We start from the raw sequence: 57463 nt of genomic DNA on the forward strand, positions 1-57463 counted from the left end.
GCCGCATCGATCCAGCCGGGTCGTCCGTTCGTGCACTATGGTTTGTTTTCGGGGGTGCCGCTCACAAGCGCACTACTGGAGGGCACACAGGCCAGCGTGAAGCTGTTCCGACTGCGTGATTGGGTTCACTCGGTGCCGCGGGAACGGCTGAGGGCCGCTATGGCCCAGGTGTTCGCCGACATCCGCTCAGGCCGAGCGGCTTCGGTGGTTGCCGCTCACTATCCCCTCGAAGAGTTCCGGACTGGGGTCGCCCACAATGCACAGTCAGGTCGCCACGGCAAAATCATCCTGCGCTTATAGCGGCGGCCTAATTCAATGCCCTGCGTCAAGCGCGGGATACGCCCGTCGAGCTGCTCGGACGATCAGCACGGCGAGCGCGTTTTCGAGCGAAGTGGACACCGGTTCGCGTGAAGAAAACGCGTCAAAACAAGAATCCAGAGCTTCGGTTCTGATTCAATCAGAAACGGAAATGCTCGAGCGCGACCTTGACGAAATCACCCGTACCGGCGCGGCGACCAGACATTCGATGCCTAAATCGCGATGAGATCTGGTTGAAACGTCATCGCGCTTTAGGTCTTTGATTGAGCATGATCTTTTCGGAAAACCGCTACACACTTTTCCGGATCATGCTTTAGGCCGGCTCGACATCGCCGGCCGCATGAGCGACGCGTCGGCCAACCTCGTCCTCTAGAATCAAATATCCAGTTGGGTCGACGCCGCGGCAGATGCCACTCGTCCATTCGCGCTTGTCGCGGTCGAGCGAGATGCGCGTTGGCTGTCCGATGAGCTGCAGCGACGCGTTGTAGATCTGCTGCAACGGCGCGAAACCATGCGTCTGCCACGCTTCATACAGCGGGCCCCAATGGGAAATGAGAGCGTTTGCAAGCACAGACACATCAATCGGCCCAACGACCACATCCTGCAAGCAAGCCGTGGGATAAGACACGCCCTCCGGCCGGCTTGCGATGTTGATGCCGGTTCCGACGAGCAACGTTGCTTCGCTTGCCTCGATGAGGGTGCCTGAAATTTTGGCCCCGTCCACCAGGACATCGTTGGGCCACTTGATCGCAACTTTCGCACGTTCCCCGACGACTGCTGCGATCGTGCGCTGCACAGCAAGCCCCGTAACGAGTGCGACAGTCGAGCCGTCAGTCCGTCCCGGTCTCCAAGGTGCCGCAATGGTCAGTGACAGATTTCCAGCCGGAGCAATCCAAACCCGTTGACGCCGGCCCCGACCGGCGGTCTGCCGTCTGGCTGCGACAGCAAAGGCCGGTACGCGCCCCGCACTGATCATCCGGCGAGCCTCGTCGTTGGTGCTGTCGACCTCGTCGAGGATAATGAGATCCAAACTTCGACTTCCTTCCATAAGTCGAGAGCCGTGAAAATGGGGCATCACAGGCGCTCGAGTCAATCCGGCCAGGAGGCTGTTGTTCGCGTCGTCGTCGAGGCCTCGAGACGCAGATCTTCCTCGGAAGACCCACCGCAAACATGACAGGCGAACGGCAGCCCCGCCATGCTGCAGCCCCTCCTCCATGCAAGGATGAAGCGAGCATCTTGCCTCGACACGCGCCCGGGAATGCAGTGAAGGTTTAATCCACGATGAACAGCTTTGCCCCGATATCGGTCGAGGAGCGATGCGGCTCGGCCCCGTCGGCGACCTGGTAGCTTACGCCCGGCGTCAGCACGAACTTGCGGCCGTCCTTGAGCTCGGTATCGAGGCGGCCATCGAGGCACAGCAGAATATGGCCTTTCTCGCACCAGTGATCGGCCAGATAGCCGGGCGTGTATTCCACGATGCGGACGCGTATGTCGCCGAAAGTCTGCGTCCGCCAGATCGCCCTGCCGATCGTGCCAGCGTGCTCGGTCGGCGGGATCGCGCTCCAGTCGGTGGTGCCGAAGGGGATGCCGTGCATTTTCATGTGAAGGTCCTTTAACTCAAGGGCGCATTCGATCATCCGAGCTTCCCGATCACGCTGTGCTCTTCGCCAAACCATATCGGCGATCGCGCTGAATCGACGAAGCGCTGTTCGTCCTCATACAGCAGCCGGCTAGCGGCCCGCGCGGCCGGATCACGTCCCAATGTTTCCAGCGCTTCCCGGCTCTCGTACCAAATCTCCGCCACCCCGTCATAGGGTTCGGGCGAACCGCGGTAGCTGCGCAGCTTTTCGAGGAACGGCCCACGATCCGTGTGGACCTGGATATATCGCACGATGCGCAAGACGCTCTGATGTGCACGTACAAGCGGTCCGTGCACCTCGAACCAATATTTGAGAAATTGGTCGGGCGTCAGGCTCGGGAGCCGCTTCAAACAGTAGATGACCTTCATGCCATCACTCCGTACTTCGGCGCTGCTGACGTCTGGGCCATTCAATGGCCTTTGCTTTCCCATGCGCGGGCGTGAGTGACCTCGCATATCTGATATTTGAAGGTGCTGAAAAACTTCGTGAAACCGAGCTTCTTGGCTTTCAGGTGCTCCGGGTGGACTTTCCATTCGTGAAGCGCCTCTTCGGACTCGAACTCCACGATCGTCACGCGCTCGCCATCTTCAGCGACAAACAGCTTGTGGGAAATGTGGCCGGGGATGCTCCGCACCAATTCGCTCATCTGTCTGGCCATCGGGCCATATTCATCCTGAGCGCCGGGAACCAGGCGGTTGCGAAATACACCAACGATCATTGCAGCGGATCCCTCTGAAAAAAGAGGCGAGTGACTGCCTGTGGCGGTCAATCGCGCGTTCGGTAGCTCCGCAACAGGATGAGCGTTCAGTTGTTATAAATCAAATGCATTATTCATATAATGATTATGCCGCGTCCAGGATTCAGCCGAGCTTCGCTCTCAACGCGATCACGAGCCGATCCACAGCGGAATCGAAGCGGCTTGGCATGGTGCTGCGGATCAGGGTCACCGTTGCGGCTATGTTGAAGTCGACCACAGAAAGGATTTGCCGCCCCTCGCGATGCTGGCTGTGCTCGAACAGGCGACGCGGGACCAGCGACAGGCCGCCGCTCCTGGACAGAAGGGAGAGCTGGAGATCCTCGCCGAAGATTTCAGCGGCGATGCGCATGGGGAGTTGCTGACGATCGAACGCGCGCATCAGTGCCGCGCGACAGCCGCATCCGGTTGGATTGAGAAACCAGTCCTCTTCGGCCAGATCGCGCAGCCGCCATGGACTGCCATTACCTTTCGTGGGGCGGCGCGACGCCGAAACGACGACGATTTGCTCGGCTCCAAGCGCAATCCGCTGCAGCCCCGCCGGGATCGAATGGTCGTCGGTTAGCAGGCCGATGGCGCAATCGATCGCTCCGCTCCGCACCTCCTCAATGAGGCCTGTGCTCCAGTTTGAACTGATCTGGAGCCGGATGCGCGCGTAGTGCACTCGTAGCGCCTCGAGGGGCGTCGTGAGAACCATCTCGCCCAGGCCGTGGGCAACTCCGATCTTCAGTTCGCCGGTGGGATCGGCCGCGTTTGCCGTACAGGCTTCCAGTTCCGCCACGGCAGTGAGCACGCGCCTGCAACGCTCGAGAACGTGGTTGCCAAGCGCGGTCAGAACAGCCGGCTTCACAGTGCGATCGAACAGGAGTCCGTCTCCGACCGCCGCCTCGAAACTCTGGATGCGTCGGGTTGTCGCGGGCTGGGTGAGATTGAGCCGTGCGGCCGCACGGCTCACAGAGCCCGTTTCAGCAACCGCGACAAACGCCTCGATATCCTGAATATTCATGCGAAATATTTATAGACAATAGCGCCATAGGCGCAAATCGGAATGCTACGAAGAAGTCATCAGCACGGAGTGCGTTCCTCCAAGCGCGAGACTGACCTGCTATCCCGTTTGCGAGGTCGGGCAGATTTCGGAGCATGGCGCGCCTCGCTGCCCTAGCCGTTGCGCTCAAGCTCCAACACAATTTTCCCAGGGCCGTGTCGCCGGCCAAGCGCTTGCTGCGCTTCGGCCGCCTCTGACAGAGGATAGATGGCGGCGATTGGGATGCGCAGTGCTGCTTGATCGACCAGTGTGGCGAGCTGGTTCAACATGACGATATCCTGACGCACGAATATCATCTTCACGTCCGCCGCATCGCCCGGGGCAATAGTGCCCACTCGCGTTTCGGATCTCACCAGGCCGGTGCTGGTTGCGAGAGCGTCGCGGCCGACGCAGTCGAGGACAACATCTACGCCGTCCGGCGCGATCGCGCGGACCTGCTCGCCCAACGCGCGACCATAATCCACGGGTTCGATGCCTAGCTCGTTCAAGATTGATCGATTGCCTTCGGAACATGAGCCGATGACCCTTGCTCCGCGTAGTTTTGCCAATTGCGCGGCGATGACGCCAACACCGCCCGCTGCGCCGTGCAACAACAGGGTTTCACCGGCTTTAACTTTCAGGATGACGTCAACAGCTCGCGATGCTGTCAGCCCAGCCAGGGGTAGGCCGGCGGCCTCCACCCAGGAACTCGTTTTTGGCTTGAGGGCCACATTTGAGACGTCGGTGCTGACAAGCTCTGCGAACGCCCCGCTGTGAAGGATGTCCTGCCGGATATAGCTCATGACCTCGTCGCCGGGCGCGAATTCACTGATGCCAGCACCGACGGCGGCGACGACACCAGCAACATCCCACCCCGGAACGACGGGAAACCAGACATCCATGAAACTGTCGCCCAAGCCGGCCTGCAAGGCGATGTCTGCCGGATTTAGCGCTGCGGCCCTGACAGCAATCAGCACATCGTTCTGACCCAGCTTGGGATCGGGGATGTCGGCATATTCCAAGACCTCGGGGCCGCCATATCGACGATAGATGATTGCCTTCATCCGTGTGCCTCCTCTGGCAGCATGATCGGTAAATTGGGCGGGATCTGCAGGAACGTGATCGAGCAGCAGGTCAAGGGAAGCTTCGCGAGGGCCGTCGCCCGGCGGCTCGGCCAAGGCCACGCGAGTTTTTCGTTACGATCCAAATCTTCGGCATAGCCATGTCCATCAGATTGGTTGGTGCGCTCGCTCGGTCGGAATTACCGGTCGATGACGCGGATGCCGGGGGCACGGTCCATTTTTCGAATGTCGGCAAGAGCATCGGCCAGGCTTCGGCGTCGCAGGGCCGCGCGGGCGGCTGCAGTGGCCTCCGCGTCCACCTTCTCGAAATATTCCGTCATATGAGTGCTGACGACGCAGCGATGCGGGATGTCCTCGCGCGGCCGCCACAATCCCTTGTCGCCTGTCGCCGCGGCATGGATGTCAGCCAGCGTGATCTTGACCGCGGGGCGGGCCAGAGCCACGCCACCGTCACGGCCCTTGCTGGCGACCAGGAGGCCTGCGTCCACCAGGTCTCGAAGCAGGCGGCGCATGAGCGTCGGATGCGTGCCCGTGCCGGCGGCAAGCTTGGCCGAACTGAGTCGCGCAACGCCGCTCGCGTGCGCCAGAGCAAGGCTGAGCATCGCCTGGAGTGCGGTTGGAAAGCGGACATCGTTCATGCGCCCATCTTAGCTGAAAAATGAAACTTTAAAAGTTGCATATTTGGCGATCGCTGATTATACAACTCTTACTGTCTCATTTTCGTCGAGGATGAACCATGTCAGATGCATTGGCCGTGCGCGAGGTGATGGCCCGTTATGTCCGCGCTGCAGATCGTCGAGATTCCGACGCCATGGCCGCCTTGTTCACCGAAGACGGACGCGTCGAGATCCTTTACGACAAGAACGGGCCCGAGATCATGCTCGGGGTTCTCGAAGGACGCGAGGCGATCGCTGCCGCCGTGCGCAATATGATGGCGCCGCACGCCCCTCGCGCCTGGAGCCATCACACGACCCATGACGCGATCGTCGAGATCAACGGAGACCGGGCCACGCTGGACGCCCAATTCATCGTGTTCTCGGTGCGGGGCGAGGAGAAGCCCGTATCGGGCTGGCCGCCCGGCGCTCAGGGCGCGCAAGGCGTCATCACGCCGATCGAGTCAGGCTACTATCGGCCGGAATTGAAGAAGTCTGCTGATGGCTGGCGGATCACTCGCCTTCGCATCCATCACGATCTGCCGATGGCCTTCGCTCAGGCCGAATGACTTGGTGCAATGGGCAACAGCACGATCTACGAGATGGAGTAGCGCGGGAAATTTCGCGACGCCCCCCGTTGCGTCGTCTGGATAGCGTGTCCGTGCGACCGGGAGGCGCGGGCGCGACGATTTCATTGCACAACAGGCTGGAAAACCAACCGGCGCTCGCCCGCGCATTGCAAGCGGAATCGAACCGTCACCAAGGGTGAGAAGGACTATGTGCTAGCTAGGGTGCACTGCGTCGGCTGCGATACGCATCAGACCGTCGCGCTCGATATCGTGGGTGCCGAAAACGACGCCAATCCACAAGTTGGATCGCTGTATGCGATGAAAGTACTCCTCTGAGCTGCGCGGCTATCCAGATAAGGAGAGCCCATCTGGTTGCGCTGCGGCGCACGAAGATTTCTGCGAGTGATCCATCGTCGCATTGGCGGCCGGGAGAGCAGTAAAGCGGCTACGATTGTTATGCTGCCGTTCATCGCTCCGTGTCACCTCTCCCGCAGACTCTCCTGCTGGTATTTGAGAAGCGGAGAAAGCAGATAGCTGATGATTCGGCGCGTACCGGTCCTGATTTCGACCGTCACGGCCATGCCCGGCCCAAGCGGAACGGACTTGCCCTCGATCTGCATCTGCGTGCGGTCAAGCGCCACGCGCGCCGCATAGACCAGCTCCTGGCCCTTGGGTTCGCTGGTCGATTTTTCCGTCGCTGGCGAGCCGTCGCGGGTGGCCTCCTCACGCCGGTCGCGCGTGATCGCATCGGTTGAGACGTTGAGCACGCGGCCGTGCAGGAGCCCATAGCGCGTGAAGTTGAAGGTATCGACTTTGATCTCCGCGTCCTGGCCGGCAGATACGAAGCCGATGTCGCGGTTGGAAACCATGGCCTCGACCTCAAGATGGCTTTCAAATGGCACCAGCACGAGAAGGGTCTGTGCCGGAGTCACCACGCCGCCAATGGTGTGCACGGCAAGCTGCTGCACGACGCCGCCGACGGGCGCAGTAAGCAGTTGCAGCCGGGTCCGCTCGCTCGCCTTGTCGAGATCGTGAGCGAGACCTGCGGCCTTGCGCTCGGCTTCGGCAAGATCACTGAAGAGGCCGCGACGAAATTCGCCCTCGGCTTGGGCGCGAGCCTGGGCGGCCGCGGCGAGCGCAGCATCGGCCTCACGCAACCGGCTCTTCTGTACCTCGAGCTCCTTCCGGTTTTCGATCAGCACCTGCAGCGCTTCGAGATAGTTGACCTTCGATCCGGTCTGATGATCGAATAGAACCTTGCGAATTTCAGTACGTTCCTGAACGACCGGGAGCACAGCTTCGATTTTCTCGATGGTGGCCGCGATGCTCGCGCACTCCGACTCCTTTTGGCGCTTCTGGTCTTCCAGCGCGGCGAGCTTGGCGCGATGCTCGGCGGTCTGGTCAATCAGGAGTTGCCGCTGGGTGGAGATGATATCCGGACCGGCGTCGGGTGGCGGATTAAAGTCGGAGAGCGGGTCCGCGCCATCCGCCGCAGCGGCGTGTAATCGTGCGATATTGAGCTTTTCGGCAATGAGATCGCTGCGCAGATGGGCGCGCTCGGCTTCGGTCATGGTTGGGTCGAGCTCGATCAGAGCGTCGCCAGCCTGGACCAGCTGTCCGTCGCGAACGTGGATCGCGCGCACGACGCCGGTCTCGAACGGCTGCACCACCTTGGTCCGGCCGCTCGGGATAATCTTTCCAGGCGCCGAGGCCACGATGTCGACGGTTCCTAGGCTCGCCCAGGCCAGCGCCAGGCAGAAGAACAGCATAATGAGCAACGCGATCGCACGGCCGATCGGCGATGGAGGCGTCTCGATAATCTCAAGTGCGGCCGGCAGGAACGCGAGCTCGTCTCGCTCCTTGCGCTCACGAGCGCCCGGATACACCACCATGTTCTCAGCTGACTTCATGGAGGCCACCCTGCAGGCGGTAAAGTGCGGCGTAACGGCCGCCCTTCCTGATCAGCTCGTCATGCGTACCATCCTCGACGATGCGGCCACGCTCTATCGTCACGATGCGATCGGCTAAGCGTACAGTGGAGAGTCGATGCGCGATGATGATGACCGTCCGCCCCTTGGCGATCTGGCGCATGTTGTTCTGGATGATTCGTTCACTCTCATAGTCGAGGGCGCTGGTCGCCTCGTCGAAGATCAGGATTCGCGGATCGGTCACAAGCGCACGGGCGATCGCGATGCGCTGGCGCTGGCCGCCGGAGACGGTGCTGCCGCGTTCGCCGATGAGCGTGTCGTAACCCTCTGGAAGCTCAAGGATGAACTCGTGGGCGCCGGCAAGTGTGGCGGCCGCGATGATCTTTGGTATCGGCATTGCCGGATCGGCGAGCGCGATGTTGTCTCGCACCGTGCGATTGAAGAGGACGTCTTCCTGCAGAACGTCGCCGACCTGTCGCCGCAGCCAGGCGGTGTCGACCATTGCGAGATCGACACCGTCGACAAGCACGCGGCCGCTCTCGGGCACGTAAAGCCGATGGATGAGCTTGGCGAGCGTGCTCTTACCGGACCCGGAAGGCCCGACGATGCCGACAACCTGGCCGGCCGGGATGGTCAAGGAGACGTCGTGCAGAACCTGCGGACCGTCGATGCGGTAGCGGAAGCCGACGTGCTCAAAACCGATATCGCCGCGGATTGGCGGCAGCGCTGCCCGGGTCGGATTGTAGGCGGGTTCGGCGGGCGTGTTCAGGATGTCGCCCAGCCGCTCCACCGACAACCGCGCCTGATGGAAATCCTGCCAGATCTGGGCGAGGCGGAGCACGGGCATGCTGACGCGGCTGGACAGCATGTTGAAAGCGACCAGTTCGCCGACCGTGAGTTCGCCATCGATCACCAGCTTAGCCCCGAAATAGAGGATCGCTGCGCCGGCCAGTTTGCTGACGAGTTGCACGGTCTGGCTTGCGGTGTTGCCAAGGCTCAAGACGCGGAAGCTCGCCGAAACATACGCGGCGAGCAGCTCTTCCCAGCGTCGTTCCATTTGCGGTTCGACCGCCTTTGCCTTGAGCGTCTCGACGCCCGACACGCTCTCGACAAGAAATGCCTGGTTCTCGGCGCCACGCTGGAATTTTTCACTGAGACGACGCCGGAATATCGGCGTCGCTCCGGCTGAGATCCCGATATAGAACGGAAATGCCGCAAGCACGATCCAGGTCAGGAACGGGGAATAGAGGAACATCACCGCCACGAACACGACAGTGAAGAAGAGGTCGATCGCAAGCGTAAGGGCGGAGCTGGTGAGAAAATTGCGGATGTTCTCGAGCTCGCGTACGCGAGCAACCGAGTCGCCAACGCGCCTGGCCTGGAAATAGGCGATCGGTAGCGCCATGAGATGACGAAACAGCCGCGCACCGAGCTCAACATCGATCCGGTTCGCGGTATGCGCGAACAGGTATGTGCGCAGAATTCCGAGGCCGGTCTCGAAGATTGCGATTGCCGCAAGGCCGATGACGAGGACGTCGAGCGTGCTCATACTGCGATGCACGAGCACTTTGTCGATCACGACCTGGAAGAACAGCGGAGAGATCAGGGCGAATAGCTGGAGGAAAAGCGAAGCAAGCAAGACTTCGCCGAGCAGCCTGTGGTACTTGCGGATCGCGCCGAGAAACCAGGTAATGTCGAAACGGCGCGAAAGATCCATCAATCCAGCACGTTGCGTCATGAGAACGAGCCGACCGTCCCAGATCAACTCGCACTCCTCCTCGCTCAGCATTTGCGGGCCCCGCGACAGCGGCCGCTGGACAAGCACCTGTTTGTCGGAAGCCTTGCCCAACAATAGAAAGCCGCCGTCGCGCAGGGCTGCGATCGCTGGCAAGGGCGTGTGTGAAAGCCGTGACCAGTTGGTCCGGCGCGCCCGCGCCTTGAGGCCAAACTCCTTTGCGCAGCGGAGCATCTCAGGAATGCCGATCGTCGCGCCGCCGAACCGGTGACGGATCTGATCGGGGTCGGCACCGAAGCCGTTGAGGCGCAGCAGCATGACCAGGGCGGCAAGGCCCTCGTCGGCGCCAGCCGGCTTGCCCGGATGTGCGGTCATGACGAGGCTCAAAATCGCGTCTAAAGCGCGATGAGATTTGGTTGAATCGTCATCGCGCTTTAGGTTTGATTGAGCATGATCTTTCGGAAAACCGCTACACACTTTTCCGGATCATGCTTTAATGATGGGGATGGATCAGAAATGTCTCCCCATTCGAGTTGGTCTCCGTCCGACTACTTGCAACGATGAGAATCCCATTCTGCTCAACGAAGCCGGCCGCGACGGACTGAATCAGCCGCGCGAGGCTAATCCCCTCCAATGAGGTCGCGTCCGCGACGGGCATGCGCCCGTCGGCTGTTGACTAACCTGCTCAGCTCGGCCGCGCGGCAACGTGACAGCGCAGCCAGAAGCCTGAAAGATCGGCGTGGCGGACACGCCACTCAACCGTGCGCAGCAGGAGGGGCGAGCCAGTTGGATGTCATGGTGGTTGATGTTGGCTCGTTTGTCGTGGTCATGCCCATGCCGGGATTTTGCACCCCGAAGCTTGCCATCGCCTGCCCGAGTTGCTGAACGTTCATGGTGTTCCCATCGACCATTTCGAACGCATTGCTTTGGCCCGGCACGGGGGCGATGGCGCCGAACAGGCCAAACGACTCCGCTTGCACGCCCGAGGTGAAGAAGATCTCACCCTTCGATCCCGCCGCACCGCCATTGCCCGGGGTCAACGCCCAGAGATCGCCGATGGTGATCGGCTTGCCATCCACGCCGTCCAGCGTGCCGACGAATTTGTCGTTCTTCAGGTTGAACGCGTTGATCGTGCCGTCGCCGAAATTGCCAACCAGCAGGTCGCCGGCAAACTTGCCGAAATCGGCCGGTGCGATGGCCATTCCCCACGGCGAGTCGAGCGGGCCGTTGGACGCGACGCGCGCGATCAGCTTGCCGGTGAGTGAGAACTCGTCAACAAACCCATTGCCGGGACCGGCCACGTCATCGTGCTTGAAAGGGTCCTGCAGGGCGTAACTCACGAACAGATGGCCGTTGAGCACCTGCGCATTGAACGGCGCGTAGCCGGCCGGCAGGGCGCCGTCGGTCAGACTGTTCACCTGCTGCCATTGGTCGTTGAAGACGTCCACCGTGCCGTGCCGAAAATTCGTGGCATATAGCAGTGTAGTTCCGTCTTTCTGTGTTCCGATCGTCAGGCCTTTGTAGACCGCACCGATCCCCTCGGTCTGATCCTCCGGCGGTAGCGAGCCATCGCCGTGCGCCGGATCGGCGGAGTTGTCCACTTCGAGCGTGGTCTTCGTGCCGCCGTTCCAGGCCGAGATGGTGCCGTCCTCGGTGTCCATGATGAACGTGGCCGGCTTGCCGTTCAGCATGAAACCGCTCTGATCGGTGTTGAAACTGATGCCGGTCGGGCTCGCAGTTGTCACGTCGGGCACGGCTTGGGGCGGCGCGATGGTGACGATGAGCGGCGCCGCTGTGATGGCGTTCGTCTTCGGATCGACGTCGTAGATCGTCGCCGTGCCGGTGTGGTTGTTGTTGACCCAGAAAGGCCCGGTCGGGCTGAACGCGACGCCCCAAGGATTGATCAGGTTCGGGTCTTGTATCGACGCGTTGAGATGTCCCGTCTGGTCGTCGGACACCAGGTTGGACTGGCTGAACTTCCGGCGCATGGAAGCCATCGCTTCGTGCGCAGCGTCGGCGATGATATTGAATGCGTTGCTTGACATTGCACCCTCCCTAATTGCTGACGCTGGCGCGCACGTGCGCGCGCAAACTCGCTCGCTCTGCAAGGGACCAAAAAGAGGGTCTGAGTGTTGAAGCGCCCGCCGATGGCGACTTTCGCTGCCCATCATTGCCGTCGCGTGGCTTCGGCTGCCAGAATAGAGGGCAACAATATAACCCTACACGAATTTCTTTGGCGCGTATAGGTTGCAAGCTAATCTTTGAAATAGAGATCGTTGTCGCGGCGGGTGGTATCAAGCAACCGCCGCCCCTAAGGCGCGATGAGATTTGGTTGAATCGTCATCGCGCTTTAGGTCTTTGATTGAGCATGATCTTTTCGGAAAACCGCTCCACACTTTTCCGGATCATGCTTGGGAGCCCCCGGTCATCATTGGCGGAATGCCGCGATCGTTGAGTTCCTTCGCGATCGCGCCCCGCATCGTGGATGGGATGGGTTGTGATCGGCACCGCGGGCAGGCTCGTCAGCGACGTCTACATACACTACGGCGGCGATTGGCGACGACAGCGGAGAAGCTGTTCGAAACTCGTAGTACGAGAATTCAGTTTGCGAGGAGAACTGGTGACACGCTGCCGAAGCTGGATCGCCGCGATTGGTAGTCCGGCTTCGCCGGACACATCTCCTCGCCCTTCAGTCTGGAGCGGCTTGCCCCACGCGAAGCCCGAAGGGCAAAGCATGGCGCACCCGACACGATTCGAACGTGTGACCTTTGCCTTCGGAGGGCAACGCTCTATCCAGCTGAGCTACGGGTGCCTAGGGGCGATCCTTTAGCCGATTGGTCCCGCACCGGCAATGGCCTGTGTGGCCATGGAACGCCGGCCGCCGGCCCCAAGCCGCCCCCCGGGCTGGCGGTCCGATCGCCGCCGCTCAGGCCGGCACAATCACCTTGCCGATCGGCCATAGCGCGATGCCGGCGAGCTTGAGGTGCGCCCAGGCGAAGGGGATGCCGATGATGGTGATGGCGAGAATCACCGCGGTGATGAGGTGGCCCAGCGCCAGCCACCAGCCGGCGAGCACGAACCAGATGATGTTGCCGATCAGGCCGAGCGGGCCGGTGCCGACGTCGCTCACGCCGGTGAGCTCGTCGCGCCGCACCGCCCTGGAGCCGAACGGCAGCAGCGTGTAGACGGCGATGTTGAAAGCCGCCCGCGCCCAGGGCAGGCCGATGATGGTGACGGCCATGATGACGGCCGCCACCAGCCAGCCGAAGGCCATCCAGGCGCCGCCGATGAAAATCCAGAGCAGGTTGAGCAGGATGGAAACAGGAGCCATAGGGTATCACCAGACCCAGCAATGACCGCCCTTATATAGGCTCTAATCCTGTCAATGCGAAGACCGCGTCGGGCGATCTCTTTGCCGCCACGCGTGCGGGAACGGGCAGATAGGCCGGGCTTCCGGCGGTCGAGCCCGACTTCACGCCACTGCCGTCGCTTCGCGCGCGGCAGCGCCGAACAAATGCCTTACCTCGGCGCAGGGCCTCGGCGCGCTGAACAAATAGCCCTGCATCTCGGTGCAGCCGAGCTTGCGCAGCAATTCGCGCTGCGCCGACGTCTCGACGCCTTCGGCCACCGTGGTCATATGAAGCGCGGCCGCGATGTTCACTACCGCCTGAACGATCGAGGAGGAGCCGTCTTCCTCCGAAATGTCGCTGACAAAGCAGCGATCGATCTTGATCTTGTCGAACGGGAAACGTTTCAGATAGCTGAGAGAGGAGAAGCCGGTGCCGAAATCGTCGAGCGCAATGCGCACGCCAATGGCGCGCAGCTGGTGCAGGATGGCAAGCGCCGCCTCGTCGTCGCGGATCAGCACGGCTTCGGTGATCTCGAGCTCGAGCCGGCTCGGCTTCAAGCCAGAGGTCGCGAGCGCGCTTGCGATCCGCAGCGCCAGCGTCTGGCATTTTAGCTGCACCGGCGAGACGTTGACCGCCAGCCTGATGTGATCGGGCCAGCCCGCCGCCTCCTGGCAGGCCGTGCGCAGCACCCAGTCGCCGAGCTCGGTGATCAGCCCGGTATCCTCGGCGACCGGGATGAACTCGGCCGGCGACACCATGCCGCGCTCGGGATGGCGAAAACGCAGCAACGCCTCGCAGGCGGTGACCTCGCCCGAGCGCAGGTCGACCAGAGGCTGGTAATGAAGCTCGAAGCCGCCATCGACCATGGCCTGGCGCAGGTCCTGCTCCATCGAGAGCCGTGCCTTGGCGCTCGCATCCATCGACGGCTCGAAGAAGCGGTGGGTGCGGCGGCCGCCGGCCTTGGCGGCGTACATCGCAAGATCGGCATTCTTGATCAGCTGGTCGAGCTCGGTGCCGTCCTGCGGCGCCAGCGCAACGCCGATCGAGGCGTCGGTCGACAGCTGGTGGCCGAGGCATTGATAGGGCCTGCGGATACTTTCGTGCAGGCGCGTCACGAAGTCCAGGACATCGTCGGTCGAGTTGACCGCGGTCCGGATCACGGCAAACTCGTCGCCGCCGAGGCGGGCGATCAGGTCGTCGGGCTTGATGCAGGCGCGGATGCGGCTTGCCACCGTCTTCAACAGCTCGTCGCCGACATGATGGCCGAGCGAATCGTTGATACCCTTGAATTCATCGATGTCGATGTAGAGCAGGGCAAACTGCTCGCCCTGCCTGGCACGGCCGAGCTCGCGCTCGATCTGCTCGCGGAACAGCACGCGGTTGGGCAAGTCGGTCAGCGCGTCATAATGGGCGAGATGGGCGATCTTTTCGTTCGCCTCGCGGCGCTCGGTGACGTCGTCGACCACGTTGATGATGTAGCGCGGCTCGCCGCCCTGGTCGCGGATATTGATGCGCCGGCAGGTGACGTAGCGTTGTCCCATCACCTTGGTGTCGACGGGATGCTCGTCCCGGAACCAGCCGTCGCCGGACGCCAGTGCCGTGTCGTCGTCGGCCGTCAGGCCTTCGGCGATGTCGTTGTCGAAGATGTCGAACCCGGTCTTGCCGACGATCCCCTCCCGCGACATCTGGAAGTGGTATTCGGCGACGCTGTTGGCCAGCAGATATTGCCGCGTCCGCGCGTCCTTCACGGTGATCTGCGAGGGAATGTGGTCGATGATCTCGCGCAGGAAGGTGTAGTTGCGGTCGAGGTCCCGCTCGAGCCTGCGGCGCTCGGTGATGTCCTCGATGGTCGCGACCCAGCCGCCGTGTGGAATCGGTTTGTTGACGATCTCGAAGCAGCGTCCGTCGCCGATCTCCATGACGTGCACGTTGACCTTGCCCGCCGCAACGTCGCGCATGATCGGGTCGCAGAAGTCGCGGACGTCTCCATCGAAAGAGCCGGTGTCCTTGCGGTGCTGGATCAGGTCGTAATAATGCAGGCCGGGCTTCACCACGTCGCGCGACAGCTTGTACATGTCGATGTAGCGCTGGTTGAAGGTGACGATGCGCGCGGACGCATCGTACATCAGAAGCCCCTGCGTCATGTTGTTCAGCGCGGTGTCGAGCCGCAGACGCTCGGCCTCCAGCTTGTGTTGTGCCTCGTGGTTCTGCGTATTGATCTGGCGCACGATCAGGACGAGGATGCAGGCGATCACGATTGCGGCGAGCGCGGCCGCGACGACCAGGAAGCGGGTCTGCGCGCGCCAATCCGCCAGCGCAGTGGCCGTGGTCGTCGTCGCGATCACCACGATCGGGAAGCCGCCGAGCGCAGCACCGGCACCGAGCCGGTCCTGGCCGTCGATCGGGCTCTTGATCCGCAGCGTCTGCACGCCACCGTGCGTCTGGATCCGTTGCAGCAGCGGCGTTTGTGGCGGCTTCTTGCCGATCAGCGCGTTGATGTGCGGAAAACGCGCCAGCATCGTCCCGTCCGTATGGAACATGGAGATCGCCGAGCCTTGGCCGAGTGCAAGGGACGCGAAGAAGAGTTCGTAATTGATCGGATCGACACGGCGCGCCATTACCCCCAAAATGGTGCCGTCGGCTGCGTTCAGCCGGTGGGCGATGATCGTGGTCAGACCGTCGTCGACATAGCTTCGTGCTGCCTCGACTGCGACCGGCGCAGCTTGCGGATCGGTCTTGAACTCCTTGAAGTAGTGACGTCCGGAGATATTGATATCCGGAATCGGGTCCGGGCGCGACCAGGTGAGCAGCTTGCCGTCGATATCGAAGATCGCGACATCGCCGATATAGGAGAGTGCGCTGACCCGGGAGCGCAGCATCAAGTGTGCGTCGGGCGTCGACATCTGCTCCCGGAAGGCATCCGGCGTCGACGCGCCGGAAATCCTCATCTGCGCCATGATTTCAGAGGCGACGGTCTCGGAATCCTCGAACTGCTGGTCGAAATGCCGCGTCAGCAGCATCACCGTGTTCTGCAACTCGCGCTCGGCATTATGGATCGCGCGCTCGCGGAATTCATCGACCATCATGATGGTGCCGACGAAGATCGCGATCACCAGGAGCGTGCCGCACAGCGTGAGCCACGCGACCGGGCCGCGGCGAACGCGCAGCAGCCGCCCGAGCCGGCCCGCGACGCCGCCGGTCGTTCCGGACCAGACCCTGGAGATCACACCTCGCATTCCCGCCACTCCTGGGGTGAATGCATACGATGCGGAAATGGCATAAGCGGTTAGCAAATCCGGTTAATCAAGATTTAACCGCTCAATGTCTGCGCATATGGCGCGATGTGCGGCAGCGATTAGCCGCTTCTTAACTAGAGCATGATCCGGAAAAGTGTGTAGCGGTTTTCCGAAAAGATCATGCTCAATCAAGGACCTAAAGCGCGATGACGATTCAACCAAATCTCATCGCGCTTTAGCGTCGCGAGCCGCGCTCGCGCGGCAAAAAACCGGGACGGTTCGACTGGACCGGACGGCTGGCGAGGCTGACGCGCGCCTCGCTTGTGAGCGGAGCGGCGCGCTTGAGCTCCTCGAGGAAAATCGGCTGGGAGAAGTAATAGCCCTGGGCGTAGCGAATCTTGGTCGCTGCCTGCAGATAGGCGAGCTCCTCGAAGGATTCGAGCCCTTCCGCGATGACCGTCATGCCCAGCGCTTCGCTCAACGACTCCACCGCGCGCAAAATGCCCTGGCTGCGCGGGCGCTTATGGATGTCGGTGATGAAGGAGCGGTCGATCTTGATCTCGTCGGCGGTGATGTCGGCGAGCGCCGAGAGCGAGGAATAGCCGGTGCCGAAGTCGTCGATCGAGATGCCGACCCCGATCTCGCGCAGGAGCGGCAGGATATGCTGCTGGAAATGGCTCTTGGCGACGAACGCATCCTCCGTCACCTCGATCATGAAGCGCTTGGGAAAGCCGGTCGCGTCCAGCGCCCGTGCGAATGAGCGCATGAAATCGAGGTTGCAGGCCTGCTTGGCCGCGACATTGATGCTGATCGTGGCGTCGGGGCCGAAATTGTCGTTGATCGGGTCGATCGACCGGACGATCTCGGCCAGCACAAGATGGGTGAGTTCGTCGATCAGCCCGAGCTCGACGGCGAGGTTGATGAAGGAGCCCGGCGCCTGGATCACGTCCTCGTCGTCGCGCAGCCGCACCAGCGCCTCGATGCCCTTGACCGCCTTGCTGCGGATATCGACCTTGGCCTGGAAGGCGCAGCAGAACCGCTTGTCCAGGATCGCAAGCCGCAGCGACTGCTCGAGCTTGGTGCGCGCGAGCGCCTCGCGCTCCATGCGCGTATCGAAGAAGGCGGCGGCGCCCTTGCCCTCGTTCTTGACGCGGTACATCGCGATGTCGGCGTTCTGGCGCAGTACTTTGTAGCTCGTGCCATGCTCGGGATAGAGGCTGACGCCGACCGAGGTGGAGGCGAAGATCTCCGAGCCGTCGATGAAGAACGGCGCGCTCAGATGCTCGATCGTCGATTGCAGGTAATCGGCGACCTCCTGCGCATTCTCGACCGGCGACAGCAGCAGCAGGAATTCGTCGCCGGAGATGCGCGACAACATGTCGGTGGCGCGCAGGCCGCGGCTCAGGCGCTTGGCAAGCTCGACCAGCAGCGTGTCGCCGATGCCATGGCCGTAATAGTCGTTGATGTGCTTGAAATTGTCGAGGTCGAGGAAGGCGAGCGCGAATTTCTCGACGGTATTTTTCGCGAGCAGGCTGTTGGCGCGATGTTCGATCACGCTGCGCGATGGCAGGCCGGTCAATTCGTCATAATAGGCTGAGTGGAACAGGTGGTCCTCGAAGGCCTTCTGCTCGCTGATGTCGGCCGAGCTCGAGATCAGGAGCTTGCGGTCGCCGATCTGCGCGGGGCGATGAGCGGTGAGCCACACCTGGCGGGACGCACCCTCGCCAATCGCCTCCTCGGTGATGAGCGCGCGGTCGGAGTGCAGGAGCTCGAGACCGGTCTCCCGGCGGCCGCGCAATCCGCCGGATCGATCGGGTGCGCGCAACTGTGTCGCTGCAGCGTCGTTCATCAAGATGAACTGACCGTGCTCGTCCAGAACCGTGACGCCGGCGGGCAGCGCCGCGAACACGTCCTTCAGAAAGCCAAGCTCGGCCTCGCAGGAGCGAGGGGCATCGGCCTCCGGCGTGCCGGTCGGGTGCGAATGGGCGACACGGTGTTGCATGGGCGTCGATCTTGCCGCTCCTCCCTCTTAGGTTTGGTTAAGGGCCGCGGAGAAACAGCGCCACCGCGGCGCGGTGCGGAGCCGCATGCCATGGCCTTGCGCCGCGTCATTAACAGACCATCAACGCAGTGAAGGCCGCAGTCGTCACGCTTTGGGGATGCGGCATTGCATGGTGCAGTGGATGCCGGTCTTCAAATAGGCAATCTCGGTCTTGCCGTCGAAAGACAGCAATGCCGATCTCAGCAACTTGGTGCCGAACCCGGCCGGTCCCACCTGGTTGATGGTCGGGCCCTCGGTCTCGTCCCAGGTGACATTGAGGCGGTCGTCCGACATGGTCCACGACACCTGCAGGAAGCCGCGCGCGGCGGAGAATGCGCCATATTTCGCGGCGTTGGTGGCGAGTTCGTGGAACATCAGCGACAGGCTCACCGCGAGCTTGGCGGGCAGGAACAGCGGCTCGCCGTTCAGGTTGAAGCGAACATGGCCGTAGGGCCCAAGCTCGGAGAGCAGCAGATCCTTGATGTCGCAGCCGGCATTGTCAACTCGCGCGATCAGATCGTCGACCGTCGACAGCGCGCGCAGTCGATGGTCGATGCCGGCCCAGATCTTCGGCTCCTTTTCCAGGACTTGGTGCAGGACGGCATGGATGGTCGACAGCTTGTTCTTCAGCCGGTGCTGTAGTTCGGCAACCACGAGCTTGCGGTATTCCTCCTCCTCCATCAGGCGCTTGGTGGTGCGCCGCTCCCGCGCGACGATCGAGCGGTAATGGTGCACGCCCAAGATCATCAGCGCACAAACTGCCCAATAGATCAGCAACAGCGCCACGCGCGCGGAGTCCGCGTGTGTGTCGCCGAAATTCACGATGAGGCCAAGGACGCCGCTGGCAAGTGCGGTGAAGACGCCGGCCCGCAAGCCCGCCACCGCGGTGGCAAAGAACACGGCCGGAACATAGGGCGTGAAGTAGATGTCGGGGCGTATCAGCGAGAAGCCCCAGCGCGCGCTGGTGCCGAGCGCGAGGCAGAACGCCGCAAAGCCGATGCCAAACAGGGGAGACGGCAGTGAAATCCCCTGCCAGCCACGCCGGAACTCGTCGTATAACCTCATCTTCCTCCCATTCCGATGGATGAATGGAGCCGGAACATGGCGGCACCAGTGCGCATCCCCAAGGTTATCCGCTGAAAGGATACGCGCTTCATGGTGACACGCATAGCTTGTCCCTGGCTTCTGCCGGTCGGGAATATTGATTCCAGGCGATGCGCGGTTTCGGCTAGGATCAGTTTCGTTCGAGGTAGAGGCAATCAGGGGGGAACGCCATGGGACGTCTCGGTGGCAAGGTCGCGATCATCACGGGGGCCACCAGCGGAATCGGCCTGCGTACGGCGGAAGTCTTCATGGCCGAGGGCGCGAGGCTGATCATTGCAGGTCGGCGCATTGCTGAAGGCGAAGCTCTGGCCAAAGCGCTCGGCCCGGACTGCATCTTCCGCCAGACCGACGTCACGGTGGAGGATCAGGTCAAGGCGCTGACCGCGCTCGCGGTGGACAAATTCGGCCGCCTCGACTGTATCTTCAACAATGCCGGTGGACCCGCGCAGACCGGCGGCATCGAAGGGCTCGAGGTCGAGCGCTTCGATCTTGCCATGGCAACCCTGGTGCGGAGCGTGATGCTCGGCATGAAGCATGCCGCCCCCATCATGCGGAAGCAGGGCTTTGGCAGCATCATCAACAATGGTAGCATTGCGGGACGGCTGGCCGGCTTCTCCTCCTCGATGGTCTATGGTGCCGCGAAGGCAGCGGTGATCCATCTCACCAAATGCGTCGCCATGGAGCTCGGCGAGGCCGGCGTGCGCGTCAATTCGATCTCGCCGGGCGCGATCGCGACTGGTATCTTTGCCAAGGCGCTGGGCCTCACGGTCGAGGCGGCCGAGAACACCCCGCCTGTCATGCGCGAGGTCTACAAGAGCGCGCAGCCGATCCCGCGCGCCGGGCTCCCCGACGACATCGCCTATGCCGCGGTATTCCTGGCGAGCGACGAATCCACCTTCATCAACGGGCACGATCTCGTGGTCGACGGCGCCATTACCGGTGGGCGCAACTGGACCCAGCAGCAACAAGGCTATGTCGCGCTGCGCAAGGCGTTCGATGGTAATAAGGGGACGTGATGCGGTTGTCTTTCCGGGGCGCCTCGGAGAGGCGAGCCCTGAATCTCGGGATTCTCAGGTGCGCACCATAGTTCGGTGCTTCGCACCGCCCCGGAATGACGGGCGAGATTCACACCGGCTTCATCACTACCCGCAAGCCGTCGCGAGGCTTCGGGTTCGGCAACGGCTGCCATTCCGGCCTGTAGCCCGCCGGCAGCGAGAACGAGAAATTCTGCAGCAGATGCCGCGCAAAGCACTTTGCCTCCATATAGGCGAAGTGCAGCCCCAAGCACATATGCGCGCCGCCGCCGAATGGCACGAATGCGAAGCGATGGCGGTCTCGTTGCGCCTGCTCGGTGAAGCGCGTGGGATCGAACCTATCCGGCTCGGGCCAGATCTCCGGCATATGATGGGTGAAGCCCGGATTGAGTATGACCAAGGTCCCCGCTGGGATGGCCAAGCCCTTGAAAGTGAAATCGCGCACAGGCCGTCGTGGCACAATGGCTGCGGGCGGCCGCTTCCGCAGCGTCTCGTTGAACGCCATCTCGGTCAGTGGCATGTTGCTGAGATCCTCGAAACGCATCGGCGCATCGCCTGCAAGCCCAAGTTCCATCACTTCCTGGCGCAGCCGCGTTTGCCATTGGGAATGTATAGCCAGTTCGTAGACAAACGACGTCAGCGACGATGTCACCGTGTCATGCGCTGCTATCATCAGGGTGCCCATGTGATCGATGACGTCCTGCTCGGTGAGCGGCGAACCACCGTCATGGGTTGCCTGGCACAATTGCGAGAACAAATCATCGCCGCCGCCTCGCTTGCGCCGGATCGGAATCTGCTCGGAGAAATAGGCCTCGATGCGTTTGCGCCCCTTGAGGCCACGCGCCATCTGCGTGCCCGGCAATGGCCGGCGGATCGGTGCCGCCGCAGCCTCCAGCATGTCGATGAAGGCCTCGTTGATCTTGTCGGCCTCGGGTCCGATATCGGCGCCGAGGAACGATTTCGCGGCAAGATCGAGCATGAGCCGCTTTGTCGCGGGGTATATCAGCATCTCGCCGGGTTGCTGCTTCCACCTGCTGATCCGTGCCGCAATGCCCTTGTCGAGTTCGGCCAGATAGGACTTCATCGGTCCCGCCTTGAAGGCGACTGATAAGGCCTTGCGATGAATTCGATGCTCGTCGAAATCGCGCGTCATCAATCCGCGCGGAAACACCAATCCAAAAAAGCGGCTCCAACCGTGCTCGGCGGAAAATTGTCTGGCCTGGTCGAACAGCACGAGTTCATTGGCCTCGGGCCCCAGCAACCAGATGCAGGTCTCGCCGAAGAGATGGGTCCGATGGACTAGGCCATACTTCCTGGCGCGCCTCTCGACATCCCCTTTGGGATCGGCCAGGGCTTTAAGCGTGTTGCCGATGATCGGCCAGCCCTCATCGCCTGGAATATGCTTGAGCGAATTGCGTTTGGGTGGGGTGAAGCCCTGTGAGGGGAGAACGATCGACATGGCAGGCGGGCACTCCTTGATTGCGCCGCCACAATGTGGGCGTCGTGGCACCGTTTGGTGACCAAGTTTGCCCATGTCGCCGATTTATTGAGTTACCTGCGTAACGAATCCTTCAGGCCGCTCTCACCACCACGCGCAGGCCGTCGCGCGGCTTGGGGATCGGCCACATCTGCCAGGCCGGCTTGTAACCCTCCGGCAGCGCGACCGTGAGGTTCTGCAAAAAGTGCCGCGCAAAGCATTTCGCCTGCATATAGGCGAAGTGGAGCCCCAGGCACATATGCGCGCCGCCGCCGAACGGCACGAAGGCAAAGCGATGACGGTTGCGCTGTGCCTCGTCGGCGAAGCGCGTCGGATCGAACGAATCGGGGTCGATCCAGATATCCGGCATGTGATGGCTGTATAGCGGATTGACGGCGACCAACGTGCCCGCAGGGACCGCATAGCCCATGAAGGTGAAGTCGCGAACCGCGCGCCGCGGCATCGAGGGCACCGGCGGCTTCTTCCGCAGCGCCTCCTTGAACGCCATCTCGGTGAGCGGCAGCGCATCGAGATGGTCGAGACCGGTCGGCGCGTCCGTCCCCAGCCCGAGGCCTGCGACTTCGTTGCGCAGTTTGTCCTGCCACTCCGGATGCGCGGCAAGCTCTCCGACGAACGAGGTCAGCGAAGAGGTCAGCGTGTCATGCGCGGCCATCATCAGGAAGCTCATGTGGTCGATGATGTCCTGCTCGGACAGCAGCGCACCGTCTTCATGGGTGGCCTGGCACAGTTGCGAGAACAGATCCTCGCCGCCACGCTTGCGGCGGATTGGAATCTGTTCGGAGAAATAGGCGATGATGCGCTTGCGTCCCCTCACGCCGCGCCCCATCTGCGTTCCGGGCAGGGGTCTGCGGATCGGCGCCACGGCTGCGGCGACCATATCGATGAAGGCCTTGTTGATCTCCGCAACCTCCGGGCCGATGTCGGCGCCGAGGAAGGAGGTCGCGGCGAGATCCAGCGTCAACTGCTTCATCGCGGGATAGAGCAGCATCTCGCCCGGCTGCTTCTTCCACGTTGCGACCCGCGCGGCGACGCCCTTGTCGAGCTCGGCGAGATAGGACTTCATCGGTCCAGACTTGAAAGCGACGGAAAGCGCCTTGCGATGCGCGCGGTGCTCGTCGAAATCGCGCAGCATCAATCCGCGCGGAAACAAGAGACCGAGGATGGGGCCCCAGCCGAGCTCAGAGGAAAACTGCTTGGCCTGGTCGAACAGCACGAGCTCGTTGGCCTCGGGCCCGAGCAGCGAGATCGAGGTCTCGCCGAACATATGGGTGCGATAGACCGGGCCATATTTCCTGGCGTTCTGCTCGACATGCCCCTTGGGATCCGCCAACGCCGCCAGCGTCCTGCCGATGATCGGCCAGCCCTCGTCGCCCGGAATATGGGTCAACGTGTTGCGCTTGGGCGGTGTCAAGCTCTGTGAGGGAAGAACCATCGACATCGGCAGTTGCTCCGGCGTGGGCCTCGCTTACACGCATCATAGCCGCTATCACGGCTTTGTCGCGATTAATTGTGTATCGGCTGATCGCCGGAATCTGCTTTGTGCCAAATTTGGACCGCAGGAAAAGCAGGCAAAATCAGTGCGGCCGTGCCGACGTTGTGCCAATTGGTCGTAAAGGTCTGCGCAGGGAGGGAAGTTTGAAAATGCACCGAATTTTTCGCAGCCTTTTTGTGCTGCTGGCATTGACCAGCGTAAGCCCTGCTGCGCGGGCACAAACACAAACCAAGCCGGCGGTGACGAGCCTCGGTCCCGACTATCCGAAGAGCGCGATCTTCATCGGCAACAGCTTCTTTTATTACAACAACGGCATGCCCGATCATCTCGGCCAGCTGGAGAGGGCGGCCGATCCCGAGCACAACGAGCAATACCGCAACACCATGGTGACGATCGGCGGTGCGGGCCTCGATTGGCACGATGTCGAGAGCTATTTCCGTCCCAATGCCATCGCGAGCTATTCGTTCGATGGGCAGAACAACATCGTCTTCAACAAGCTCGACAAATTATTCGACGCCGCTGTCATGATGGATTGCAGCCAATGCCCGATCCATCCCACGCTGAAAGCGGCCTTCGCCAAGTCCACCAAGACGGACAGCGAGATCGTGCGTGCCCGCGGCGCCCGACCGATCTTCTTCATGTCCTGGGCCTATGCCGACAAGCCGGAAATGACGGCGCAGCTGGCGGAGGCCTATACGGTTGCCGGCAACGCCAACAACGCGCTGGTGATCCCGGCAGGACTTGCCTTCGCGCGTGCGGGGCAGAAGCGGCCAGAGCTCACTCTCTATGCACCAGACAAGCGCCACCCAAGCCTCGCCGGCACCTATCTGGCCGCCTGCACGACATTGGCCGCACTGACCGGCCGTTCGCCGGTGGGTAACACCTATCTTGCGGGCCTCGACCAACCAACGGCGAAGTTCCTGCAAGAGGTCGCCTGGGAGACGGTGCAGGACTATTACGGGAAGTAGTTGTGAGGCCGGCTCTTCACCTCTCCCTTTGGGAAAGGTGAAGAGGCATCGTCGTCCATTCACGCCTTCTGCTTGGCAGCCGCCTTCTGCAAATCCGGGGCGTTCACCGCCGGGATCGCGACGCGACCGGGGCCGGTCTGGGCCAGGGCGGCGGCGGCCTTGTCGTTTTCCATGATCTTGGCCATCACCGCTTGGCCTGCGCGCTCGAAGACCGCGCGATTCTCGATCACGAATTTCTGCGACTTGCGCAAGCCGTCGATATAACCGTTGATTTCCGGCACCACGTAACGCGCCACCATGTCCCAGCTGCGGCGGGTATTCTCCGGGTTCGCCCAGTCATGGACGAAGCCGATGACGACGCCGACGCCGCCGGACACCTGCATGACGTTCTTGATCGTCTTCACGAGATCGTCGGGCGTGCCGATGGTGGAGGCGGCGCCTTCGACAAAGGCGGTCTTGTCGACGGCCTCGTCCGGCGATGAGAACGCCGTCAGCCCCGGACGCATCAGGGTGCCGACATTATATTCATTGTGCCAGCGCATCAGCCCGGCGCCGGCCTCGCGCCGTGCCTGCTCGCGGGTCTCGGCGATATGCCAGGTCAGCAGCACGCGCCAGTCGGCGCGGTTCACGACATTGCCATGCTTCTTGGCGGAATCCTCCGCGAACTGCCATTGCTGGGCCAGCGACATCAGGCCCTGGGTCGACATCGAGCCGAGCGAGATGATGCCGATGCCGTATTTGCCGGCGAGCGTCATGCCGGAGGGCGAGATTTGCGAGGCCACCACGAAGGGCATCTCCTCCTGCAAGGGCAGGATCTGCAGCGCCGCGTCGTTCATGGTGAACCAGTCGCTTTTGGCGGTGACCCGCTCGCCATCGAACAGGCGGCGGATCACGGCGATCGCCTCGTCCTGGCGGTCGCGCTGGGTCATCGGATCGATGCCGAGCGTGTGCGCGTCGGAGGCGAGTGCGCCGGGGCCCGAGCCGAAAATCGCGCGGCCGCCGGTCATGTGGTCGAGCTGCACCATGCGCTGCGCGACATTGAAGGGGTGGTGATAGGGCAGCGAGATCACGCCCGTGCCGAGCTTGATGCGCTTGGTGCGCTCGCCGGCAGCGGCGAGGAACATCTCGGGAGAGGCGATCATCTCCCAGCCGCTGGAGTGATGCTCGCCGCACCAGAACTCGTCATAGCCGAGATCGTCGAGCTGCTGGACGAGATCGAGATCCCTGCGGAATTGCAGCATCGGATGCTCGCCGATCGGGTGATGCGGGGCGAGAAAGGCTCCGAACTTCAGGCGCGCCATAGGTTTCCTCCGGGCGGAATTTCTTGTTGTGGGGCTGGGTTTTGTGTTCCGGCAAGCTACGTGCTGGCCCGGCCCAAGGCAATTGCGCCCGGGCGGATGGCAGCCACGCGCCGCCCATTCGGCTGAACCTTGCCGTCAGGCCAATTTTGGCGGCCGGGACGGGGTCAAACCGGGTTCTGTTTGGCAAAGCTTCGGTCTAAAAGGCGCCCGCGCCGACGCCGGGGCCCCTTTGCAGGCCGCGGTTGGCGCGGGTGGCGGCAGATCCGGCTTGCCAAGCGCTTTGTGTTCATTCGAGGCAGTTATGGTTCTGGTGCAGACAGACGGTCCTTCGCAAATTTCAAATCCGCGGAAGCGGCAATTGATGCAGGAAATCGAGGCCTCCCTCGACGAGCAGGAGAGCTGGCGCAAATTCAACGCCGCCTATCACGAGGATGATTTCAAGTTCATGCGTTTCCTGATCCCGCCGGGAAAGCGGGTGCTCGAGCTCGGCTGCGGCACCGGCGATCTGCTCGCGGCGCTTCAGCCGTCCTATGGCGTCGGCATCGATTTCGGGCCGCAGACGCTTGAGCGTGCACGGGCGCGCCATCCCCAGCTTGATTTCCTGCTCGGCGACGCCGAGGACCCCGAGACGCTGAAGTCGATTCAGGGCCCGTTCGACTATATCGTAATCGCCGATACCATCGGCATGTTCGAGGATATCGACGGCACGCTGCGGCTGATTCATCAGCTCTGCGAGCCTTCGACACGGATCGTGATCTCCTATTACTCCCATCTCTGGGAGCCGATCCTGATGACGGCGGAGGCGATCGGCTTGCGGCGCAAGCAGCCGAAGATCAACTACATTGCGAACGCCGACTTCCTCAATCTGATGGACCTCGCCGATTTCGAGGTGATCTCCGCCGAGCAGCGGCAACTCCTGCCGCAGCGATGGCTCGGCCTCGGTCCCCTGATCAACCGCTACGTGGCGCCGCTGCCGGGCATCCGGAAGCTCTGCCTGCGCAGTTACCTGGTCGGTCGTCCGGTGCGGCAATTCCCGGATCGAAAACTCTCGGTCAGCGTCGTCATTCCCTGCCGCAACGAGCGCGGTAATATCGAGAGCGCGATCACCCGCATGCCGCGCTTCGGAAGCGAGCTGGAGATCATCTTCGTCGAGGGCAATTCGAGCGACGACACCTTTACCGAATGCGAGCGCGTCCGCGACGCCTATCGAGGCCAGTGGGACATCAAGGTGATGAAACAGGACGGCAAGGGCAAGGGCGATGCCGTTCGCAAAGGCTTTGCCGCGGCCAGCAAGGACGTGCTGATGATTCTCGATGCCGACCTCACCATGCCGCCGGAGGCGTTGCCGAAATATCACGCGGTGATCGAGAGCGGGAAGGCGGAGTTCGTCAACGGCACGCGGCTGGTCTATCCGATGGAGCAGGAGGCGATGCGACCGCTCAACTTCATCGCCAACCGCTGCTTTGCGTACCTGTTCAGCTATCTCGTCAACACGCGGCTGACCGACACGCTGTGCGGCACCAAGGTGCTGCTGCGGCGGGACTACGAGGTGCTGGCGCGCGAGCGCAGCTATTTCGGCAATTTCGATCCGTTCGGCGATTTCGACCTGATCTTCGGCGCGGCCAAGCAGAACCTGAAGATCATCGAGACGCCTATACATTATAAAGCGCGGACCTTCGGCGAGACGCAGATCTCCCGCTTCCGCGACGGCTGGCTGCTGCTGAAGATGGTCTGGTTCGCCTATCGGAAGCTTAAGGCGGTCTGAGCCGAAGTCGGCCTGCTGGAAGCCGTCCGCCGGCCGCTTCGCTCTATTTTGCACAAAATGAGTGTCAAATCGGTGGTTTCCGGCAGCTATTCGCTGGTGGTCTACCTCGGTATCCCAATTCCGGCTTTCTCGGTATCCCAAATTGGGATATCTAGAGTGGACCCAAATCCACTCCCGTTCGTTTCCCCGGCGAAGCTCCACCATGTCGCAGATGCTCCAGATTTATGACCAGTTGCGCGAGATGATCCTTTCGCTGGACCTTGGACCTGGCGAGCGGATGACGGAGCGCTGGCTGGAAAGCCGCTTTGCCGGTTCGCGTACCCCGATCCGGGCGGCCTTGGTGCGGCTGGAAGGGGAAGAGCTGGTCCGCCGCGACGGCCGCAACTGGATCGTCGCTCCGATCGACCTCGGCGAGCTGGAAGCGCTGTCCGAATATCGCGAGCCCCTGGAAGCCACGGCCGTGCGTCTCGCCTGTGCCCGCGCAAGCGAAGCGGATCTTGCCGCGATCGAGGAGATGCTGGACGCCTGTCAATCGGGCGCGCCGCGCGAGGAGTGGCACCGCGTCGGCACCGACTTCCATGTCGCGATCGCGCGCCTCTCGGGCAATCCGTTCATCGTCAAGGCGATCGAGAGTGTCATGGCGCGGCTGTCGCGGGCGCGCTGGCTGGAAGTCTGGACCGAGCCGTCGCGTGAGCAGGCCTGGGCCGAGCACCGGCGCATTCTCGATTGCATTCGCCGCAACCAGCCCGACGAGGCGGTGCGCGTCGCCGCCGAACACATCCGCGATACCCGCGATCGCCTGCTTCGTTCGCTCAACGACGACCGCCGTGGCTTGCGTGCGCGCGGCTTCGCCGTGATCGGGGGACGCTAGCGATGGACGCGACCGTTCAGGAAATCAATCTCGACGCCGGCCATTGGAAGCGCAACCTGGTCGTTTGCGTGTTCGGCTCGTTCACCACCATCGTGGCGATGACGCTGCTGTTGCCGTTCCTGCCGCTCTATGTCGAGCAGCTGGGCGTGACGGACCACGCCGCCATCGTGCAATGGTCGGGCATCGCCTATGGCGCGACCTTCCTCAGCGCCGCGCTGACGGCGCCATTGTGGGGACGGCTCGGGGACCGCTACGGCCGCAAGCTGATGCTGATCCGCGCCAGCCTCGGCATGGCGGTTGCGATGTCGCTGATCGGCATGGCGCACAGCGTCTGGGAGCTGGTAGGTCTGCGGCTGCTGACGGGGCTGCTCGGCGGCTACGCCTCGGGCTCGATGGTGCTGGTCGCGGCGCAAACGCCGAAGGAGCGGTCCGGCTGGGCGCTCGGCGTGATGTCCTCCGGCATCATGGCCGGCAATGTCGTGGGACCCCTGATCGGTGGCGGGCTGCCGGCGCTGATCGGCATCCGCGCCACCTTCTGGCTGGCGGGTGCGGTCATCTTCATCACCTTTCTCGGCACCACCTTCTTCATCCGCGAAGAGAAGCGGCCGCCGCAGGCGAAGGGCAAGTCGCGCGGCGGGTGGGGCGCGATCCCCGACAAGCGCCCGATCGTCGCGATGTTTGCAACCGGCGTGCTGCTGATGATTGCCAACATGTCGATCGAGCCGATCATCACGGTCTACGTGGCGCAGCTTGTCGTGCCCGCGCAGGTGACGTTCATTGCAGGCATCGTGATGTCGGCGGCGGCGCTGGGCGCCATCTTGTCGTCGTCGCAGCTCGGCAAGCTCGCTGACCGGGTCGGACACTGGACAGTCATCACCGGCTGCCTTGCCGTTTCCGCCGTGCTGCTGGTCCCGCAGGCCTTCGTCGTCGATGGCTGGCAGCTCATCGTCTTGCGCTTCCTGATGGGGCTTGCGCTTGGCGGGCTGTTGCCGTGCATTGCCAGCGTCATTCGCCACAACGTGCCGGAGATCATTGCTGGCGGCATCCTGGGCTATTCGGTGTCGGCGCAATATATCGGCCAGGTGCTCGGACCGCTGGCGGGCGGCTATGTCGGCGGCCACATCGGCATGCGCGCGGTGTTCCTCGGCACCTCGGTCCTGATGGCGGTGGGCGCGATCGGCAATTTCATTGTGGAGCGGGGCGGCCGCCGTCCCTGACAAAACCGTGAAGCCCTGCTTACCTCCGAGGTAATCGCGCCGATGATGTGAGCTGCGCCATTCTCTGCCGCAATCGTAATTCGGGCAGGGCTTGCTTCTCATGCATCAGATGGTGTCGGCCGGCGTGGACACGTCGCGCCGCTGGTGGGTGCTCGCGATCGTGGTCGCGGCACAATTCATGTTCGGCGTCGACGCCTTTGTCGTCAATGTCGCGATCCCGACCATTGCGGCCGAGCTGCACGCAAGTCCGGCGCAGATCGAATCCGTCATCTCGCTCTATCTGATCGCCTATGCGACCTTGATCGTGACTGGCGGACGGCTGGGAGACATCTACGGCACCAAGCCGGTGTTTCTGCTCGGCGTCATCGGCTTCACCGCGACCTCGCTGTGGTGTGGGCTCGCCCGCTCCGGTCCGGAGCTGATCGCGGCGCGGCTGGCGCAAGGCGCCACGGCTGCGCTGATCGTGCCGCAGGTGCTGGCGACGCTGCATCTGCTGTTTTCCGATTCAGCGCGCGGCCGCGCCTTCGGTATTTACGGCATCACGCTGGGGCTTGCCGGCGCGGCCGGGTTTGCGCTCGGGGGCATTCTGGTGACGCTCGATCTTGGCCATCTCGGCTGGCGCACGGTGTTCTTTGTCAACGTGCCGTTCGGCCTGATCATCATCGCAGCAGGCCTGCGGCTGATGCCGCAAGCGCCGCGCCGAGAGGGGACGCGGCTCGATATTCCCGGCGCCATCGTGCTGTTCGCAGGCCTCTCCTGTCTGATCGGCCCGCTGTTGTTCGGCCACGATGCGGCATGGGCGCCGTCCGTTTGGCTGATCATGGCCGCCGGCATCGCGATCCTCGCAGCCTTCCTCAAGCTGGAGCGGCGCGTGGCGAAACGCGGCGGCATGCCACTGATCGATCTCACGCTGCTTGCGGACAGGAGTTTCATGCGCGGGCTTGGTGCGGCGTTCTTTTTCTTTTTGGCCAACCTGTCATTTTATTTCGTGATGACGGTCTTCATGCAAAGAACATTGCAGCTGCCGCCGCTGCAGGGCGGGCTCGTCTTCGTGCCCCTGGCCTTAACCTTTGTGGTCGCATCACGTCACGCCGGTGCGCGTGCCAAGCATCGTGGTACCCTGGTGCTTGCGGAAGGTTGCGCCATCCAAATCGCGGGACTTGCAGCGATTGCGGCTCTGGTATTCGCGAGCCACGCACCGTCCGCGCTTTCGCTTGCACTGATGCTCGCGATCTTCGGCTACGGCCAGGGGTTGGTGATGGCGCCGCTGTCAAGTGCAGTGCTGGCAAGTGTGAAGCCGGCCTCTGCCGGTGCAGGCTCGGGGATGTATGGCACAACGGCGCAAATCGCCAACGCAGCCGGCGTTGCCGGCATCGGCGCGGTGTTCTTCGCGGTCGAATCAATGCATACGGCGCAACACGCGTTGTTTGCAGCGCTGATCACCTTCGCGTTTTCGATTATGACATGCGTCGCATTTTTGTCGTGGATGCGTCGCGCCGCCTGAAGTTTGCGCGCAATGTGTTGCGGCAATCGCACTTCTGTCCAAATTCTGGGGATCGACAGCACACGGCCTTTTGTTTTGCGCTGCAGCAACCATCTGTTCTTGGTAGCATTGTCAATGTCCACCAAGGAAACCGCTGTTGTCTCTGGCTGAAAATATCGAATTCCTGAGCCGACTTCCCAAGCCGAGCGATTGGCCGATCTATGGCCGCGGCTTGCACAGCGAGCCATCGAGCCCGCTGGTGGAGACGCGCGGCTTCGGCACCAATCCCGGAAATCTGCGGATGTTCGCGTTCGCGCCGGTCAGGCTGCAGCAGCCGCGCGCGCTTGTCGTCGTGCTGCATGGCTGCGGCCAGACGGCGGCGGGCTACGATCTCGGCGCCGGCTGGTCGACGCTTGCCAAGCATTATGGTTTTGCGCTGCTGCTGCCGCAACAGCAGTCCGTCAACAATGCCAATGGCTGCTTCAACTGGTTCAACGGCGACGACATCGCGCGTGGGCGCGGCGAGGCCTGCTCGATTCGGCAAATGATTGCGCGCATGGTGCGCGATTACAATGTCGATCCGCGCCGCGTCTTCATCACCGGGCTTTCCGCCGGCGGCGCCATGACGTCGGTGATGCTCGCGACCTATCCAGAAGCTTTCGCGGCGGGTGCGATCATCGCAGGCCTGCCGTTCGGCGTGGCTGCAAATCTCCGCGAAGCCCTCGGCGTGATGCGAGGCTCCGGCTCACGGCCTGCCACCGAACTCGGCGATCTCGTCCGCGGCGCCTCCAGGCATCGCGGGCATTTTCCGCGCGTCTCGGTGTGGCACGGCAGCGCCGACCGTACCGTCCATCCCAACAATGCCGGCGAGATCGTCAAGCAGTGGCTCGACGTGCATCATCTGCCTGAAGCGCCGATGTCGGGGACCGTCGTCGATGGTCATCCGCGCCAGGTCTGGTGGAACGCCGACGGCGACACCATGATCGAGTCCTATACGATCAGTGACATGGCGCATGGCACGCCGCTCGGCCGCGCCGATGACGACAAGCGCTACGGCAGGAAGGGCGCGTTCCTGCTCGAGGCTGGCATCTCCTCTTCCTATCACATCGCGAAATTCTTCGGGCTCACGCACTGGATCCGCGACGTGAGGCCCGCGATCCCGCAGACGCCGAGCACGCGGCTGATCCCGCAGGTCTCGCTGATGGCGCCGGCCGCGCCAGCTCCGCGCCCCAAGGCGGAGCGTGCGCAAGCCACCGCAGCCGAACCAGTCCCGCCGGGGCAGGCCGGTCCGGAGCGTATGACCGTACGAGCTGCGTCTGAGTTGGTGACGGCGCAGCCGGCGGCGGTCACTCGGCATGAGGTCGGCGAGCCCAGGCCGAAAGCCGCGGCGAAGAAAGAGCGTCGCGTGCTTGGCGAGGTCGGCAGTACCATCGTTCGCGCGCTGGTCAGCGCCGGCTTGATGGAAAAGCGCTAGTAGCGTTTTCGAGCGAAGTGGACACCGGTTCGCGGGAAGAAAACGCGTCAAAACAAGAATCTAGAGCTTCGGTTCTGATTCAATCAGAACCGGAAATGCTCTAAGCGCCTGCCTCGAGGCCGATTACCTCGCCTCGCTTGGGGGAGAGGGAGAGTTACATCTCCCCCGTCAGAAACGGGTTCGTGAGCCGCTCCTGGCCGAAGCTCGAACCGGCGCCATGGCCGCAGATGAAGCCGATGTCGTCGCCGAGCGGCAGCAGCTTGTCCTTGATCGACGAAATCAGCGTTGCGTGACTGCCGCCGGGCAGGTCCGTGCGGCCGACCGAGCCGTTGAAGAGCACGTCGCCGACATGGGCGAACTGCAATTCCTTGTTGTAGTAGACCACGCTGCCCGGCGAATGGCCGGGGCAATGCAGGATGTCGAAGGTGAGCGCGCCGATCTGCACCTGCTCGCCCTCGGCAAGCCAGCGGTCGGGTGCGAAATTGCGCACGCCGCTCATGCCGAACTGCGCGCCTGAGGTGACGACGTTGTCGAGCAGGAATTTGTCCGCCTGGTGTGGTCCCACGATCGGCACTTTCAACGCATCGCGCAATTCGGCGGCGCCGCCGACATGGTCGATATGGCCGTGGGTCAGCCAGATCTTCTCCACCTTGACCGCGGTCTTCTCGATCGCGGCCAGAATCTTCGGAACGTCGCCGCCGGGATCGAACACCACGGCCTGCTTGGTCTCCGCATCCCACAGGATGGTGCAGTTCTGCTCGAACAGCGTCACCGGCACGATGATCGCGCCAGCCTTCGCCTTGGTCTCGTTTGCGTTAGTCATGACCGCACAATGCCGATTTTTGGCCGGGCGCGAAAGCGAAAGATTCATGCGGCGGCTCCACGGAATCGGGGTAAGGTCGCGCTCGCATGGAACAGGGTGCCCGCCAGATATCACCGTTGCCGCCGCTGGATCGCCGCCAATCAGAGACGGCGCTCTCGGTCGCGCGCGGAACTGCGCGGCTGCTACGTTCGCTCGGCTTTTCCTGCATCAGCGAGCTGTCCTTGCCCTCCGGCAGGCGGGCCGATCTGGTTGCGCTGAACGAGCGCGGCGAGATCTGGATCATCGAGATCAAGTCGTCGGTCGAGGATTTGCGCGCCGATCACAAATGGGAAGACTATCGCGCCCATTGCGACCGGCTGTTCTTCGCGTTTACGCAGGATGTGCCCTGCGAGATCTTCCCGAAGGACACCGGCCTGATCGTCGCCGACGCTTATGGGGCCCACATGTTGTGCGAGGCGCCGGTGCACCGCCTGCCTGCGCCCACCCGCAAGCTGATGACGGTGCGCTTCGCACTCGTCGCCGGCCAGCGCATGAACCGCCTCATCGACCCGCAGGGGCACGCGGAGTTTTGGGAATAGCGCGCAGGATGGGCATCCATGATCCGCGAGCGCGAGAAGCGGTGGGTCTCGCTACGCTCTACCCACCCTCCGCTACTTTGCTTTAGCGCGGCGCGCGCTTCGCGAGAATCCGCTGCAAGGTGCGGCGATGCATGTTCAGCCGCCGCGCGGTTTCCGAGACGTTGCGGTTGCACATCTCGTAGATGCGCTGGATGTGCTCCCAGCGCACGCGGTCGGCGGACATCGGATTTTGTGGTGGCTCGGATTTCTCCGTGCCGGTCGCAAGCAATGCAGCGATGACGTCGTCGGCATCGGCAGGCTTTGCGAGATAGTCGACCGCGCCCATCTTCACCGCAGTGACGGCGGTGGCGATATTGCCATAGCCGGTGAGCACGATGACGCGCGCGTCGGGCCGCTTGCGCTTCAGGGCCGAGACCACGTCAAGACCGTTGCCGTCGCCGAGGCGCAGATCGACCACAGCAAAGGCGGGTGCAGCCTTTGCGATCTGCGTCAACCCTTCCGCGACGGTGTCGCACGATGTCACGGCGAAGCCGCGCGTCTCCATGGCGCGGGCAAGGCGCTCAAGAAACGGCTTGTCATCCTCGACAATCAGAAGCGATCGGTCGGGATAATCGGAGAGCTGCACGGGGGCGGCCAAGGTGGAGATCTCTGTCATAGCTCCTCATTATATGGCGTTGCTGGTGCCCCCTGCCAAGACCACCAAAAGTCCCCTTCGGAAATGCGGCCTTACGCCGCTGAGCCTGACGAGGCTTCCGTCGTCACACTCTATCCTTTTGTTTGAGCGTCATCTTTTCGGTAAAACGATGCCGCGTTTTGCGGCCCAATGCGGCCCCGCGGGGCGAGATTAGCTCTAAATATCCGGCCTTTCGCCACGTTCATCCGCCTCGAATCGGTCGCGCGGCCATTCCAGCGAGACCACGGCGCCGTGATCGGGAAAGGTGCGATTGGCAAAGGCGACCTTGGCGCCGGTCCGCTCGAGCAGCGTACGTGCGATGAAGACGCCGAGTCCAAGGCCCGAATGGTCGCTCGAATGGCCGCCCGGTTCATCCTCGGCTCCACGGCGGCGCGACAGATAGGGCTCGCCGATGCGCTTCAGGATATCGGGCGCAAAGCCGGGCCCGTCGTCGGAGACCACGATCTCGACCGTCTCGCTATTCCACCAGGCATTCACCTCCACCGTCTCGCGCGCGAAGTCGACCGCGTTCTCCAGGATGTTGCCGATGCCATAAAGAATCGCCGGATTGCGCCAGCCGACCGGCTCCTTGGCGGCGGCGACCGCGATTCGCACCTTGATGGCGACGCCGAAATCGCGATGCGGCGCCACGATCTCCTCAATCAGGGTCGAGAGCTGCATGCGGTCGAACGGCGCGCCGCTCGACGAGAGCTGAGTGATTTTCGCCAGGATGTCGCGGCAGCGTTGCGCCTGCTCGCGCAGGGTCTTGATGTCGGCAGCAACGAGTTGATTCTCGTGCAGCGCCTTCTCCAGTTCGCGCGAGATCAGGACAATGGTCGAAAGCGGCGTGCCGAGTTCATGCGCGGCTGCGGCCGCCAGGCCATCGAGCTGGGTCAGATGCTGCTCGCGCGCCAGCACGAGCTCGGTGGCGGCGAGCGCGTCCGCGAGCTTGCGCGCCTCCTCGGTGACCTGGAAGGCGTAGAGGCTGGTGACGCCGATCGCCAGCACGATGGAGAGCCACACGCCGAGCAGGTAGATCGGCGGCAGGATCAGGGGTTCCTCGGCGTCCCAGGGCAGCGGCATGTAGAAGAACACCAGGACCGAGGCGCAGGCGACCGCGAGGCCGCCGAGCGCGATGGTTAGCCGGACCGGGAGCGCCGTCGCCGAGATCAGGACGGGTGCTAGAAACAGGAACGAGAACGGGTTCTGCAAGCCGCCGGTGAGAAACAACAGCGCCGCAAGCTCGATGATGTTGAGGGCAAGGAGCGCGGCGGCATAGACCGGCTCCAGCCGCTGCATCGGGTTGAAGGCGATCTGGAGGCCGAGATTGAGCAGCGCCGACAGGCCGACGATGGTGAGGCATGGAATAACGGGTAAGTCGAATTCCAGCCCCTGCAGCACGATGAAAATGGCAGCGAGCTGCCCCAGCACGGCAAGCCAGCGCAGCCGCAGAATCGTGTCCAGGCGCACGTGGCGCCGCGGGTGGCGGAAGTCGGAGGCGGCGATGTCGGTCATGCTGTGTAGTTTAGCTGCGCAGGTGCCCGATCACAAATTGCACGCTTTCGGAGGCAATGGAGTTGCGCTTATCGCCGCAATGGCCCAATGAACGGTCGTTATGAACGTCATCGACCAGGTTTCGCATTCGGTGCCTCCCGCCGACGCAACAGTGCCTGCGGCGATCGAGGTCGCGCATCTGACCAAGGTCTACAAGCAGACGCTTGCCGTCGATGACATCTCCTTTGCCATCGCGCGTGGCAGCACCACGGGGCTGTTGGGCGGCAACGGTGCCGGCAAGACCACGACGATTGCCATGATCATGGGGCTGGTGCTGCCGACCGCCGGCCGGGTCCGGGTGCTGGGCCACGAGATGCCGCGCGAGGCGGCTCGCGTGCTCGGGCGGATGAATTTCGAGAGCCCGTATGTGGATATGCCGACGCGGCTCACGGTGCGGCAGAACCTCACCATCTTCGGCCGGCTCTATGCGGTGGAGCACTTACGCGACCGCATCGCGCAACTGGCCGATGATCTCGACCTCAACGATTTCATCGACCGCGCCAATGGAAAGCTCTCGGCTGGGCAGAAGACCCGCGTGGCGCTCGCGAAGGCCCTGATCAACCAGCCCGAACTGCTCCTGCTCGACGAGCCGACCGCATCGCTCGACCCCGATACTGCGGACTGGGTGCGAGAGCATCTGGCGAATTATCGCAAGGCGCACCAGGCGACCATCCTGCTCGCCTCCCACAACATGCTGGAGGTCGAGCGCATGTGCGACCGCGTGATCATCATGAAACGCGGCCGCATCGTGGACGACGACAGTCCGGATGGCATCATGGCGCGCTACAACCGCGCGACGCTGGAGGAGGTGTTTCTCGACGTTGCGCGCGGCCGCGGCAGGGACGGCGCATCATGAGCGACCTGACGAGCGATCTGGCGCTGCATGGCGGGATCTCGTTCAACCGAATCGGCGCGATGATCCTGCGCTATTGGTACCTGCTGCTGTCGTCCTGGCCGCGCTTGCTGGAGCTCGCGTACTGGCCGGTGCTGCAGGTCATCACCTGGGGCTTCCTGCAGTCCTATCTTGCCCAGAACGCCAATTTCTTTGCCCGCGCCGGCGGCACGCTGATCGGCGCGGTGATTCTGTGGGATATTCTGTTCCGCGGCCAGCTCGGCTTTTCCATCTCGTTTCTGGAGGAAATGTGGGCGCGCAACCTCGGCAACCTCATGATGAGCCCGCTGAAGCCGATCGAGTTCTTGATCGCGCTGATGGCGATGAGCCTGATCCGGCTTGCCATCGGCGTCATCCCGATGGTCGGGCTGGCGCTATTTCTGTTCCACTTCAATTTCTTTGGACTCGGCCTGCCGTTGATCGCCTTCTTCTGCAATCTGATCTTCACCAGCTGGGCGGTCGGCATCTTCGTCTCGGGGCTCGTGCTGCGCCATGGGCTTGGCGCCGAGAGCATCGTCTGGACGCTGATGTTCGCGCTGATGCCGCTCGCCTGCGTTTATTATCCGGTGCACGTGTTGCCGCTCTGGCTGCAATACGTGTCCTGGTCGCTGCCGCCGACCTATGTGTTCGAGGGCATGCGGGCGCTTCTGATCGATCACGTCTTCCGGGCCGACCTGATGCTCTCAGCGCTCGTGATTAACGCCGCGCTGCTTGTGGCTTGCTTTGCAGCATTTCTTGCCCTTTTGCGCAGCGCACGCCGGCATGGATCGCTGCTCGGGGGTGGCGAATAAGTCACTTTCCCGTGGAATCTCGCGATCTTCGCTGGAAAAGGCCCGTAAATGTACCGATCTCTGCATTGACGCATTATTACGCATTCGGCAGTATTTTGCGTCGCAAAAGGGATACAGAATCATGCCCATTGGTGAGTTTGGCGGCGCACCTCCGTTAGCTGCTGAAGGCAGTCCGGCACTAACGACGCCCATGTACTGGATGTACGAGATGGCGCAGGCCTCGCTCAATCCGGCACGCGCGGTCTCGGATGCCACCAAGATCCTGTTTCAGAATCCCCTGAATCCCTGGTCGCACACCCAGTTCGGCAAGTCGATCGCGGCGGCCGCGGAGTTGTTCGAGCGTACCACGCGCCGTTACGGCAAGCCGGAATGGGGGCTGAACGACACCGAGGTTGCAGGCGTCCGCGTGCCGATCGAGGTGCGCAGCGTCTGGGAAAAGCCATTCTGCCGGCTCCTGCACTTCGATCGCAGGTTCACCCGTCCGCTGCGCCATCCGCAGCCGCGCGTGCTGATCGTAGCGCCGATGTCCGGCCATTACGCGACGCTGTTGCGCGGCACGGTGGAAGCCTTCCTGCCGACTCATGAAGTCTACATCACCGACTGGGCGGACGCCCGCATGGTGCCGCTGTCGGAAGGCCGTTTCGATTTGGACGATTACATCGATTATGTGATCGAGATGCTGCACGCGCTGGGCGGCAACATGCATGTGATCGCGGTGTGCCAGCCCTCAGTGCCTGTTGTCGCTGCGGTGTCGCTGATGGAAGCGCGGCATGATCCCTTCGTGCCTATCTCGATGACCTTGATGGGTGGCCCGATCGATACCCGCTGCAACCCGACCGCGGTCAACGATCTCGCCCAGGAGCGCGGCATCGAATGGTTCCGCAGCCATGTCATCACCAAGGTGCCGTTCCCGCATCCCGGCGTGATGCGTGACGTCTATCCGGGATTCCTGCAGTTGAATGGCTTCATCAGCATGAATCTCGACCGCCACATGGACGCGCACAAGAATCTGTTCCGCAATCTGGTGAAGGGCGACGGCGATCTCGTCGACAAGCATCGTGATTTCTACGACGAATATCTCGCGGTGATGGACCTGGCCGCCGAATATTACCTGCAGACGGTCGACACCGTTTTCGTCAAGCACTCCTTGCCGAAGGGTGAAATGACCCATCGCGGCACACTGGTCGATCCCTCGAAGGTGACGCGCGTTGCACTGATGACGGTGGAAGGCGAGAAGGACGACATTTCCGGCCTCGGGCAGACCGAAGCAACGCATCGTCTGTGCAGTTCGATCCCGCAACATCGTCGCGTGCACTATGTGCAGCCGGGCGTTGGACACTACGGCGTCTTCAATGGTTCCCGCTTCCGCTCGGAGATCGTGCCGCGCATCAATGATTTCATGATGTCGGCTGCGAATCCCAAGTCGAGATTGGCGTTGGCCGCCGAATAACGTTGCGAACGCTGGAATCATGCGTTGATCGCGCGAAACCGCGCCGAATCGCCACCACGGTTAAGCTCCTGATCCGGCGTCAGGAATGCTGGATTCGGGGTCTGACAAGGAATGAGTGTGGCCTCATCCTTTGGGGGCGCCAAAAACAGGTCTTTTTTGTCAAAATTTCCGATTTCGGGCCCATTTTGTAGGGGCTGACGGAGGGGGGAGGCCCTGTATATTGGGCAAATGATTTGTTTTTGCGCCGGGCGATTTCGCTGGCTTGGGATATGGCAGAATCCGGGCGAACTCCTGCCCCCCGGACTGACTGACATGGCCACTCGTGCGCTCCTGTATCGGCGCCCCTACGAACCTTCGACTCTCCTGATCAAGCATGGCTCGCAAGTCTTTGCGATCCGTGTGCGCCGGCATCGCCGTGCGCGTCGTTACACGCTGCGCATTCATCCTACTGATCGCGAAGCGATATTGACCATGCCGCCGCGAGGCACGATCGCGGAGGCGAAAGAGTTCGCGCAGCTGCATGGCGGCTGGATCGCCGCGCGTTTGGGACGTTTGCCAAAGGCCGCGCCGTTCCATCCGGGTGCCGTGGTGCCGTTGCGCGGCACGCCGCACCGGATCGTGCATCGGGCCGGCGAGCGCGGCACGGTGTGGACCGAGACGCGCGACAGCGGCGAGAAGATCCTTTGCGTCGCCGGTGGCTTCGATCACGTCGACCGGCGGGTGCATGATTACCTCAAGCGCGAGGCGCGGCGCGATCTGCAGAAGGCGGCGCAGATTTACGCAGCCGAGCTCGGCGTGCGCGTCAAACGGCTGTCGATTCGCGATCAATCGAGCCGCTGGGGCTCATGCACCTCGGCCGGCTCGCTTTCGTTCTCCTGGCGGCTCATCCTCGCGCCGCCTTACGTGCTCGACTATCTCGCGGCCCACGAGGTCGCGCATCTGGTCGAGATGAACCACTCGCCGCGGTTCTGGAAAGTGGTGGGCCGCATCTGCCCGTCACAGGAGCGGGCGAAGAAGTGGCTCGATACGTGCGGGAACGACCTGCACCGGTATGGGATCGAGGATTAGAGTGTTTTCGAGCGAAGTGGGGACCGGTTCGCGTGAAGAAAACGCGTCAAAACAAGAATCTAGAGCTCCGGTTCTGATTCAATCAGAACCGGAAATGCTCTAGCTGTCGTCGGAACGACAGTGTTGAAGCAGTCGCGCTTCCAACTATCGCCCGAAAAGCCGCTGAATAAGCCAGCCATCGAGCCCAGCATCAGCTTCGGGCCGTACTGCGGCGCGGGTTGGTGATGGCCGTCCGCTATTGTTGGCAGGTTGGGGCGCGGACGGCATTGCCGCCGATGACGTCGGCGCTGTGACTTGCGAGGCGATCTGGGCCAGCGTTGCCAGAGGGCCGGATGGCTGCACATTCGATGACGGCGCGTTCGGCAGGGGCGTCGGCTGTACGCCCTGGAGTGCGACGCGCATGAAGCGCGACCACACTTCGACCGGCAGGCCGCCGCCGGTGGTCTTCTTGGTCGGCGAGTTGTCGTCATTGCCGAGCCAGACGCCGGCTACCAGATGCGACGTGTAGCCGATGAACCAGGCGTCGCGGAAATCCTGGCTGGTGCCGGTCTTGCCGGCGGCCTGCCAGCCCTGGATCTCGGCCTTCCGCGCGGTGCCGGAGATCAGCGTCTGCTCCATCATGCTGTTCATCATCGCCACATTGCGCGGCTCGATCACCTGGTTCGGCTGTTCGGGCTGGCGCATGTAAAGCAGCTTGCCGTCCAGCGTCTTGATCCTGTTAACGACATGGGGCGAGACGACAAAGCCGCCGTTGGCGAAGGTCGCGTAGGCGCCGACCAACTCGGTGACGGAGACTTCCGAGGTGCCGAGCGCGATCGAGGCGTTGGGCTCGAGCTTTGAGGAGATGCCGAGCCGGTGCGCGGTGCGCACCACGTTCTTCGGTCCGACCTCGAGCCCCACCCGCACCGCGACCGTGTTGAGCGACATCGCAAGCGCCTGGGTCAGGGTGACCTGGCCGAAATATTCATGGCTGTAGTTCTCGGGTTTCCAGCCCTTCACATCGAGTGGCGCGTCGAGCCGCACCGTCTCGGGCGTGAGCCCCGACTCGATCGCGGTGAGGTATACGAACGGCTTGAATGCCGAGCCCGGCTGGCGCCTGGCGGTGACGGCGCGGTTGAACTGGCTCTCGGCATAATTGCGCCCGCCGACCATGGCGCGCACGGCCCCGTCAGGGGTCATTGCCACCAGCGCGCCCTGGCTGACATTGAACTTCAAGCTCTTTGCCGCGAGCTCGTCGATCACGGCGGCTTCGGCCGCGCTCTGCAGCTTGGGATCGATCGTGGTCTCGACCACGATGCTCTGCTCGATCTGGCCGACGAGGTCGTCCAGCACCTCGGAGATCCAGTCGGCGACATAGTTGACGGTGCCGGCACCGGCCGGCTTCACCGACTGGGCCGGATGGGCGCTCGCGGCTTCCGCCTGTGCCTCGGTGATGAATTTTGCCTCGGCCATTGCCGCGAGCACGGTTTTCGCACGGGCCTCTGCGCCTTCGGGGTTGCGGTTGGGCGCAAGGCGCGAGGGGGACTTGACGAGGCCGGCGAGCATCGCGGCTTCGCCAATGGTGACGTTCTTCGCCGACTTGCCGAAATAGCGCTGCGCGGCCGCCTCCACGCCATAGGCGCCGGAGCCGAAATAGACCCGGTTCAGATACAGCTCGAGGAGCTCGTTCTTGGAATATTTGCGCTCCAGCCACAGCGCGAGCTCGACCTCCTGCAGCTTGCGCAGCATGGTGCGCTCCTGGGTCAGGAACAGGTTCTTGGCGAGCTGCTGGGTCAGCGTCGAGCCGCCCTGCGAGACCCCGCGATGCAGGAGGTTTGTGACCGCCGCGCGCAAGATGCCAAAGGGGTCGATGCCGAAATGGGAATAGAAGCGGCGGTCCTCGATGGCGATGAAGGCTTTCGGCAAGTATGGCGGCAGGTCCTTCAGCGCGACGTTGGCGCCCGCCATCTCGCCGCGTTGCGCCAGCACGCTGCCGTCGACACCTGTGATCTCGATGGTCGGCGGGCGCTTCGGGATTTCCAGCGACTGGATCGGCGGCAGGTGCGCGCCGGCCCAGATCACCGCACCGATCACCGCGATGCCGGCCCACAGGCCGCACACCACGCCCCAATAGAGCAGGCGCGATAGGCTAGCGCCGCCGCGCGACTTGCTACGGCGCCTGTTGCTCACGTTGGAAGCCGGCTTTCGCTCACGCGGTGGGTCATCGTCATCAGGCTCCTCCTGCTTGCGCTTGGCAGAGGTCTTTTTCGGCGTGCTCATGGGCGAAGGAATGCGGTCTTCCGGGCTGAGCCGGATCGCGGCAAGCGACGCGCCGAGTCCGAATTGCGGCTCCTTGCGAGCGCCGCTCTTTTTCCGTCCCCACGCCATACGCAGCTCACGCCCACAAGACTCCCACAACACGCTAGCGGTGGGACTTTAAGGGCCGGTTACGCAAACCTTAACGCGGCATTAGGAGGTAGGGCGTCGCGTGATAGAACAGTGTCGGAAACGGGCTTTAAGGGAGAGCCGCATGGGCCATATCGATCCGACCAAGGAAGTTTTCGCAGAGTTCCGCGCCAATGATCGCCCGGGACCGATCCACATGCTCAACCTCGTGCGCTTGCGCACTGAGGCCGCCTATCCCGACGGCCGCAAGGCGAGCGGCGCGGAGGCCTACGCGGCCTATGGTCGCGAGAGCGGCCCGGTGTTTGCGCGGCTCGGCGGCAGGATCGTCTGGCAAGGCCGGTTCGAGCTGATGCTGATCGGTCCACGGGACGAGCGCTGGGACCATTGCTTCATCGCCGAATATCCCAGCGTCGGCGCCTTTGTCGAGATGATCCGCGATCCCGTCTATCGGGAAGCGGTCAAGCACCGCCAGGCGGGCGTGGAGGATTCGCGCTTGATCCGGTGCGGCGTGCTGCCGATTGGAAAGACGTTCGGGGAGATTCCGACCTAAAGCATGATCCGGAAAAGTGTGCAGCGGTTTTCCGAAAAGATCATGCTCAATCAAAGACCTAAAGCGCGATGACGATTCAACCAAATCTCATCGCGCTTTAGACGATCCGGCGCAAATTCTTCGGCACCGTCATTACTGGGTGGTCCGAACGACCAGACCCGGAATCTCGAGGTTCCGGGTTCGGTCCTGAAATCATGAATGCCCGGCACGAGGCCGGGCATCACGACTGCATATGAGGTCGGTTGGCGAAATTACCCCGCAGCCCCCGTATCCTCGATGATCGGGCCGAACAGCTCCCAGCGCTCGCCGTTGAAGCGCATCATCTGCAGCTGCTTGTTGACGCGGTAGTCGGTCGGCGAGGTGTTGGCCTTGATGCCGGGCAGTGCGATGTCGAGCACCACGTCCTTCAGGCTTGCCGCCTGCTTCATCACGTTCTCGCGCGTGAGGTCGTCGCCGCACTGCTTCAGCACATAGGCCAGGAGCTGCGAGGTCGAATAGCCATAGGTGTTGAAGTTCGAGTTCTTGTCGCCATCCGGATAGTACTTGGCCATGAAGTCGAAATAGCGCTTCAGGCCGGCGTCTTCCTTCCAGGTCGGATCGAGCGGATCCTTGCCGTAGTTGACGCTGATCACGCCCTTCGACGCATCAAGCCCCGCCGGCTGCATCACGGCGCCGACCGAGGTGGCGTTGATGTCGACGATGTGCACGGGGTGCCAGCCGAGCTCGAAGTTCTTCTTGATCGCCTGCGCCGCGAATTTCGGCGTGGAGGCACTGAAGAACAGGTCGGTGCCGGCCGCCTTCAGCTTCAGGATCTGCGAATCGATGGTCGGATCGGACACCTCGTAGGAGGCCTCCGCCACGATCATGCTGGCAGCCTTGTCGCCGAGCCCGGCCTTGATGCCGTTGAGGTAGTCCTTGCCCAGATCGTCATTCTGGTAGAGCACGCCGACCTTGGCGGTGGGATATTCCTTCAGAATGTACTGGCCGTAGATCCGCCCCTCGACGAAGTAATTGGGGTTGAAGCCCATGGTCCAGGGGAAGTTCTTCGGGTCAGTGAACTTCGATGCGCCGGTGGCGGCGAACAGCTGCGGCACCTTCTTGGCGTTGAGATATTTCTGCACGGCCGCATTCGACGGCGTGCCGATGATCTGGAACGTCAGCAACACCTCGTCGCCTTCGACCAGCTTGCGCACCTGCTCGACGGCCTTGGGTGGGCTATAGGCGTCGTCATACTGGATCAGATTGATCTTGCGGCCGTTGATGCCGCCCTGGTCGTTGATCATCTTGAAATACGCGGCCTGGGTCTTGCCGATCGAGGCATAGGCCGAGGCAGGTCCCGAGAACGGCACGGTCTGGCCGATCTTGATCTCGGTGTCGCTGGCGCCGGTGTCATATTTCTTCTGGGCGTAGGCCGAATTGGCCGACAGCGCGATGGTCAGCGCGGCGCCTGTCGCCAGACGGAAAAGTCCCTTGCTCATTGCAAAGCGTTCCTCTTTTTTGTGACGGTCATTCTTGTGGTGGCCGATGGTCTCCCCCTGAGGGCGCCACGGTTGGGCGGGATAGTGGAGGAGCGTTTTCCGCAATGCAAGATGGCGCCTGGCAGCTAAGACTAACGGAGCATGTGTCACGGCCCGCGCGCCCGCAGGTCGCGAAACGGGTGGCGCCCACCCCGCGCGGTCCTCAAAATGCATCCGACTGTCTGGAGATGGAAATGCCAATGAAAACAAAGGCAGCTCTGTCGTTCGGGCTCGGCCGCCTGGATACGCCGATCGGGGTGGCCCTGCTCGTGACCGATGCCGACCAGATCCTCTGTGCGCTGGACTGGGAAGATTATGAGTCGCGGATGCGAGAGCTGCTGCGGCTGCAGCATGGCGACGTCGTTCTGCAAGAACGGCCGGCGCCATCGGGCATCCGCAATGCGCTGTCGGCCTATTTCGGGGGTGATCTCGCCGCGCTTGGCGCGATCAAATGGCGGCTCGGCGGCACGCCGTTCCAGCGCAAGGTGTGGGCGGCGCTTGCGGATATTCCGGCCGGCACGACCATGAGCTATGGCGCGCTCGCCGCGCAACTCGGCAGCCCCAGAGCGATGCGGGCGGTCGGACACGCCAACGGCGCCAACCCGATCAGCGTCGTCATTCCCTGCCATCGCCTGATCGGCGCCGATGGTTCGCTGGTCAAATATGGTGGCGGCCTGCATCGCAAGCGCTGGCTGCTCGCCCATGAGGGCGTGGCGTTCGAGGCTGTTGCAAGCCGAACCAGAACAGCGAGACAGGCGTGACGGAGCTTGCGCTTGGAAGCGGAAGCCGGAACCGTCTGCCGCTATCTCCGCAGTGGCTTGGCCGATTCCGGACGCAGATAGTCAATCGTAGATCAGCTTGCATGCTCTTCAACTCACCCACGCGGCGGAACCTCCCGGGAGCGATGGGGACTGCGGCACAAGCGCGCGCTTAATGAGCGTTTAACGCTTTTGAGCAACAGATAGGCCACCAGCGCGAACTGACATCTTAGTAGAAATGCGGCTCCGTCCCCGGGGAGGGGAATTGCATGGGACTGCTTCTCGTTGGCGTGCTTGCTGGAATCGTGATCGGCTTTGCCTGGCTTTCCCCGTCACAGGGTCATTTCCAGGGATGCATGTTCCAGTGGCAGGGCTGTCACGACCAAGTTGCGGCCAGCGAGCCGGCCACGTCCCAAGGAGCGGACCAAGGAACGCACCAGGGAACGCGACACGTCGCGCCGCGAAGACCGGATTCTCCGACGGCTCACGCGGAGTCTCTGCTGGCATCGAAACGTGCCCGCCGCGCATCTGCCAAACACTGGGCCGCTCTCGCCAAGCAGGCGGCCGAGCCCGCGGGAATCAAAGTCTCCTCAGCCGAGCGTCGGCAAGCTGCAGCGTCGGATCCCGTCCTGGACAGGGCGAAAGCCTCGATCGCGGCGAAGATGGAAGATCCGACGTCAGCCGAGTTCAGTGACATGGATCGCGCGTATAGAAAGAACACATTCGGGCGGGCCACCGACACCATCTGCGGTCACGTCCGAGGGAAGAATGCGTCAGGCGGGGATACCGGCGAGAGACCATTTCTATATCTCGTGAAGGAGGATGATGCATACGTCGTCGACGGCAAGCCTGACTCGGCGGCGGCGATCGCGTATCGGAATATCTGTAAATAGCGCTTGATCCGGCAGCGCGGATATTTCTCGAAACATCGCGTCCTGCGCCGGATGGAATTCTGCGGAAAGAATTTCCGCCCCCACTCAAGATCGATCCTGGTAACGCCCGGGCCGCGGCCCATGCCCGGGCGTCGACGGCATCATCTCGATTGGAAACTTCGGCGGCGGCGTGCAGCGCCGGTGCCGGAGGTCGGCCGTTCAAAAATGCGGACTTGCAGGTTGCGGGGTAGCTCAGCAGTTTTCTGTATTTAGGGGATAACAATGGACGGTATAGTCAACTCCGCAGAGCGGCTTGACGCATCGCTGCAGTTGCCGGCGCTGGTGCTCATCGAGCCGCTTACTCTGACGCGGACCTGCATTCTGAATATCCTCAGGCGGGAGTTGCTCGGGCTCGATATCATCGACATCGCGACAACGGACGACCTCCATTGCGCGTCGGGACGGGATATACGCCTGGTCGCGCTGGGCATTGGAGACAAGTCTGTTGGCGATTCCTCCGTCGAGGACGATCTTGCGTTGCTGGTGGATTATTGCTCGGGCGCGTCGGTCGCGCTGCTCTCGAATCGCGAAGACGAGGATACCGCGCTCGCGGCGATGCACCGGGGTGTTCGCGGCTTCTTTCCAAGTTCGCTTCCGGTCGAAGTCGTCGTTGCGGGCTTGCGTCTTGTGCTCGCCGGCGGCGTCTACAGGCCGCTTCCTGTCATCGGACTGGCCGGGACGAGCGGCCCCGAACAATCGTGTCCCCGCATGCCGCCGCCTGGCTGTCCTGTCAACGGCGCCGAGAAAGGCGCGGCCGAGAAAAATGCGACCGACTTCACGCCGCGCGAACAACAAGTGCTCGCCGAGCTCGAACTTGGTCTTCCAAACAAGGTGATTGCGGCCAAGCTCAATCTCTCGGAAAACACCGTCAAAATGCACGTCCATCACATCATGCGAAAATGCGCCGCCCGCAATCGCACCCAGGCCGTTCTCCACTGGAGCGGCAGGTTGACCCATCATGGCCGCGACACCGGCGCGAGCGGATCTTCGCTTCCTGAAGTGGAGATCGATGTGCGGCCCCGGCTCAGTCCTCGCGGAAAGCCCTGTTGAAGCTGTCCATCAGCGGCCGCAAGGCGTAGAGTGCGACGGTCGTGTGCCCCGTTGTGATGAAGACCTGCGTCGGCATTCCAGGAATGATGTTAATATGGTGTTCGGCGATCCGCGGGTCTTCCACGCGAATCTTCGCCGAGTAATAGGGCTGGTCGGTACGTTTGTCGACAAGACGGTCGGCGGATACGTGCGCCACCGTGCCCTTGAGGCGCGGTACGCGACGCTGATTGTAGGGGATCAGGTGGACCTCTGCCTGGAGGCCAGGATAGACCACATCGATGTCCTCAGGCCTGAGTCGCGCGGTCACGATCAGTCGATCCTGCCGCGGCACCAGATCGAGGAGCGGCGCACCGGCCGCGATCACGCCGCCGGGCGTATGAATCCGCAGCTCGGTCACGATACCGTCCTCAGGGGCCTTGATCTCGGTTCGGGATAGCTGATCCTCGGCCGAAAGCAGCTTCTCGCTCAGTTGAAATTTCTGGTTTTGTGCCTCACGCAGCGACTGGGCGATGTCGTTCTGCCGGTCGCTCTCGAGCTTGAAGCGCGTTGCCTTGGATTCGTTGATGACCTGTTCGGCACGCGAGATCTGCGCTGCGACTTCACCCCGGCGCCCCTCGATGTCTGCCATTTCGCGTTGCAGGCTGAGCAGACGGGGGCGCCGTTCGAGCCCCTTCTCGACAAGGGTCGAAACCATCTCCAGTTCATCGCTGACAATGGCCGACCGCTGCGCGGCTGCGGCGCCTTGCGCCTTCAGCCCCTGAATCTCCTCCATGATCTCGGCTTTCTTCTGATCGATGATGGCGAGCTGAGATGTGAAGACTTCATGCCGCGTCTGATAGATGTGTCGTTGTGCGCTGAGGAGGGACGCGGCCGCGGCGTTCTGCTCCGCCAGCGCCTGCAGTCCAGCTGGAAACGACACCCGATCGCGCTCTTGCTGTTCGGCGAGCAGCCTTGCCTCGCGTGCCATGGCGTCCCACAGTTGAGCTCGAAGGCTCTCGACCTCGGCACGGGTTCGGGTGTCGTCCAGCTCGATCAATGTCTGTCCGGTCTGCACAACGTCGCCGTCGGCGACCAGGATAGCCCTCACGATCCCGCCTTCGAGATGTTGGATCGTCTTTCGGCTCGATTCCGGTTCCACGACGCCAGAAGCAATTGCCGCGCTTTCAAGTGGCGCGAAGCTCGACCAGATTCCCAGCCCGAGCACAAAGCAGAGCACCAGGAGATTTCCGGTCAGGGTGACGCCACGAAGCGCGGTGCGGGGCGAAGCCGGCGTCGGGCTGGAGCACCATGGAAATTCAAGCGGTTCGAAGTCGTCGATCGCGGCGATCACCGTCCCGAACCGAGGCCCGGGCACGAGATGAGGCGAGGGCGCCTGCGTATCGGCTTCCTGGGTCATGGGACAGCTGGCTCCAGCGACGCACCGACGGCTCCGCCCGGCTCATCCTGCATGACCTGCGATGGCATTTGTGATGGGACCTGCGGCCGGCTCAGATGCCGCTCAAAGATTTCCTCGCTCGCGCCGAACGCGAGCATCGTGCCGCCCTGCATGATGGCAATCTTGTCCGTGGCCGCGAGGATGCCCATTCGGTGCGTGATGACGACCACCGTGGTATTGGTGATTTTCATCTGCTCAATGGCATCGAGCAGCACACGCTCGCCCACATAGTCGAGGCTCGAGTTGGGCTCATCGAGCACCACCAGACGCGGTTCTCCGAACATGGCACGGGCAAGACCGAGACGCTGGCGGTAGCCGCGCGAAAAGCCGAATCCGCCGTTGGGAACGGCAGTGTCATACGCTTCAGGCATGTGCATGATGGTGTCGTGGATTCCGGCAAGCTTTGCCGCCTCGACGAGTTTGGCCGGATCGGTGTCATCGAGCCTGCCAATATTGTCCTTTATTGTTTCCCCGAACAGATTGATGTCCTGCGGTAGATATCCGAGGTAACGGCCGCGTTGCCCTTCGCGCAACATCGAGACGTCGACCTTGTCCAGCAGGACGCGCCCCCCTGTGGGTGAGGATATTCCGGCGATAATCTGGCCGAGCACCGACTTGCCTGAGCCTGACGAACCGATGATGCCCAGGCATTCCCCGGGCGCCAGACGGAACGAAACATTCTTGAGCAGGAAGTGACCGGCCTGCCGCAACTCGAGGCTGACATTGTCGACGACGAGGTCGCCTCGCGGCCACTCCGGCCGAATGCCGGGATCTTCCGCAGCAGGGCAATTGGCAGCGAGCATGCCGTCGAGCTTCCGATAGGCTTCCAGAGCCGTCGTCAGGGCTTTCCACGCTGTCACTGCACCTTCCACGGGGGCGATTGCGCGGCTGAACAGCAGTGACGAAGCAAAAATGATGGCGGGATTGCTGCCGTAGTCGACGACGAGCCACGCGGCTGCGCCCATGATCAGGACTTGCGCCAGCGCGCGTATCGGCTTGGCAAGGAGCATGATGATTTCGGACCGCTGCTGGGCCAGGTCCTGTTCGTTTCGTGCGTCCAGCGCTGCCTGCTGGATCTGGCGGGCGGCGCCATCGAACATCCCCATGGTCCGGATCATGTGAATATTGGCAACTGCTGTCGCAAGCCGGCCATAGCTTCTGGACAGCGCCGTACCAGATCTTGCCAGCGCATCTTCGGTCAGCAGTCCGCTCGCTAGTGTCAGCCCGAATGAGACCAGCACGCTGCAGGCGGCAATCATCCCCAGTAAGGGGTGCACGAGAAAAAGGACGATGAGGAAGAGAGGTGCCCACAGCGCGTCGAACAGCATCGGGGACGCGCTGGATTCCATAAACTGACGGAGAACGGTAAGGTGCCGATAGGCCTCCGGTGCGCGCGAAGGATCACCGCGGAAGGCGCATTCGAGGGAAGCCGATAACACGTTGGGACGAAGGCGGTCCTCGAACCATGCGCCAAGCCGGCCCAGGACGACACGGCGCAATGCGTCGAGTATCCCTCCGATGACGACGGTGAAGGCCACGATCAGGGTGAGCAGCATCAGCGTGGCGCCGCTGCGGCTCGACAGGACACGATCGTAGATCTGGAGCAGGTAGATCGAGGGGGCAAAGAGCAGCAGATTGTAGCTGCAGCTATAGGCGAACACGAGGGCAAGCGGGCCTGCGCAGGTCCAAAGCGCCGCCTGCAGCGGTGTCTTTGGCGGCGGTACGATGTTTAACCGGAGGAACGGGATCGGCATTGTCGTCACCGCGAGACGTTACACTTCGCTCGACCGTCAATCCGACGCGGCGACAGATCAACCGGCGCCAAATGGACCGGCGGCTGATGCCGCCGGTCTTCGCCCGCCGGACAGGCCAGCGATCAGATGGAAATTTCGGGCTGGATGTCCACGTTTCCGCCCAACGCCAGGTTGCCATCGCCACCATAGCCGCCGATGCCGGCCATCACGTCCTGGTGCTGGTCGACCCAGAGAGTGTTGTCCTGGGTGGCCGTCGTATTGGCATAGACCTTGGACGTGTCGTGGCCGCTCTTCGAGCTCTGATCGCCGTCCGAGTTGGCGTTGGCATAAGCCTTCGACCACTTCTCGCCTTCTGCGCTCGCCTTGCCGGCGTCCCAATAGGCTTTTTGATCGACGTGATCGCCGGTCTTGACCGAGACGCTGGCGCCGGTCGCTGTATTGGATGGATCGAAGCTGAGCGTCGGCGCATTCACGACATATCCCTTGAAACTGCCCTCGCCACCGTTTCCGGCGCTGTTGCCGCCGGTATCTATCGACTTGAAATGGATCGAGTCAGAAATGCTGATTGATGGTTTTGCATAGGTCATGCGAGCCTCCGTGTTGGGTTCACGAGTCATCCACGAGTTGCAGATGACAGGTTTACGCGGCGGAGTTTGGTCCGCGCGCGATTGAGCGCGATAGATGCCAAATGGAATGCTATCCTTGTGATGGGTTACACCCGAAAGGCTGTATGCCTCATGCGCGGTTTTATGATCGTGCCGTGGCGAAGGGACATGCGGAGCGCCGAGGCATTCAGGCATGCCTCATTGCAGGCGTGGCGTCCGTGTGAGCGATTGTGCCCTTATGCGACCAGATGGAGATCAGACAGAAGGTGCGCAGCGACATCGCCTCCCAGCGCGAGGTTGCCGTGGCCGCCGTCGCCGCCGATCCCGGCGATCTGGGTCGCACTCTGGTCGATATGCACGTTATTGACCTGGTCGGCCTCCGCCGTGGCGTGGGGACCCGCGATCGCAATGTTGATCGGCGCATAGATCGCGATGCTGATGTCGACAAGGCTGCCCGAAAAATGGCCGTTGCCGCCATTGCCGGCGCCGTTGCCGCCGGTTGCGATCGCGTCGGAGCCGCCGGCCTGCCCCGACAAGAGGATGCCGCTGCTGCCGCCGACGGCGAGGTTGTCGCTGCCGCCATGGCCTCCTATGCCGGCTGTTTGCGAGGACGACTGATCCAGGTTCACGTTGTTGGTCTGGATTGCGTACGTGCTGGAATTGTAGCCCGCGATGGCGATATTGACGGGATCATAGAGCACGAAGGACGCATGGACGAGCCCGCCATAGGCATAGCCATCGCCGCCGTTGCCGGCCTGGTTGCCGCCGCTCTGAATCATCTCGCCGCCCGACGACGAGCCCGATCCGATTGTCGTCACGTCGCCGCCGATGGCGGCGTTGCCGTTACCACCGCTGCCGCCGACGCCTGCGATCTGAATGGCCGATTGATCGATCTGGACTGTATTCGATTGAGAAGCTTCGGCGATCCCACCGGGACCGGCCACCGCGATGTCGACCGGATGGTAAATCACGATGGGAGCATCCAGCAATACGCCGGAAAAGCTGCCATTGCCGCCATTGCCGGCGTTGTTGCCGCCCGTTGCGACCGGCTCGGAGGCGAGCGAGGAAAGGCTGGCATTTCCTCCCGAGGCGATATTCCCGTCGCCACCATTGCCGCCGATACCGGCCATCTGCAGCGCCGACTGATTGAAGCTCGCATTGTTGGTCTGCTCGGCCAGTGCCGTGGAATCATATCCCGCCGCGACGCTGATATTGATCGGTTCATAGATGATCATCGAGGCGTGAATGATACCTCCATAGAAATAGCCGTTGCCGCCGTTGCCGGCCGTGTTGGCTCCGCTATCGATTGCAACCGGGCCCGGGCTGGCCATTCCCGAGCCTGATGCTGGCTCAAGAGCTGAAATGCTTCCCCCCGCCGCCAAATCGCCATTTCCACCATGGCCGCCAATGCCCGCCATCTGAACGGCATGTTGATCGATCTGAACGGCATTGGTCTGATGCGCGTCGGCGTGACCGTGCGCGGTCGCATACGCGGCATTGACCGGACTGACGTAGGCGGCCGGGGAGTTCATCACCAGACCGGAGAAAAAGCCGCCGCCACCATCGCCGGCGCTGTCGTCGCCCGTGTCGATTGCGGAATGGTGCGTTGTGTCGTGCCGCCCCGGGGCAGTCATGCCATGGCCATCATGCCCGTGATAGGGCTGATGATGCAGCCGGATTCCATCCGACAGCTGCCAGAAATTCATGGTCGCTCTCCTGATCGCGATCGCGTCCCGCGCAGGCCGCCGGGTCATTCCGACCTGAAGCCGAAATCTCCTCCTTGGTCAGTGAAAAGCCGAGTCGTCAATTCGGGTGTAGCTTTCGGTGAGCAACATCAGATCGGCTACGCCCGTTCGTAGGCGGCGGAAGCCGCTCGCGCGCCAAACCTGCGGCGTCACGCCGCGGGCTTCGCCACCGCTTCGTCGTTCGACAGCAGGTGCAACAGCGCGCTGCGGATAGCGGCCTGGCGGGTCGGCGCGGCGATCTGTGCGCCCAGCAGGTCCGTGACATAGAACACGTCGCGGGCGCGCTCGCCGAAGGTCGCGACATGGGCGGAGGCGATGTTGAGGTTGAGCTTCGATAGCGTCGTGGTCAGCTGGTAGAGCAGGCCGGGCCGGTCGAGGCCGGAGACCTCGATCACGGTGTAGAGCTCCGACCACTGGTTGTTGATGCTGACTTCCGGCTCGACCACGAAGGCTTTGTTGATCTTGGTCCGGCTCGAGCGCCGCGCCACCGCCTCGGGCAGCCGCAGCTTGCCTTCGAGCACGTCCTCGATCATCTCGCCAATGCGGGTCGCGCGCCGGCCCTCGTCCTCGTCGCGGTCGTATTCCCTCGAGATCGCGATGGTGTCGAGCGCGCGGCCGTCGGTGGTGGTATAGATCTGCGCGTCGACGATGTTGGCGCCGGCGGATGCGCAGGCGCCTGCGATGATCGAGAGCAGCCACGGGTGGTCCATCGCAAAGATGGTGAGCTCGGTGACACCGCGCGCCTCGTCGAAGCCGACATTGATCGCGAGCTTGTGGCCGGCGTCCTCGCTTGCCTTGATGAACCGGGCCTGGCGAATCTTGCGTGGCAGGTCGACCTTGAGCCAGTAGGCCGGGTAATGCCGGCCGATGTAAGCGCTGACGTCGGCCTCGCTCCATTCGGTGAAGGCGTTGCGGAACTCGGCCTGCGCTGCAGCAAGGCGGCGGGCGCGGTTCACCTCCGAGAAGCCGCCGGTGAGCACCGGCTCGGTCTCATAATAAAGAGAGCGCAACAGCTGCGCCTTCCAGCCGTTCCACACGCCGGGGCCGACACCGCGGATGTCGGCGGTGGTCAGGATGGTCAGAAGCTTCATCTGCTCGACCGACTGCACGACGGCTGCGAAATTCTCGATGGTGCGGCGGTCGGAGAGGTCGCGCGATTGGGCCACCGTCGACATGGTCAGGTGCTCTTCGATCAGCCAGGCCACGAGCTCGGTATCGGCGGCGGAGAAGCCGAGCCGCGGGCACAGCCGCCGCGCCACCTTGGCGCCGGCAATCGAATGGTCTTCGGGCCGGCCCTTGGCGATGTCATGCAGCAGCGTCGTGATGTAGATCACCGAACGGTGCTCGGGCCTGATCTTGCGCATCAGGTCGCTCGCCAGCGTGAACTCGTCGTTGCCGCCGCGCTCGATCTCCTGCAAAAAGCCGATGCAGCGGATCAGGTGCTCGTCCACCGTATAGTGGTGGTACATGTTGAACTGCATCATCGACACGATGCGGCCGAAGGCGCGGATGAAATGGCCGAGCACGCCGGTCTCGTTCATCCGCCGCAGCACGATTTCCGCGTCGTTGGAGGTGAGGATCTCCATGAACAGGCGGTTGGCTTCCGGATTCTCACGCAGCTCCTGGTTCACGAGCTTGAGCGAGCGGGTCACCATGCGCATCGCGTCGGGATGGAACGCGAGGTTGTTCTTTTGCGCCAGCCGAAAGATCCGGATCATGTTGACCGGATCATGCTTGAACACGTCGGGGGCGGCGAGATTGATGCGGTTGTTGTCGACGATGAAGTCGTCGGAATCAGGCACCCTCCGCCGGGTCACGTTGGGGCGGAAGCGCGCCATCATGCGGCTGAGCACCGGCGCGGGCTTGGCCTGCTGGTCCTCCAGCTTGGCGCAGAGGATGGCGGTGAGGTTGCCGACTTCCTTGGCGATCAGGAAGTAGTGCTTCATGAAGCGCTCGACGTCCTGCATGCCGGGATGGCTGGTGTAACCAAGACGGATCGCGATCTCGCGCTGCAGGTCGAAGCTCAGCCGCTCCTCAGGTCGCCCGGTGACGAAGTGCAGATTGCAGCGCACCGACCACAGGAAGTCGGCGCAGCGACGGAAGGTGCGGTATTCCTGCGCATCGAACACGCCGCGCTCGAGCAGCTCCTCGGTCTCGCGCACCCGGTAAACATATTTGGCGATCCAGAACAGCGTGTGGAGGTCGCGCAAGCCGCCTTTGCCGTCCTTCACATTCGGCTCGACCAGATAGCGCGATTGTCCGGCACGGCGGTGCCGCTCCTCACGCTCGGCGAGTTTGGCCGTCACGAACTCGGCCGCGGTGCCCTGCACCACTTCCTTATCGAAGCGCGAGACCAGTTCGTCGTAGAGCGGCTTGTCGCCGGTGAGGAAGCGCGTCTCCAGGATCGCGGTGCGGATGGTCATGTCGCCGCGCGCCTGGCGGATCGATTCATCGACCGAGCGCGTGGCGTGGCCGACCTTCAGGCCCATGTCCCATAGGCAATAAAGAATGGCTTCGGCGACCTGCTCGCCCCAGGCGGTCTGCTTGTAGGGCAGGATGAAGAGCAGATCGATGTCGCTTTCCGGCGCCATCAGGCCGCGGCCATAGCCGCCGGTCGCGACCACCGCCATGCGCTCGGCGCCGGAGGGGATCGGTGAGCGGTAAAGATGACGGGTCGCGGCCGCAAACAGGATGCGGATGATCTCGTCCTGCACGAAGCAGAGCCGCTCGGCGCAGCGCCGTCCGTGCCGATCCCTGAGCAGTGTGGCCTGGGCTGCCGCGCACGCTGCGACCAGCTCGCCTTTCAGCAGCTGCGCCATCGAGGTGCGGAAGATGTCCTCGTGTCCGGCATGCTGCTCGGCCAGTGCATCGATCGCCGCGGTGACACGGGCGGTGTCGAAAAAGGTGGCGTCTGCTGCTCGGTTAGGCTCGGCTACCAGATTGTCCATGATCTCACCGGATACCGGACCCCGCCCGCCCTGTCACGAAACATTCCGGTGTTGCGCAAATTCCATGCTGGATTTCGCGGTGCTGACAGCAATTCTGTTCTCGTCGGGGGGACTGAGGGAGTGCGGATTTTCTCGTTGACGCGAGTGCTTAACATATTGAAAGAAAAGCCAGTTTTTAAGGGAGGTGGATATGCATATTTTATCGCGTCGCAGGTTGGTCGCGGGCCTTGCAGCTGCAATGTTGATGCCGATCGGCGCGCGCGCGGCCGAACCACTCAGGGAGATCCGCATCGACTGGGCGACCTACAACCCGGTGTCGCTGGTCTTGAAGCAGAAAGGGCTCCTGGAGCAGGAGTTCGCCAAGGACGGCATCAGCATCGTCTGGGTGCAGTCGGCCGGTTCCAACAAGGCGCTGGAGTTCCTCAATGCGGGCTCGATCGATTTCGGCTCGACTGCGGGCTCGGCGGCACTGGTCGCCAGGATCAACGGCAACCCGATCAAGTCGATCTATGTCTATTCGCGGCCCGAATGGACCGCGCTTGTTACGACCAAGGATTCGAAGATCGCAGATGTTGCGGACCTGAAGGGCAAGCGTGTCGCGGTCACCCGCGGCACCGATCCGCACATCTTCCTGGTCCGCGCGCTGCTGGGTGCGGGCTTGACCGAGAAGGACATCACGCCGGTGTTGCTCCAGCACGCCGACGGCAAGACCGCGCTGATCCGCGGCGATGTCGATGCCTGGGCGGGGCTCGACCCGATGATGGCGCAGGCCGAAATCGAGGACGGCGCCAGGCTGTTCTACCGCAAGGCCGACGCCAACACCTGGGGCATTCTCAATGTACGCGAGCAGTTCCTGAAGGACTATCCGGACATCGTTCGCCGCGTGCTCGCGACCTACGAAGAGGCACGCAAATATTCGCTGGCGAATTACGACGACCTGAAGAAGACGTTCATAGCGGCGACAAAACTTCCCGACGCAGTCGTCGACAAGCAGCTCAAGGAGCGCACCGAGCTGACCCACAGCCGCATCGGCGCGCCGCAGCGCGAGTCGATCCTGGAAGCGGGATTGGCCTTGCAGAAGGCCGGCGTCATCGACGCCAAGGTCGAGGTCAAGGCGGCGCTGGATGCGCTGATCGACGACCAGGTGCCGCTGCCGACGAATTGACGCAGGCGTCCGAACAACACTCGTCGCCCCGGCGTAGGCCGGGGCCCATAGCCACAAAACCAAGTTTTGCGAAGGCTGGACGACCATGCTGCTCGACAGGCCCGCCTGGGATTATTGGGCCCGGCCGTTGCCGGGACGACAGCGGAACGGGGACGCCGGCTGAGCGGTCGGCGGCACCTTGCAATCCTCACACGAGAAGCGTCTTGCTATGGGCATGACTGTTGAGCTGCCGACCACCGGGCAAATCGAAGCG

General features: G+C 62.7%; 47 protein-coding genes and 1 tRNA gene (2 of these 48 cut by a window edge). 20 read left to right on the forward strand and 28 right to left on the reverse strand.

The genetic code is table 11. The features are described from left to right. On the forward strand, positions 1 to 300 hold the end of the coding sequence (locus tag A3AI_RS0115425; RefSeq protein WP_198030122.1) for a zinc-dependent alcohol dehydrogenase family protein. Its footprint begins 573 nt before the window's first position; only the last 300 of its 873 coding nucleotides appear in the window; its start codon lies beyond the left edge, outside the window; its stop codon occupies positions 298 to 300. 331 nt (positions 301 to 631) lie between these two features. Here A3AI_RS0115425 and A3AI_RS0115430 read toward each other — a convergent pair whose 3' ends face one another. The 7 genes from A3AI_RS0115430 to A3AI_RS0115465 form a co-directional block, all read right to left on the reverse strand. After that, on the reverse strand, positions 632 to 1348 hold the full coding sequence (locus A3AI_RS0115430; RefSeq protein ID WP_024516452.1) for a biotin--[acetyl-CoA-carboxylase] ligase: 717 nt from the start codon (positions 1346 to 1348) through the stop codon (positions 632 to 634). A gap of 241 nt (positions 1349 to 1589) precedes the next feature. Continuing rightward, on the reverse strand, positions 1590 to 1919 hold the full coding sequence (locus tag A3AI_RS0115435) for a DHCW motif cupin fold protein (protein ID WP_024516453.1): 330 nt from the start codon (positions 1917 to 1919) through the stop codon (positions 1590 to 1592). Positions 1920 to 1951: 32 nt separating this feature from the next. After that, positions 1952 to 2326, reverse strand: coding sequence for an EthD domain-containing protein (locus tag A3AI_RS0115440; RefSeq protein ID WP_024516454.1), 375 nt, complete (start codon positions 2324 to 2326; stop codon positions 1952 to 1954). Positions 2327 to 2367: 41 nt separating this feature from the next. Beyond that, positions 2368 to 2676: an antibiotic biosynthesis monooxygenase family protein gene (locus A3AI_RS0115445; protein WP_024516455.1), complete on the reverse strand. Its 309-nt coding sequence runs from the start codon at positions 2674 to 2676 to the stop codon at positions 2368 to 2370. Between the two features lie 142 nt (positions 2677 to 2818). Then, positions 2819 to 3718 carry a LysR family transcriptional regulator gene (locus A3AI_RS0115450; RefSeq protein WP_024516456.1) on the reverse strand — a complete coding sequence of 300 codons (900 nt, stop codon included), beginning with the start codon at positions 3716 to 3718 and terminating at the stop codon, positions 2819 to 2821. 152 nt (positions 3719 to 3870) lie between these two features. Beyond that, positions 3871 to 4800, reverse strand: coding sequence for an NADP-dependent oxidoreductase (locus A3AI_RS0115455; RefSeq protein ID WP_024516457.1), 930 nt, complete (start codon positions 4798 to 4800; stop codon positions 3871 to 3873). Positions 4801 to 4997: 197 nt separating this feature from the next. Beyond that, complete coding sequence (locus A3AI_RS0115465) at positions 4998 to 5456, reverse strand: RrF2 family transcriptional regulator (RefSeq protein ID WP_024516458.1); 459 nt, start codon at positions 5454 to 5456, stop codon at positions 4998 to 5000. A gap of 98 nt (positions 5457 to 5554) precedes the next feature. Here A3AI_RS0115465 and A3AI_RS0115470 point away from each other — a divergent pair, with 98 nt between their 5' ends. After that, a complete protein-coding gene (locus A3AI_RS0115470; protein ID WP_024516459.1) occupies positions 5555 to 6040 on the forward strand; it encodes a nuclear transport factor 2 family protein in 486 nt (161 codons plus the stop codon). A 479-nt stretch (positions 6041 to 6519) separates the two neighbouring features. Here the strand turns inward: A3AI_RS0115470 and A3AI_RS0115475 are convergent, their stop codons facing one another. The 8 genes from A3AI_RS0115475 to A3AI_RS0115515 form a co-directional block, all read right to left on the reverse strand. Continuing rightward, positions 6520 to 7950: an HlyD family type I secretion periplasmic adaptor subunit gene (locus A3AI_RS0115475; RefSeq protein ID WP_024516460.1), complete on the reverse strand. Its 1431-nt coding sequence runs from the start codon at positions 7948 to 7950 to the stop codon at positions 6520 to 6522. After that, entirely contained in the window at positions 7937 to 10078 is a 2142-nt protein-coding gene (locus A3AI_RS0115480; protein WP_024516461.1) for a type I secretion system permease/ATPase, read from the reverse strand. The genes A3AI_RS0115475 and A3AI_RS0115480 overlap by 14 nt, the downstream gene beginning before the upstream one ends. Before the next feature lie 380 nt (positions 10079 to 10458). Next, complete coding sequence (locus A3AI_RS42790; protein ID WP_245286897.1) at positions 10459 to 11874, reverse strand: TIGR03118 family protein; 1416 nt, start codon at positions 11872 to 11874, stop codon at positions 10459 to 10461. A 564-nt stretch (positions 11875 to 12438) separates the two neighbouring features. After that, a tRNA-Arg gene (locus A3AI_RS0115495) sits at positions 12439 to 12515 on the reverse strand. A 114-nt stretch (positions 12516 to 12629) separates the two neighbouring features. Next, a complete protein-coding gene (locus tag A3AI_RS0115500; RefSeq protein WP_024516463.1) occupies positions 12630 to 13034 on the reverse strand; it encodes a YccF domain-containing protein in 405 nt (134 codons plus the stop codon). 141 nt (positions 13035 to 13175) lie between these two features. Beyond that, positions 13176 to 16289 (reverse strand): bifunctional diguanylate cyclase/phosphodiesterase, encoded by a 3114-nt coding sequence (locus A3AI_RS0115505; RefSeq protein WP_156927795.1) that lies wholly within the window; start codon positions 16287 to 16289, stop codon positions 13176 to 13178. Between the two features lie 235 nt (positions 16290 to 16524). Then, a complete protein-coding gene (locus A3AI_RS0115510) occupies positions 16525 to 18291 on the reverse strand; it encodes a putative bifunctional diguanylate cyclase/phosphodiesterase (protein WP_024516465.1) in 1767 nt (588 codons plus the stop codon). A 144-nt stretch (positions 18292 to 18435) separates the two neighbouring features. Continuing rightward, complete coding sequence (locus tag A3AI_RS0115515) at positions 18436 to 19395, reverse strand: sensor histidine kinase (protein WP_024516466.1); 960 nt, start codon at positions 19393 to 19395, stop codon at positions 18436 to 18438. 209 nt (positions 19396 to 19604) lie between these two features. On the opposite strand from A3AI_RS0115515, the gene A3AI_RS0115520 reads away from it, so the two are divergent. Then, positions 19605 to 20450 (forward strand): SDR family NAD(P)-dependent oxidoreductase, encoded by an 846-nt coding sequence (locus A3AI_RS0115520; protein ID WP_024516467.1) that lies wholly within the window; start codon positions 19605 to 19607, stop codon positions 20448 to 20450. A 109-nt stretch (positions 20451 to 20559) separates the two neighbouring features. On the opposite strand, the gene A3AI_RS0115525 is transcribed toward A3AI_RS0115520, so the two are convergent. Both A3AI_RS0115525 and A3AI_RS0115530 read right to left on the reverse strand, forming a co-directional pair. Further along, positions 20560 to 21927, reverse strand: a complete 1368-nt coding sequence (locus tag A3AI_RS0115525; RefSeq protein WP_024516468.1) for a cytochrome P450 — start codon at positions 21925 to 21927, stop codon at positions 20560 to 20562. Positions 21928 to 22039: 112 nt separating this feature from the next. Continuing rightward, positions 22040 to 23398 (reverse strand): cytochrome P450, encoded by a 1359-nt coding sequence (locus tag A3AI_RS0115530; protein ID WP_198030129.1) that lies wholly within the window; start codon positions 23396 to 23398, stop codon positions 22040 to 22042. Between the two features lie 209 nt (positions 23399 to 23607). On the opposite strand from A3AI_RS0115530, the gene A3AI_RS0115535 reads away from it, so the two are divergent. Then, positions 23608 to 24426, forward strand: coding sequence for an SGNH/GDSL hydrolase family protein (locus tag A3AI_RS0115535; protein ID WP_024516470.1), 819 nt, complete (start codon positions 23608 to 23610; stop codon positions 24424 to 24426). A 59-nt stretch (positions 24427 to 24485) separates the two neighbouring features. Here the strand turns inward: A3AI_RS0115535 and A3AI_RS0115540 are convergent, their stop codons facing one another. Continuing rightward, positions 24486 to 25727, reverse strand: a complete 1242-nt coding sequence (locus tag A3AI_RS0115540; RefSeq protein ID WP_024516471.1) for an LLM class flavin-dependent oxidoreductase — start codon at positions 25725 to 25727, stop codon at positions 24486 to 24488. Positions 25728 to 26088: 361 nt separating this feature from the next. Here A3AI_RS0115540 and A3AI_RS0115545 point away from each other — a divergent pair, with 361 nt between their 5' ends. The 5 genes from A3AI_RS0115545 (at position 26089) to A3AI_RS0115565 (ending at position 32537) form a co-directional block, all read left to right on the forward strand. Further along, complete coding sequence (locus A3AI_RS0115545) at positions 26089 to 27492, forward strand: glycosyltransferase (RefSeq protein ID WP_245286898.1); 1404 nt, start codon at positions 26089 to 26091, stop codon at positions 27490 to 27492. A gap of 202 nt (positions 27493 to 27694) precedes the next feature. Further along, on the forward strand, positions 27695 to 28363 hold the full coding sequence (locus A3AI_RS0115550; protein ID WP_024516473.1) for a GntR family transcriptional regulator: 669 nt from the start codon (positions 27695 to 27697) through the stop codon (positions 28361 to 28363). Positions 28364 to 28365: 2 nt separating this feature from the next. After that, a complete protein-coding gene (locus A3AI_RS0115555) occupies positions 28366 to 29580 on the forward strand; it encodes an MFS transporter (protein WP_024516474.1) in 1215 nt (404 codons plus the stop codon). Positions 29581 to 29680: 100 nt separating this feature from the next. After that, complete coding sequence (locus A3AI_RS0115560) at positions 29681 to 31084, forward strand: MFS transporter (protein WP_024516475.1); 1404 nt, start codon at positions 29681 to 29683, stop codon at positions 31082 to 31084. Positions 31085 to 31220: 136 nt separating this feature from the next. Next, entirely contained in the window at positions 31221 to 32537 is a 1317-nt protein-coding gene (locus A3AI_RS0115565) for an extracellular catalytic domain type 1 short-chain-length polyhydroxyalkanoate depolymerase (RefSeq protein ID WP_024516476.1), read from the forward strand. 154 nt (positions 32538 to 32691) lie between these two features. Here A3AI_RS0115565 and A3AI_RS0115570 read toward each other — a convergent pair whose 3' ends face one another. Next, positions 32692 to 33360, reverse strand: a complete 669-nt coding sequence (locus A3AI_RS0115570; protein WP_024516477.1) for an MBL fold metallo-hydrolase — start codon at positions 33358 to 33360, stop codon at positions 32692 to 32694. Between the two features lie 86 nt (positions 33361 to 33446). On the opposite strand from A3AI_RS0115570, the gene A3AI_RS0115575 reads away from it, so the two are divergent. Beyond that, positions 33447 to 33938, forward strand: a complete 492-nt coding sequence (locus A3AI_RS0115575; protein WP_024516478.1) for an MmcB family DNA repair protein — start codon at positions 33447 to 33449, stop codon at positions 33936 to 33938. 82 nt (positions 33939 to 34020) lie between these two features. On the opposite strand, the gene A3AI_RS0115580 is transcribed toward A3AI_RS0115575, so the two are convergent. Both A3AI_RS0115580 and A3AI_RS0115585 read right to left on the reverse strand, forming a co-directional pair. Beyond that, positions 34021 to 34593: an ActR/PrrA/RegA family redox response regulator transcription factor gene (locus tag A3AI_RS0115580; RefSeq protein ID WP_156927796.1), complete on the reverse strand. Its 573-nt coding sequence runs from the start codon at positions 34591 to 34593 to the stop codon at positions 34021 to 34023. Positions 34594 to 34788: 195 nt separating this feature from the next. Next, entirely contained in the window at positions 34789 to 36126 is a 1338-nt protein-coding gene (locus A3AI_RS0115585) for an ActS/PrrB/RegB family redox-sensitive histidine kinase (protein WP_024516480.1), read from the reverse strand. A 100-nt stretch (positions 36127 to 36226) separates the two neighbouring features. Between A3AI_RS0115585 and A3AI_RS0115590 the strand changes: the two genes are divergently transcribed. The 4 genes from A3AI_RS0115590 (at position 36227) to A3AI_RS0115605 (ending at position 40366) form a co-directional block, all read left to right on the forward strand. Beyond that, positions 36227 to 37021 (forward strand): ABC transporter ATP-binding protein, encoded by a 795-nt coding sequence (locus A3AI_RS0115590; protein ID WP_024516481.1) that lies wholly within the window; start codon positions 36227 to 36229, stop codon positions 37019 to 37021. Then, positions 37018 to 37848 carry an ABC transporter permease gene (locus A3AI_RS0115595; protein WP_024516482.1) on the forward strand — a complete coding sequence of 277 codons (831 nt, stop codon included), beginning with the start codon at positions 37018 to 37020 and terminating at the stop codon, positions 37846 to 37848. The genes A3AI_RS0115590 and A3AI_RS0115595 overlap by 4 nt, the downstream gene beginning before the upstream one ends. A gap of 121 nt (positions 37849 to 37969) precedes the next feature. Further along, positions 37970 to 39298, forward strand: coding sequence for a polyhydroxyalkanoate depolymerase (locus A3AI_RS0115600; RefSeq protein ID WP_024516483.1), 1329 nt, complete (start codon positions 37970 to 37972; stop codon positions 39296 to 39298). Positions 39299 to 39526: 228 nt separating this feature from the next. Beyond that, positions 39527 to 40366, forward strand: coding sequence for a M48 family metallopeptidase (locus tag A3AI_RS0115605; protein WP_024516484.1), 840 nt, complete (start codon positions 39527 to 39529; stop codon positions 40364 to 40366). A gap of 144 nt (positions 40367 to 40510) precedes the next feature. Here the strand turns inward: A3AI_RS0115605 and A3AI_RS0115610 are convergent, their stop codons facing one another. Beyond that, a complete protein-coding gene (locus A3AI_RS0115610; RefSeq protein WP_024516485.1) occupies positions 40511 to 42733 on the reverse strand; it encodes a transglycosylase domain-containing protein in 2223 nt (740 codons plus the stop codon). A gap of 142 nt (positions 42734 to 42875) precedes the next feature. On the opposite strand from A3AI_RS0115610, the gene A3AI_RS0115615 reads away from it, so the two are divergent. After that, positions 42876 to 43301 (forward strand): DUF1330 domain-containing protein, encoded by a 426-nt coding sequence (locus tag A3AI_RS0115615; RefSeq protein WP_024516486.1) that lies wholly within the window; start codon positions 42876 to 42878, stop codon positions 43299 to 43301. Between the two features lie 251 nt (positions 43302 to 43552). On the opposite strand, the gene A3AI_RS0115620 is transcribed toward A3AI_RS0115615, so the two are convergent. Then, a complete protein-coding gene (locus tag A3AI_RS0115620; RefSeq protein ID WP_024516487.1) occupies positions 43553 to 44779 on the reverse strand; it encodes an ABC transporter substrate-binding protein in 1227 nt (408 codons plus the stop codon). A 233-nt stretch (positions 44780 to 45012) separates the two neighbouring features. Here A3AI_RS0115620 and A3AI_RS0115625 point away from each other — a divergent pair, with 233 nt between their 5' ends. The 3 genes from A3AI_RS0115625 (at position 45013) to A3AI_RS0115635 (ending at position 47558) form a co-directional block, all read left to right on the forward strand. After that, a complete protein-coding gene (locus A3AI_RS0115625; protein ID WP_024516488.1) occupies positions 45013 to 45579 on the forward strand; it encodes a methylated-DNA--[protein]-cysteine S-methyltransferase in 567 nt (188 codons plus the stop codon). A 266-nt stretch (positions 45580 to 45845) separates the two neighbouring features. After that, complete coding sequence (locus tag A3AI_RS49330; RefSeq protein ID WP_245286899.1) at positions 45846 to 46469, forward strand: hypothetical protein; 624 nt, start codon at positions 45846 to 45848, stop codon at positions 46467 to 46469. Positions 46470 to 46730: 261 nt separating this feature from the next. Then, the gene (locus tag A3AI_RS0115635; RefSeq protein ID WP_024516490.1) at positions 46731 to 47558 is read left to right on the forward strand and encodes a helix-turn-helix transcriptional regulator; all 828 of its coding nucleotides are present in this window, start codon (positions 46731 to 46733) and stop codon (positions 47556 to 47558) included. Here the strand turns inward: A3AI_RS0115635 and A3AI_RS0115640 are convergent. The 5 genes from A3AI_RS0115640 to A3AI_RS0115660 form a co-directional block, all read right to left on the reverse strand. Beyond that, a complete protein-coding gene (locus A3AI_RS0115640; protein ID WP_024516491.1) occupies positions 47533 to 48954 on the reverse strand; it encodes an HlyD family type I secretion periplasmic adaptor subunit in 1422 nt (473 codons plus the stop codon). The genes A3AI_RS0115635 and A3AI_RS0115640 overlap by 26 nt on opposite strands. Next, positions 48951 to 50747: a type I secretion system permease/ATPase gene (locus tag A3AI_RS0115645; protein ID WP_063615474.1), complete on the reverse strand. Its 1797-nt coding sequence runs from the start codon at positions 50745 to 50747 to the stop codon at positions 48951 to 48953. Before A3AI_RS0115645 ends, A3AI_RS0115640 begins: the two co-directional genes overlap by 4 nt. A 122-nt stretch (positions 50748 to 50869) precedes the next feature. Next, positions 50870 to 51547, reverse strand: coding sequence for a hypothetical protein (locus A3AI_RS0115650; RefSeq protein WP_245286900.1), 678 nt, complete (start codon positions 51545 to 51547; stop codon positions 50870 to 50872). 41 nt (positions 51548 to 51588) lie between these two features. After that, positions 51589 to 53058, reverse strand: a complete 1470-nt coding sequence (locus A3AI_RS0115655; RefSeq protein ID WP_245286901.1) for a hypothetical protein — start codon at positions 53056 to 53058, stop codon at positions 51589 to 51591. Positions 53059 to 53246: 188 nt separating this feature from the next. Continuing rightward, entirely contained in the window at positions 53247 to 56045 is a 2799-nt protein-coding gene (locus A3AI_RS0115660) for a [protein-PII] uridylyltransferase (RefSeq protein WP_024516495.1), read from the reverse strand. Between the two features lie 190 nt (positions 56046 to 56235). Between A3AI_RS0115660 and A3AI_RS0115665 the strand changes: the two genes are divergently transcribed. Together A3AI_RS0115665 and A3AI_RS0115670 are read left to right on the forward strand one after the other, a co-directional pair. Continuing rightward, positions 56236 to 57210, forward strand: a complete 975-nt coding sequence (locus tag A3AI_RS0115665; RefSeq protein ID WP_024516496.1) for an aliphatic sulfonate ABC transporter substrate-binding protein — start codon at positions 56236 to 56238, stop codon at positions 57208 to 57210. A gap of 208 nt (positions 57211 to 57418) precedes the next feature. After that, positions 57419 to 57463: the start of an ABC transporter permease gene (locus A3AI_RS0115670; protein WP_024516497.1), read on the forward strand. 807 nt of this gene lie beyond the right edge of the window; the window shows 45 of its 852 coding nt (coding positions 1-45); its start codon is at positions 57419 to 57421; its stop codon lies beyond the right edge, outside the window.

Origin of the sequence: Bradyrhizobium sp. Tv2a-2, from assembly GCF_000472425.1 — a bacterium.
Taxonomy (GTDB): Bacteria; Pseudomonadota; Alphaproteobacteria; order Rhizobiales; family Xanthobacteraceae; genus Bradyrhizobium.

What these genes read in the sequence shown, in the direction of transcription:
- A3AI_RS0115635 (WP_024516490.1), top strand. Translation starts at nt 46,731, where the DNA reads ATGGACGGTATAGTCAACTCCGCAGAGCGGCTTGACGCATCGCTGCAG.
- A3AI_RS0115600 (WP_024516483.1), top strand. Translation starts at nt 37,970, where the DNA reads ATGCCCATTGGTGAGTTTGGCGGCGCACCTCCGTTAGCTGCTGAAGGC.
- A3AI_RS0115480 (WP_024516461.1), bottom strand. Translation starts at nt 10,078, where the DNA reads ATGACCGCACATCCGGGCAAGCCGGCTGGCGCCGACGAGGGCCTTGCC.
- A3AI_RS0115550 (WP_024516473.1), top strand. Translation starts at nt 27,695, where the DNA reads ATGTCGCAGATGCTCCAGATTTATGACCAGTTGCGCGAGATGATCCTT.
- A3AI_RS0115465 (WP_024516458.1), bottom strand. Translation starts at nt 5,456, where the DNA reads ATGAACGATGTCCGCTTTCCAACCGCACTCCAGGCGATGCTCAGCCTT.
- A3AI_RS0115580 (WP_156927796.1), bottom strand. Translation starts at nt 34,593, where the DNA reads ATGACAGAGATCTCCACCTTGGCCGCCCCCGTGCAGCTCTCCGATTAT.
- A3AI_RS0115590 (WP_024516481.1), top strand. Translation starts at nt 36,227, where the DNA reads ATGAACGTCATCGACCAGGTTTCGCATTCGGTGCCTCCCGCCGACGCA.
- A3AI_RS0115525 (WP_024516468.1), bottom strand. Translation starts at nt 21,927, where the DNA reads ATGTCGATCGTTCTCCCCTCACAGGGCTTCACCCCACCCAAACGCAAT.
- A3AI_RS0115535 (WP_024516470.1), top strand. Translation starts at nt 23,608, where the DNA reads ATGCACCGAATTTTTCGCAGCCTTTTTGTGCTGCTGGCATTGACCAGC.
- A3AI_RS0115585 (WP_024516480.1), bottom strand. Translation starts at nt 36,126, where the DNA reads ATGACCGACATCGCCGCCTCCGACTTCCGCCACCCGCGGCGCCACGTG.
- A3AI_RS0115595 (WP_024516482.1), top strand. Translation starts at nt 37,018, where the DNA reads ATGAGCGACCTGACGAGCGATCTGGCGCTGCATGGCGGGATCTCGTTC.
- A3AI_RS0115660 (WP_024516495.1), bottom strand. Translation starts at nt 56,045, where the DNA reads ATGGACAATCTGGTAGCCGAGCCTAACCGAGCAGCAGACGCCACCTTT.
- A3AI_RS0115560 (WP_024516475.1), top strand. Translation starts at nt 29,681, where the DNA reads ATGCATCAGATGGTGTCGGCCGGCGTGGACACGTCGCGCCGCTGGTGG.
- A3AI_RS0115665 (WP_024516496.1), top strand. Translation starts at nt 56,236, where the DNA reads ATGCATATTTTATCGCGTCGCAGGTTGGTCGCGGGCCTTGCAGCTGCA.
- A3AI_RS0115640 (WP_024516491.1), bottom strand. Translation starts at nt 48,954, where the DNA reads ATGACCCAGGAAGCCGATACGCAGGCGCCCTCGCCTCATCTCGTGCCC.
- A3AI_RS0115610 (WP_024516485.1), bottom strand. Translation starts at nt 42,733, where the DNA reads ATGGCGTGGGGACGGAAAAAGAGCGGCGCTCGCAAGGAGCCGCAATTC.
- A3AI_RS0115605 (WP_024516484.1), top strand. Translation starts at nt 39,527, where the DNA reads ATGATTTGTTTTTGCGCCGGGCGATTTCGCTGGCTTGGGATATGGCAG.
- A3AI_RS0115510 (WP_024516465.1), bottom strand. Translation starts at nt 18,291, where the DNA reads ATGCAACACCGTGTCGCCCATTCGCACCCGACCGGCACGCCGGAGGCC.
- A3AI_RS0115545 (WP_245286898.1), top strand. Translation starts at nt 26,089, where the DNA reads ATGCAGGAAATCGAGGCCTCCCTCGACGAGCAGGAGAGCTGGCGCAAA.
- A3AI_RS0115500 (WP_024516463.1), bottom strand. Translation starts at nt 13,034, where the DNA reads ATGGCTCCTGTTTCCATCCTGCTCAACCTGCTCTGGATTTTCATCGGC.
- A3AI_RS0115645 (WP_063615474.1), bottom strand. Translation starts at nt 50,747, where the DNA reads ATGCCGATCCCGTTCCTCCGGTTAAACATCGTACCGCCGCCAAAGACA.
- A3AI_RS0115555 (WP_024516474.1), top strand. Translation starts at nt 28,366, where the DNA reads ATGGACGCGACCGTTCAGGAAATCAATCTCGACGCCGGCCATTGGAAG.
- A3AI_RS0115435 (WP_024516453.1), bottom strand. Translation starts at nt 1,919, where the DNA reads ATGAAAATGCACGGCATCCCCTTCGGCACCACCGACTGGAGCGCGATC.
- A3AI_RS42790 (WP_245286897.1), bottom strand. Translation starts at nt 11,874, where the DNA reads ATGATGGGCAGCGAAAGTCGCCATCGGCGGGCGCTTCAACACTCAGAC.
- A3AI_RS0115540 (WP_024516471.1), bottom strand. Translation starts at nt 25,727, where the DNA reads ATGGCGCGCCTGAAGTTCGGAGCCTTTCTCGCCCCGCATCACCCGATC.
- A3AI_RS0115570 (WP_024516477.1), bottom strand. Translation starts at nt 33,360, where the DNA reads ATGACTAACGCAAACGAGACCAAGGCGAAGGCTGGCGCGATCATCGTG.
- A3AI_RS0115520 (WP_024516467.1), top strand. Translation starts at nt 19,605, where the DNA reads ATGGGACGTCTCGGTGGCAAGGTCGCGATCATCACGGGGGCCACCAGC.
- A3AI_RS0115655 (WP_245286901.1), bottom strand. Translation starts at nt 53,058, where the DNA reads ATGAATTTCTGGCAGCTGTCGGATGGAATCCGGCTGCATCATCAGCCC.
- A3AI_RS0115445 (WP_024516455.1), bottom strand. Translation starts at nt 2,676, where the DNA reads ATGATCGTTGGTGTATTTCGCAACCGCCTGGTTCCCGGCGCTCAGGAT.
- A3AI_RS0115625 (WP_024516488.1), top strand. Translation starts at nt 45,013, where the DNA reads ATGCCAATGAAAACAAAGGCAGCTCTGTCGTTCGGGCTCGGCCGCCTG.
- A3AI_RS0115615 (WP_024516486.1), top strand. Translation starts at nt 42,876, where the DNA reads ATGGGCCATATCGATCCGACCAAGGAAGTTTTCGCAGAGTTCCGCGCC.
- A3AI_RS0115470 (WP_024516459.1), top strand. Translation starts at nt 5,555, where the DNA reads ATGTCAGATGCATTGGCCGTGCGCGAGGTGATGGCCCGTTATGTCCGC.
- A3AI_RS0115515 (WP_024516466.1), bottom strand. Translation starts at nt 19,395, where the DNA reads ATGAGGTTATACGACGAGTTCCGGCGTGGCTGGCAGGGGATTTCACTG.
- A3AI_RS49330 (WP_245286899.1), top strand. Translation starts at nt 45,846, where the DNA reads ATGGGACTGCTTCTCGTTGGCGTGCTTGCTGGAATCGTGATCGGCTTT.
- A3AI_RS0115650 (WP_245286900.1), bottom strand. Translation starts at nt 51,547, where the DNA reads ATGCCTGAATGCCTCGGCGCTCCGCATGTCCCTTCGCCACGGCACGAT.
- A3AI_RS0115530 (WP_198030129.1), bottom strand. Translation starts at nt 23,398, where the DNA reads ATGGTTCTTCCCTCACAGAGCTTGACACCGCCCAAGCGCAACACGTTG.
- A3AI_RS0115440 (WP_024516454.1), bottom strand. Translation starts at nt 2,326, where the DNA reads ATGAAGGTCATCTACTGTTTGAAGCGGCTCCCGAGCCTGACGCCCGAC.
- A3AI_RS0115455 (WP_024516457.1), bottom strand. Translation starts at nt 4,800, where the DNA reads ATGAAGGCAATCATCTATCGTCGATATGGCGGCCCCGAGGTCTTGGAA.
- A3AI_RS0115620 (WP_024516487.1), bottom strand. Translation starts at nt 44,779, where the DNA reads ATGAGCAAGGGACTTTTCCGTCTGGCGACAGGCGCCGCGCTGACCATC.
- A3AI_RS0115475 (WP_024516460.1), bottom strand. Translation starts at nt 7,950, where the DNA reads ATGAAGTCAGCTGAGAACATGGTGGTGTATCCGGGCGCTCGTGAGCGC.
- A3AI_RS0115505 (WP_156927795.1), bottom strand. Translation starts at nt 16,289, where the DNA reads ATGCGAGGTGTGATCTCCAGGGTCTGGTCCGGAACGACCGGCGGCGTC.
- A3AI_RS0115575 (WP_024516478.1), top strand. Translation starts at nt 33,447, where the DNA reads ATGGAACAGGGTGCCCGCCAGATATCACCGTTGCCGCCGCTGGATCGC.
- A3AI_RS0115450 (WP_024516456.1), bottom strand. Translation starts at nt 3,718, where the DNA reads ATGAATATTCAGGATATCGAGGCGTTTGTCGCGGTTGCTGAAACGGGC.